General features: G+C 58.0%; 54 protein-coding genes and 2 pseudogenes (2 of these 56 cut by a window edge). 24 read left to right on the top strand and 32 right to left on the bottom strand.

Annotation, left to right across the window (positions count from 1 at the left end; genetic code table 11):
* The 6 genes from ON14_RS01135 to ON14_RS01105 form a co-directional block, all read left to right on the top strand.
* On the top strand, positions 1-229 hold the 3' portion of the coding sequence (locus ON14_RS01135) for a hypothetical protein (protein ID WP_010202421.1). 119 nt of this gene lie to the left of the window's left edge; only the last 229 of its 348 coding nucleotides appear in the window; its start codon lies beyond the left edge, outside the window; the stop codon is at positions 227-229.
* A 462-nt stretch (positions 230-691) separates the two neighbouring features.
* A complete protein-coding gene (gene tatA / locus ON14_RS01125; protein ID WP_010202417.1) occupies positions 692-904 on the top strand; it encodes a Sec-independent protein translocase subunit TatA in 213 nt (70 codons plus the stop codon).
* Between the two features lie 47 nt (positions 905-951).
* Positions 952-1,710, top strand: a complete 759-nt coding sequence (gene tatC, locus ON14_RS01120; protein ID WP_010202415.1) for a twin-arginine translocase subunit TatC — start codon at positions 952-954, stop codon at positions 1,708-1,710.
* 55 nt (positions 1,711-1,765) lie between these two features.
* Positions 1,766-4,198, top strand: coding sequence for a DEAD/DEAH box helicase (locus ON14_RS01115; RefSeq protein WP_010202413.1), 2,433 nt, complete (start codon positions 1,766-1,768; stop codon positions 4,196-4,198).
* Positions 4,199-4,210: 12 nt separating this feature from the next.
* Positions 4,211-5,776, top strand: a complete 1,566-nt coding sequence (lnt, locus tag ON14_RS01110; protein ID WP_010202411.1) for an apolipoprotein N-acyltransferase — start codon at positions 4,211-4,213, stop codon at positions 5,774-5,776.
* The gene (locus ON14_RS01105) at positions 5,769-6,494 is read left to right on the top strand and encodes a polyprenol monophosphomannose synthase (RefSeq protein ID WP_010202410.1); all 726 of its coding nucleotides are present in this window, start codon (positions 5,769-5,771) and stop codon (positions 6,492-6,494) included. The genes lnt and ON14_RS01105 overlap by 8 nt, the downstream gene beginning before the upstream one ends.
* Here ON14_RS01105 and ON14_RS01100 read toward each other — a convergent pair.
* The 4 genes from ON14_RS01100 to ON14_RS01085 all read right to left on the bottom strand — a co-directional run bounded on the left by ON14_RS01100 (position 6,491) and on the right by ON14_RS01085 (position 9,261).
* A complete protein-coding gene (locus tag ON14_RS01100; protein WP_010202408.1) occupies positions 6,491-6,856 on the bottom strand; it encodes an RNA polymerase-binding protein RbpA in 366 nt (121 codons plus the stop codon). The genes ON14_RS01105 and ON14_RS01100 overlap by 4 nt on opposite strands.
* Positions 6,857-6,999: 143 nt before the next feature.
* Complete coding sequence (locus ON14_RS01095; RefSeq protein ID WP_010202406.1) at positions 7,000-7,782, bottom strand: glycerophosphodiester phosphodiesterase family protein; 783 nt, start codon at positions 7,780-7,782, stop codon at positions 7,000-7,002.
* Positions 7,757-8,671: an SPFH domain-containing protein gene (locus ON14_RS01090; RefSeq protein ID WP_010202404.1), complete on the bottom strand. Its 915-nt coding sequence runs from the start codon at positions 8,669-8,671 to the stop codon at positions 7,757-7,759. The genes ON14_RS01095 and ON14_RS01090 overlap by 26 nt, the downstream gene beginning before the upstream one ends.
* Positions 8,668-9,261 carry an NfeD family protein gene (locus tag ON14_RS01085; protein ID WP_081503507.1) on the bottom strand — a complete coding sequence of 198 codons (594 nt, stop codon included), beginning with the start codon at positions 9,259-9,261 and terminating at the stop codon, positions 8,668-8,670. Before ON14_RS01085 ends, ON14_RS01090 begins: the two co-directional genes overlap by 4 nt.
* A gap of 102 nt (positions 9,262-9,363) precedes the next feature.
* Here ON14_RS01085 and ON14_RS01080 point away from each other — a divergent pair, with 102 nt between their 5' ends.
* The 6 genes from ON14_RS01080 to ON14_RS01055 all read left to right on the top strand — a co-directional run bounded on the left by ON14_RS01080 (position 9,364) and on the right by ON14_RS01055 (position 13,661).
* Positions 9,364-10,137, top strand: coding sequence for an SDR family oxidoreductase (locus tag ON14_RS01080; protein WP_010202400.1), 774 nt, complete (start codon positions 9,364-9,366; stop codon positions 10,135-10,137).
* 150 nt (positions 10,138-10,287) lie between these two features.
* A complete protein-coding gene (locus tag ON14_RS01075; protein ID WP_010202398.1) occupies positions 10,288-11,052 on the top strand; it encodes an ArsR/SmtB family transcription factor in 765 nt (254 codons plus the stop codon).
* Positions 11,052-11,507 (top strand): NUDIX hydrolase, encoded by a 456-nt coding sequence (locus tag ON14_RS01070; protein WP_010202397.1) that lies wholly within the window; start codon positions 11,052-11,054, stop codon positions 11,505-11,507. Before ON14_RS01075 ends, ON14_RS01070 begins: the two co-directional genes overlap by 1 nt.
* The gene (locus ON14_RS01065) at positions 11,504-11,989 is read left to right on the top strand and encodes a heme-binding protein (protein WP_010202396.1); all 486 of its coding nucleotides are present in this window, start codon (positions 11,504-11,506) and stop codon (positions 11,987-11,989) included. Before ON14_RS01070 ends, ON14_RS01065 begins: the two co-directional genes overlap by 4 nt.
* A gap of 425 nt (positions 11,990-12,414) precedes the next feature.
* On the top strand, positions 12,415-13,368 hold the full coding sequence (locus tag ON14_RS01060; RefSeq protein ID WP_141629903.1) for a hypothetical protein: 954 nt from the start codon (positions 12,415-12,417) through the stop codon (positions 13,366-13,368).
* The gene (locus tag ON14_RS01055) at positions 13,365-13,661 is read left to right on the top strand and encodes a transcriptional regulator (protein ID WP_010202394.1); all 297 of its coding nucleotides are present in this window, start codon (positions 13,365-13,367) and stop codon (positions 13,659-13,661) included. The genes ON14_RS01060 and ON14_RS01055 overlap by 4 nt, the downstream gene beginning before the upstream one ends.
* Here ON14_RS01055 and ON14_RS01050 read toward each other — a convergent pair.
* Together ON14_RS01050 and ON14_RS01045 are read right to left on the bottom strand one after the other, a co-directional pair.
* On the bottom strand, positions 13,658-15,346 hold the full coding sequence (locus tag ON14_RS01050; RefSeq protein ID WP_010202393.1) for an ABC transporter protein: 1,689 nt from the start codon (positions 15,344-15,346) through the stop codon (positions 13,658-13,660). The genes ON14_RS01055 and ON14_RS01050 overlap by 4 nt on opposite strands.
* A 68-nt stretch (positions 15,347-15,414) precedes the next feature.
* Positions 15,415-16,314, bottom strand: a complete 900-nt coding sequence (locus tag ON14_RS01045) for an ATP-binding cassette domain-containing protein (RefSeq protein WP_010202391.1) — start codon at positions 16,312-16,314, stop codon at positions 15,415-15,417.
* 112 nt (positions 16,315-16,426) lie between these two features.
* Here ON14_RS01045 and ON14_RS01040 point away from each other — a divergent pair, with 112 nt between their 5' ends.
* Positions 16,427-17,125 carry a hypothetical protein gene (locus tag ON14_RS01040; RefSeq protein ID WP_050992976.1) on the top strand — a complete coding sequence of 233 codons (699 nt, stop codon included), beginning with the start codon at positions 16,427-16,429 and terminating at the stop codon, positions 17,123-17,125.
* A gap of 159 nt (positions 17,126-17,284) precedes the next feature.
* Entirely contained in the window at positions 17,285-19,675 is a 2,391-nt protein-coding gene (locus ON14_RS01035) for an ATP-binding cassette domain-containing protein (RefSeq protein WP_010202387.1), read from the top strand.
* A 23-nt stretch (positions 19,676-19,698) separates the two neighbouring features.
* On the opposite strand, the gene ON14_RS01030 is transcribed toward ON14_RS01035, so the two are convergent.
* The gene (locus ON14_RS01030; RefSeq protein ID WP_010202386.1) at positions 19,699-20,103 is read right to left on the bottom strand and encodes a VOC family protein; all 405 of its coding nucleotides are present in this window, start codon (positions 20,101-20,103) and stop codon (positions 19,699-19,701) included.
* Between the two features lie 230 nt (positions 20,104-20,333).
* Between ON14_RS01030 and ON14_RS01025 the strand changes: the two genes are divergently transcribed.
* From ON14_RS01025 to glpK, 4 genes are all read left to right on the top strand, one after another.
* Positions 20,334-21,272, top strand: a complete 939-nt coding sequence (locus tag ON14_RS01025; protein WP_141629902.1) for a YHYH protein — start codon at positions 20,334-20,336, stop codon at positions 21,270-21,272.
* A 2-nt stretch (positions 21,273-21,274) separates the two neighbouring features.
* A complete protein-coding gene (locus ON14_RS01020) occupies positions 21,275-21,907 on the top strand; it encodes a DUF305 domain-containing protein (RefSeq protein WP_010202381.1) in 633 nt (210 codons plus the stop codon).
* A 109-nt stretch (positions 21,908-22,016) separates the two neighbouring features.
* Positions 22,017-22,388, top strand: a complete 372-nt coding sequence (locus tag ON14_RS01015) for a YchJ family protein (protein ID WP_010202379.1) — start codon at positions 22,017-22,019, stop codon at positions 22,386-22,388.
* A gap of 23 nt (positions 22,389-22,411) precedes the next feature.
* Positions 22,412-23,920 carry a glycerol kinase GlpK gene (glpK, locus tag ON14_RS01010; RefSeq protein ID WP_010202377.1) on the top strand — a complete coding sequence of 503 codons (1,509 nt, stop codon included), beginning with the start codon at positions 22,412-22,414 and terminating at the stop codon, positions 23,918-23,920.
* A gap of 6 nt (positions 23,921-23,926) precedes the next feature.
* Here glpK and trpD read toward each other — a convergent pair whose 3' ends face one another.
* Positions 23,927-24,982 carry an anthranilate phosphoribosyltransferase gene (trpD, locus tag ON14_RS01005; protein WP_010202375.1) on the bottom strand — a complete coding sequence of 352 codons (1,056 nt, stop codon included), beginning with the start codon at positions 24,980-24,982 and terminating at the stop codon, positions 23,927-23,929.
* A gap of 77 nt (positions 24,983-25,059) precedes the next feature.
* Between trpD and ctaE the strand changes: the two are divergent.
* From ctaE to qcrB, 4 genes and pseudogenes are all read left to right on the top strand, one after another.
* Positions 25,060-25,694 (top strand): annotated as a pseudogene (ctaE, locus tag ON14_RS01000) (aa3-type cytochrome oxidase subunit III).
* Positions 25,695-25,711: 17 nt separating this feature from the next.
* Positions 25,712-26,524, top strand: coding sequence for a cytochrome bc1 complex diheme cytochrome c subunit (gene qcrC, locus ON14_RS00995; RefSeq protein WP_010202368.1), 813 nt, complete (start codon positions 25,712-25,714; stop codon positions 26,522-26,524).
* A 39-nt stretch (positions 26,525-26,563) separates the two neighbouring features.
* A complete protein-coding gene (gene qcrA / locus ON14_RS00990) occupies positions 26,564-27,640 on the top strand; it encodes a cytochrome bc1 complex Rieske iron-sulfur subunit (protein ID WP_010202365.1) in 1,077 nt (358 codons plus the stop codon).
* Positions 27,637-29,252, top strand: a pseudogene (gene qcrB, locus ON14_RS00985) (cytochrome bc1 complex cytochrome b subunit). Before qcrA ends, qcrB begins: the two are co-directional and overlap by 4 nt.
* 711 nt (positions 29,253-29,963) lie before the next feature.
* On the opposite strand, the gene ON14_RS00980 reads toward qcrB, so the two are convergent.
* From ON14_RS00980 to ON14_RS00955, 6 genes are all read right to left on the bottom strand, one after another.
* Positions 29,964-30,425, bottom strand: a complete 462-nt coding sequence (locus tag ON14_RS00980) for a GNAT family N-acetyltransferase (protein WP_202800881.1) — start codon at positions 30,423-30,425, stop codon at positions 29,964-29,966.
* A complete protein-coding gene (locus tag ON14_RS00975; RefSeq protein WP_010202363.1) occupies positions 30,394-30,816 on the bottom strand; it encodes a cytochrome c oxidase subunit 4 in 423 nt (140 codons plus the stop codon). Before ON14_RS00975 ends, ON14_RS00980 begins: the two co-directional genes overlap by 32 nt.
* A gap of 3 nt (positions 30,817-30,819) precedes the next feature.
* Positions 30,820-32,499 carry an aa3-type cytochrome oxidase subunit I gene (gene ctaD / locus ON14_RS00970; RefSeq protein WP_010202361.1) on the bottom strand — a complete coding sequence of 560 codons (1,680 nt, stop codon included), beginning with the start codon at positions 32,497-32,499 and terminating at the stop codon, positions 30,820-30,822.
* A 5-nt stretch (positions 32,500-32,504) separates the two neighbouring features.
* The gene (gene ctaC / locus ON14_RS00965; RefSeq protein WP_026037448.1) at positions 32,505-33,362 is read right to left on the bottom strand and encodes an aa3-type cytochrome oxidase subunit II; all 858 of its coding nucleotides are present in this window, start codon (positions 33,360-33,362) and stop codon (positions 32,505-32,507) included.
* 137 nt (positions 33,363-33,499) lie between these two features.
* The gene (locus tag ON14_RS00960) at positions 33,500-33,856 is read right to left on the bottom strand and encodes a HesB/IscA family protein (protein WP_010202357.1); all 357 of its coding nucleotides are present in this window, start codon (positions 33,854-33,856) and stop codon (positions 33,500-33,502) included.
* A gap of 9 nt (positions 33,857-33,865) precedes the next feature.
* Positions 33,866-35,284: a dipeptidase gene (locus ON14_RS00955; RefSeq protein WP_010202356.1), complete on the bottom strand. Its 1,419-nt coding sequence runs from the start codon at positions 35,282-35,284 to the stop codon at positions 33,866-33,868.
* Positions 35,285-35,322: 38 nt separating this feature from the next.
* On the opposite strand from ON14_RS00955, the gene ON14_RS00950 reads away from it, so the two are divergent.
* On the top strand, positions 35,323-35,901 hold the full coding sequence (locus ON14_RS00950; RefSeq protein WP_010202355.1) for a DUF3043 domain-containing protein: 579 nt from the start codon (positions 35,323-35,325) through the stop codon (positions 35,899-35,901).
* 27 nt (positions 35,902-35,928) lie between these two features.
* Here ON14_RS00950 and ON14_RS00945 read toward each other — a convergent pair whose 3' ends face one another.
* The 3 genes from ON14_RS00945 to hisD are packed head-to-tail and all read right to left on the bottom strand — an operon-like array spanning position 35,929 to position 38,806.
* Entirely contained in the window at positions 35,929-36,963 is a 1,035-nt protein-coding gene (locus ON14_RS00945; RefSeq protein WP_010202352.1) for a quinone-dependent dihydroorotate dehydrogenase, read from the bottom strand.
* Positions 36,964-37,013: 50 nt separating this feature from the next.
* On the bottom strand, positions 37,014-37,472 hold the full coding sequence (gene nrdR, locus ON14_RS00940; RefSeq protein WP_026037447.1) for a transcriptional regulator NrdR: 459 nt from the start codon (positions 37,470-37,472) through the stop codon (positions 37,014-37,016).
* Positions 37,473-37,492: 20 nt separating this feature from the next.
* Positions 37,493-38,806: a histidinol dehydrogenase gene (gene hisD, locus ON14_RS00935; protein ID WP_010202349.1), complete on the bottom strand. Its 1,314-nt coding sequence runs from the start codon at positions 38,804-38,806 to the stop codon at positions 37,493-37,495.
* Positions 38,807-38,875: 69 nt separating this feature from the next.
* On the opposite strand from hisD, the gene ON14_RS00930 reads away from it, so the two are divergent.
* Positions 38,876-39,379: a flavin reductase family protein gene (locus tag ON14_RS00930; protein ID WP_010202347.1), complete on the top strand. Its 504-nt coding sequence runs from the start codon at positions 38,876-38,878 to the stop codon at positions 39,377-39,379.
* A gap of 61 nt (positions 39,380-39,440) precedes the next feature.
* Here the strand turns inward: ON14_RS00930 and dnaE are convergent, their stop codons facing one another.
* From dnaE to ON14_RS00850, 15 genes are all read right to left on the bottom strand, one after another.
* Positions 39,441-42,959: a DNA polymerase III subunit alpha gene (gene dnaE / locus ON14_RS00925; RefSeq protein WP_010202346.1), complete on the bottom strand. Its 3,519-nt coding sequence runs from the start codon at positions 42,957-42,959 to the stop codon at positions 39,441-39,443.
* Between the two features lie 67 nt (positions 42,960-43,026).
* Positions 43,027-43,947 carry an RluA family pseudouridine synthase gene (locus ON14_RS00920; protein ID WP_010202345.1) on the bottom strand — a complete coding sequence of 307 codons (921 nt, stop codon included), beginning with the start codon at positions 43,945-43,947 and terminating at the stop codon, positions 43,027-43,029.
* A 158-nt stretch (positions 43,948-44,105) separates the two neighbouring features.
* Entirely contained in the window at positions 44,106-44,930 is an 825-nt protein-coding gene (locus ON14_RS00915) for a DivIVA domain-containing protein (protein ID WP_010202344.1), read from the bottom strand.
* Between the two features lie 126 nt (positions 44,931-45,056).
* On the bottom strand, positions 45,057-45,350 hold the full coding sequence (locus ON14_RS00910; protein ID WP_010202343.1) for a YggT family protein: 294 nt from the start codon (positions 45,348-45,350) through the stop codon (positions 45,057-45,059).
* Positions 45,351-45,394: 44 nt separating this feature from the next.
* A complete protein-coding gene (locus ON14_RS00905; protein WP_010202342.1) occupies positions 45,395-45,856 on the bottom strand; it encodes a cell division protein SepF in 462 nt (153 codons plus the stop codon).
* Between the two features lie 36 nt (positions 45,857-45,892).
* On the bottom strand, positions 45,893-46,579 hold the full coding sequence (locus tag ON14_RS00900) for a YggS family pyridoxal phosphate-dependent enzyme (RefSeq protein WP_010202341.1): 687 nt from the start codon (positions 46,577-46,579) through the stop codon (positions 45,893-45,895).
* A 5-nt stretch (positions 46,580-46,584) separates the two neighbouring features.
* Positions 46,585-47,742: a cell division protein FtsZ gene (ftsZ, locus tag ON14_RS00895; RefSeq protein WP_010202340.1), complete on the bottom strand. Its 1,158-nt coding sequence runs from the start codon at positions 47,740-47,742 to the stop codon at positions 46,585-46,587.
* Positions 47,743-47,983: 241 nt separating this feature from the next.
* Positions 47,984-49,072 carry an FtsQ-type POTRA domain-containing protein gene (locus ON14_RS00890; RefSeq protein ID WP_237719645.1) on the bottom strand — a complete coding sequence of 363 codons (1,089 nt, stop codon included), beginning with the start codon at positions 49,070-49,072 and terminating at the stop codon, positions 47,984-47,986.
* Positions 49,059-50,507: a UDP-N-acetylmuramate--L-alanine ligase gene (gene murC, locus ON14_RS00880; RefSeq protein ID WP_010202337.1), complete on the bottom strand. Its 1,449-nt coding sequence runs from the start codon at positions 50,505-50,507 to the stop codon at positions 49,059-49,061. Before murC ends, ON14_RS00890 begins: the two co-directional genes overlap by 14 nt.
* Complete coding sequence (locus ON14_RS00875; protein WP_010202335.1) at positions 50,504-51,598, bottom strand: UDP-N-acetylglucosamine--N-acetylmuramyl-(pentapeptide) pyrophosphoryl-undecaprenol N-acetylglucosamine transferase; 1,095 nt, start codon at positions 51,596-51,598, stop codon at positions 50,504-50,506. The genes murC and ON14_RS00875 overlap by 4 nt, the downstream gene beginning before the upstream one ends.
* Complete coding sequence (ftsW, locus tag ON14_RS00870) at positions 51,595-53,010, bottom strand: putative lipid II flippase FtsW (RefSeq protein ID WP_010202334.1); 1,416 nt, start codon at positions 53,008-53,010, stop codon at positions 51,595-51,597. Before ftsW ends, ON14_RS00875 begins: the two co-directional genes overlap by 4 nt.
* A 73-nt stretch (positions 53,011-53,083) precedes the next feature.
* Positions 53,084-54,610, bottom strand: a complete 1,527-nt coding sequence (murD, locus tag ON14_RS00865; protein WP_010202333.1) for a UDP-N-acetylmuramoyl-L-alanine--D-glutamate ligase — start codon at positions 54,608-54,610, stop codon at positions 53,084-53,086.
* 2 nt (positions 54,611-54,612) lie between these two features.
* A complete protein-coding gene (mraY, locus tag ON14_RS00860; RefSeq protein ID WP_010202331.1) occupies positions 54,613-55,710 on the bottom strand; it encodes a phospho-N-acetylmuramoyl-pentapeptide-transferase in 1,098 nt (365 codons plus the stop codon).
* Complete coding sequence (locus ON14_RS00855; RefSeq protein ID WP_010202330.1) at positions 55,707-57,110, bottom strand: UDP-N-acetylmuramoyl-tripeptide--D-alanyl-D-alanine ligase; 1,404 nt, start codon at positions 57,108-57,110, stop codon at positions 55,707-55,709. The genes mraY and ON14_RS00855 overlap by 4 nt, the downstream gene beginning before the upstream one ends.
* Positions 57,111-57,181: 71 nt before the next feature.
* Positions 57,182-57,671, bottom strand: partial view of a peptidoglycan D,D-transpeptidase FtsI family protein gene (locus tag ON14_RS00850; RefSeq protein ID WP_010202329.1) — the 3' portion only. 1,208 nt of this gene lie beyond the right edge of the window; only the last 490 of its 1,698 coding nucleotides appear in the window; the start codon falls outside the window, past its right edge; it ends in the stop codon at positions 57,182-57,184.

Genomic DNA, 57,671 nt, shown 5'->3' with positions numbered 1-57,671 from the left:
GTCAGCTTTGGTCGACAAGACGGCGATTCTTGACAGGGAATCAGCCGAACTTACTAAGCCTCAAATTGCTGTGCTGGAAAAGATGAGCGAGATTCGAGCGCAGCACGACGAGAGAAAGCGCAGACGGGCCGACCTCAAGCTTGAGCGTCATGAGCGCCGCATTGCTCGGGCACGGCGAATCACGAAGCGTGACGCGAGCACGGCTCAGTGGCCAGAGGGTTGGTCGTAAGTGGGTTGGCTTTTTGCCGTAGGAGTGATCTTCGTTGCTCTTTTGTGGACGGCAACCAGGCTGCGCCGTCGATCAATTCGAGCCCTGCTTCTGACTACGGGCGCGCAAACCCGGGCGACGAGTAGTCTCTACCATCGCGGCCGCCGAAGCCCGCGCATTGCTGTGCGGTACACCGACAGTTCCGGCATCGAACGCACCGCGGTAAAAGTATTAGTGAGCGCCGGAGACTCTGAACTGCTAAAGAAAAAGGCGGTGGTGCTTTATCATCCGAAGCGCAGCGGTCGGTCGGATTACGTGCTTGTCGGTTTTGGTAAACAACCTCAGCGCTGGTTCCCGGTGGAGTTCGTTGACAACTCTCGACACGAAACCGATCGGCGCTAAAGCTGCTCATGTCGTAGCAAGCGACGAGGTGCTGGGTATGATGGCACCACATAGTCTTCGACAGTTAAAGGATGAACCCAAATGCTCGGCAATCTCTCCGGGGCACACCTGATCATTATCTTGGTCGTCGTTTTGCTGTTGTTCGGCGCACCCAAGCTTCCGGGGCTCGCTCGCAGCATCGGTCAGTCGATGCGTATCTTCCGCAGCGAAGTTAAGACGATGAAAGACGAGAACGGCGACGACAAGAGCCCGCCGTCGAGTGATTCCGACGACCTAACTCCGCCAAAGCCTTAGCCCGTATGGCGCGGACCGCTAGGTGGCGCAACAAGAGCGACGAACGGATGTCGCTCGGCGCCCACCTGATAGAACTGCGAAAGCGGTTAACAATTTCGGCAGTGACTATTGTCGTAACCGGTATCGGCTCAATCTTTATCGTCGAGTTCGTCATTGATGCGTTGCGTGCGCCGATCACCAACATTGCTGACGCCACGGGTCGCGGTGCTGCTCTCAACTACGATGCTGTGACTCAAGCATTTGATATTCATTTCCAAATCGTTCTTACGGTCGGAATTGTGGCCGCGAGTCCCGTCTGGCTTTATCAAATCTGGGCATTCTTGGTGCCCGGCTTAGTGCGTAAAGAAAAGCAGTACGCTATTGGTTTTCTTGCCGCCGCGATCCCACTGTTTCTGGCCGGTTGCGCGGCCGGCTGGCTTCTGATGCCCAACATCGTGACGCTACTGCTGAGTTTTGCTGGCGATCAAGATCTCTCAAACCTCAACGCCAAGTACTACTACGACTTCATTGTGAAGCTGATGCTGGCCATCGGCATTGCCTTCGTTCTCCCGGTGTTTATCGTGCTGCTGAACTTCGTCGGAGTGCTTTCCGCTGCGGCGATCATCAAGGGATGGCGCATCGCAATTTTGGCGATCTGCCTCTTCACTGCTCTGGCTACTCCAGCGGCCGACATCGTTTCGATGTTTTTGCTGGCTATCCCGATGGTGTTCCTTTACTTCGCAGCCGCTCTCATCGCTTGGCTTCATGATCGGCGCGCCGCTAAACGGGCAGCAAAGTTCGACACCGAGCTCGGGGCCGAAGCCTAGAGTGAACCCGCTCGGACTGCACGCGCAGCTTCTGGCACGGTTTAGGCTGTAGTCAATGACTGATCTGTCTCCCGCCGAACGTTTCGCTGCGGCGAAGAAGCGTCGCGGCTACCCCGTGCTTGAAGCTTTTCGCGCCAGCCAGCGTTTCGATCTGGACGAGTTCCAGGTCTTGGCGTGTCAGGTAGTTGAAGATGACAAGAGTGTTTTGGTCGCTGCCCCTACGGGCGCCGGCAAAACGATAATTGCCGAGTTCGCGATTTATCGGGCGATGCAGCTCGAGGGACCAAAGGTCTTTTACACCGCACCGATGAAGGCACTGAGTAACCAAAAGTTCCAAGAACTTGTCACCGAATATGGCGCAGAGAATGTGGGCCTGCTGACGGGTGACACCAATGTTAACGCGAGTGCACGGATCGTTGTTATGACGACCGAAGTGCTGCGAAACATGCTCTACGCCAAATCAGATTTGCTACGCAATCTCAGCACAGTAGTGATGGACGAGGTTCATTTTCTTGGTGACCGCTTCCGCGGCGCGGTCTGGGAAGAAGTGATCATCCACTTGCCAGACGACGTTCACATGGTCTCGCTCAGCGCGACAGTGTCGAACGCAGAGGAGTTTGGAGACTGGTTGCAGGCCGTTCGCGGTGACACTGAGGTTATCGTCTCAGAGCAGCGTCCTGTGCCACTAGAACAGCATGTGCTCGTCAGCAGCAAACTTATTGATCTCTTCGACTCGTCTGGACTCGCCGCCACGAACCGTGTGAACCCAGAGCTAGTGCAGATGGCGCGCTTCGGTGGGAGAAGCCAGAGTGTCCGCAACCGCAAGAACAGTGGGCGATACGAGTCACGCGGCGGCCGCCCGGCACGCACTCGCATGGATCGTGCGGATGTTGTCGCAATGCTGGCATCCAAAAATTTGGTTCCGGCAATTTTCTTCATTTTCAGTCGCATGGGCTGCGACCAGGCGGTGAATCAGGTTCTGCGGGCCGGCGTTCGCCTCACCACTGTGCAGGAACGCGACGAAATCCGCGAAATCGTGGAAGCACGCTGCCGCACGCTTCTCGATGAGGATCTTGCTGTCTTGGGCTATTGGGAGTGGCTGAACGGGCTCGAGCGTGGCGTCGCTGCGCATCACGCTGGCATGCTGCCGGCGTTCAAGGAAGTGGTTGAGGAGCTCTTTCAGAGGAAGCTCGTCAAAGCTGTCTTCGCGACCGAGACACTAGCGCTGGGCATCAACATGCCTGCGCGCACGGTGGTTCTCGAGAAGCTCGAGAAGTTCAATGGGGAAGCGCGTGTTCCGATTACTCCAGGGGAGTACACGCAGCTCACGGGTCGTGCGGGCCGAAGAGGGATCGATATTGAGGGCCATTCGGTCATCCAGTGGGTCGATGGTTTAGACCCACAAGCGGTGGCTTCGCTTGCGTCTCGTCGCACTTATCCGCTCAATTCGAGCTTCAAGCCGACCTACAACATGGCGGTAAACCTGATTGAACTTTTTGGTCGGGAGCACACCCGCGAGATTTTAGAATCGAGCTTCGCCCAGTTCCAAGCAGACCGCGCCGTCGTTGATTTGGCACGAAAAGTTCGTTCGCAAAAGAACTCTCTCGAAGGCTATGAGAAGTCGATGCAGTGTCATCTGGGCGATTTCGCCGAGTACTCGCGGATTCGGCGCGAGCTGAATGACCTTGAGCGCAAAACATCGCCGAAGAATGCTCCGAACGAGCGCGCCGATCGGGATCGGCGTCAACGCAAGCTCGCCAGCTTGCGCACTCAGATGCGCAAGCACGATTGTCATGCTTGTCCGGAGCGCGAGTCTCATGCGCGCTGGTCGGAACGCTGGTGGCGCCTCAAGCGGGAGACTGACCAGTTGAGTCGGCAGATTCACAACCGCACGGGGGCAGTAGCCAAAATTTTCGACCGCGTTACTGATGTTCTCACGCAACTCAATTACATCGAACCTGGCGCAAACGGTGAGATGACGGTCAATGAGCACGGCCGCATTCTTCGCCGAATTTATGGGGAGCGCGATCTGCTCGTTGCCGAGTGCCTTCGTCACGGCTTTTGGAAAGATCTGGATGCTGCGTCGATGGCCGCTATGGCCACCACCCTCGTGTACGAACCTCGTCGCGATGAGGGGGATCTCAGCGATCGTTATTTGCCGCGCGGACCTTTCCGTGAAGCGTTCGACAAGACGACGACGTTGTGGGCACAGCTCGACGATCTTGAACGCGATAACCGCTTGCCGGGCAGCCAACCGCTGGCCACAGGTCTTTCGTTGGCGATGTATCGCTGGGCGAATGGCGCCAACCTCGACTCTGTCCTGGATCTTGCAGACATGGCTGCTGGCGACTTTGTTCGCTCGACAAAGCAGGCCATCGACCTCCTCGATCAACTATCCGTGGTTGCCGATGGCGACGTTGGTCGCACTGCACGCAAGGCCCTCGACGGTATACGACGCGGAATCGTCGCCTACAGTTCTGTCGCTTAGGCTCGTCAGGTGATGCTCAACAAATCCGTTGCTGTGCTGCCCCTCTGGGCTGCAATTGTCACGGCCCTCGCTTCAGGCCCAGTGTTGGATGCCGGATTCCCCGACAAAGATGTGTGGCCGCTTACTTTCGTCGGTATCGCGCTGGTGTTGATCGCCGCGCGAGGCAGAAGCGTCGGAGGCTCGCTGCTGGTCGGGTTCCTTGCTGGCGCTGCATTCTATTTCACGCATATTCAGTGGGCATCACTGTTTTTGGGGCCCGTACCGATGTCTGCCCTGTCAATTCTTGAGGCGATGTTTTTTGCCGCCGGTACTCTGGCGATCACACTCGCCTATCGGTGGTTACCGCGAGCGTTCGGAGCTGGCTGGGGCTCAACTTTAGGACTCGCCTTTGTCGTAGCGGGGCTGTGGACTGCTCGTGAGGCTTGGGCGAGCGTGTGGCCATACGGCGGATTCGCCTGGGGGCGGGTTTCGCTTTCACAATCTCAGAGCCCGCTTTCAGAACTTTTTGCGTGGCTCGGCGTCTCAGGGGTCAGCTTCGTCATGGTGCTTGTTGTCACACTGACGCTGGCCGCAGTCGAATATTCTTGGACGCGCTATCGCGAGGTTCCTCTCGAGCAGCGGTCGCAGCACGTCTCCCGAGTCCTACGGACGGCCTTCGTGCCCGTAGCCATCCTCACGCTCCTCGTCAATGTGCCAGCCTGGGCAGTGGTCACGGACGGCTCTCTGAGGATCGGTGCTGTGCAAGGAAACGGCAAAGCGGCGTATTTCGATGAACGTGAGCGCGGCGATCTACTTGCCGCTCAGTTAGAGGCGACTAAGCCCCTTTATGGTGAGGATCTTGATCTCGTCATCTGGCCGGAGGGCGGCACTGATATCTCCCCATTGAGCAACAGTTACGCCGCCTCTGCTTTCGACTATGTCACTGAACGCGCAGGCGCACCGCTCATCTCCGGTGATATCACCGAACGAGACGACAAGGTTTATAACAGCCAACTGCTCTGGATGCCGGGGGAGGGCGTCGTCGATATTTACGACAAACGTCACCCTGTACCGTTTGGTGAGTACGTTCCGAATCGAGACTTCTGGTCGCAGTTTGCGCCCGACCTTATTGGCCTCATTGCTCGCGACTACACCGTCGGCACCTCAGACATGGTGTTCGACGTTAGTGGGACTACCGTCGGTGTCAACATTTGCTTCGACATCGTGGATGACCAGATCCTCACTGAGTCGGTCGAACAGGGTGCGCGAGTGATTATTGCGTCTTCCAATAACGCTGACTTCGGGCGAACTGACGAAAGCGCCCAACAATTGGCCACCGCACGGATTCGGGCACTTGAACTTGGTCGCAGCGTCGTCAACATATCCACTGTCGGACTGAGCGCGATTATCGCACCTGACGGAACGACAATCGCCGAAGTACCTTGGTACACACCCGCAACAATGCTCGAGGATGTCCCGCTGAGCAGCACCATCACGCCAGCGGTTGTCTGGGGGCGTGAACTTGAATGGCTCGTGTCGGGAATCGCGCTCGGCGCGCTAATCATTTCAGCAATCGCCGGTCGGAGAAAGAATGCCTAACGTCGTCGTGGTGGTTCCCACCTACAACGAGATTGAGAATATTGCCGCGATTGTCGGCAGACTGCGTCAGGCAGTGCCTCGCGCTCACGTTCTTGTCGTCGACGACTCGAGCCCCGACGGCACGGGGGAGCGAGCAGAACAACTTGCGTCAGCAGACAGCGGAGTGTCGGTGCTTCACCGCACGAAGAAGGAAGGCTTGGGAAAGGCCTATCTCGCTGGCTTCGCCCTTGCTCTTGAACGTGGCTATGACTACATCGTCGAAATTGATGCGGATGGCTCGCACGATCCGGTAGAACTACCCGCGATGATCAGATTGGCGAAAGCGGGGAACGATCTAGTGATCGGGTCCCGTTGGGTCGACGGTGGTTCGGTCAAAAACTGGCCCTGGTTTCGACACAGCGTTTCGCGCGCGGGCAATTCATATGCTCGGGCCGTCCTCAACTCCGACATCCGTGATCTCACCGCCGGGTACCGCGTGTTTAGAGCAAGCGCGTTAAGAGACTTTGGTCTTGATGGAGTGTCATCACAAGGCTATTGCTTCCAAGTGGAGCTGGCCTGGAACTTCGAACGTGCGGGCTACCGAGTGGTAGAGCATCCGATCACGTTCGTTGAGCGTTCAACAGGCCGGTCAAAAATGCATGCGGGAATTGTTGCAGAGGCACTGCTCAGGGTCACCGGCTGGGGGCTTACGGCGACCCTGAGGTCAGTACGTCGTTAGGCGCCGATCTTTTGCTGACCGCGACGGGCCCGCAAGAAGTCGAGACGTTCCTGAAGAAGCTCTTCTAGTTCGGGACGCGTACGACGCTCAAGGAGCATGTCCCAGTGACTACGCGGCGTCTTGACATCAACAAGATCGAGTTCGACGAGTTCACCGTCGCTATCGAGGAGCGTTCCCTCTTGACCAGTCTTGGCATCATGCCACTGCTGGGGAACCTCGGCGTCGGACGAAAACATCACTTCGAAAGTGTTGCCATCGGCTGCCCTGTATGTGCTCTTTTTCCGCGGGGAAAACTCGACACCCTCTTCGCTCTGTAGGCTCTGGGTTCCAAGTCTCATGCCGCGCAAGCTGCGATCTGCCATCGTGTGGCCTCCTTCAATTCGCGGTCTCTACAAGTAATAGACCCTCTTGCTGAACGAATGCTTCCAAGCGCGCAGTGTTCACAGCGAGTTGTCAGTCTTTAACAACGTTTTCGCTGCTGAGACGTGGATTACGCACTAACTGGTTAGGTGCGCGAGGCCACGACTTCGAGGGCCAAATCAGCTCGATCTGTGACGATTCCATCGACTCCAAGATCAAGCAAGTGACGCATTCGTTGCGGTTCATTGATAGTCCACACGTGCATCTCGAGTCCGAGAGCGTGCACACGCTGAATCACCCGCTGAGTGGTCACCCGCAACCCTAGCGCTTTCTCGGGCACCTGGATGGCAACAAGGCCGGTGAGGGCGCGACGCATCGCCGGTGAGAGACCGGTCTTGGCACTAAGCAGTGCCAGGAGGAAGCGAGTGGCGGAGGCTGAACTGGCCACTCCAGGGAGTTGTTCAACGGCCGCCGCGCGACGTTTTTCGTCAAACGATGTCACGAGTACACGGTTTGTGGCCGAAATGTCTCGGATGGCACGAACCGTGGGCGAAACAGCCCCCTGCGACTTCACATCAATGTTGAATCGTGTTTCGGGAAAAGCATCGAGCGCTTCAGAGAGGGAGCAAAAACCCTGGCTCTCTCCGAGGTCGATTCGCCGGAGCTCTGCCATTGTCAGCTGTTCGACTTTAACCTCGCGGCCGGCAACGCGCAGGAGGCTTGGATCATGAGCTACCACTGCGACGCCATCGAGGCTCGAGTGAACGTCCGTCTCGATGTACTGAGCACCAACCGCTACTGCTTTTGCGAACGCAAGCAGTGTATTTTCGGGAGCATCAACAGCAAGCCCCCGGTGCGCGAGCACCCGAGGGCTTGCTGGGGAAAAGTACGACGAGTTGTCGCTAGCGCGCGACTGGTCCCTTGCCACTAAAGAATCCTTCACCAATGCCCTTGAGCGCTTCCGTCAGTTCAGACGGGATGATCCACATCTTGTTGGAATCACCATTGGCAATCTTAGGCAGCGTCTGGAGGTATTCGTACGCAAGGAGCTTCGGGTCGGGATCACCTTCGTGAATCGCCGCAAAAACTGTCTTGATAGCTGCCGCTTCGCCGTCGGCTCGCAAAACCGCGGCCTTAGCTTCACCTTCAGCTTCGAGAATCGCTGCCTGACGCGAACCTTCGGCTTCGAGAATCGCCGCCTGTTTTGTACCTTCTGCGGTAAGAATTTGCGCACGACGGTCACGTTCGGCACGCATCTGCTTTTCCATTGAGTCTTGAATCGACAGGGGCGGGTCAATGGCCTTGAGCTCAACACGACCGACGCGGATGCCCCACTTGCCAGTGGCCTCATCGAGAACGACCCGCAGTTGCGAGTTGATATTGTCGCGACTGGTGAGAGCCTGCTCCAAGTTGAGCCCGCCGACAACGTTGCGCAGTGTCGTGGTGGTCAGCTGTTCGACTGCACCGAGATAGTTGCCGATCTCGTAAGTTGCGGCACGAGCATCCGTCACTTGAAAGAAGACAACAGTGTCGATCGAAACGACGAGGTTATCTTCGGTGATCACGGGCTGCGGCGGGAAAGACACAACCTGCTCGCGCAGGTCGATGAGCGGCAACATCCGGTCGATAAAAGGTACGAGGATGTTCAGGCCCGGCAGCAGAGTTTTGCGGTACTTTCCGAGTCGCTCGACAACTCCCGCGCGTGCCTGCGGAACAATGCGAATTGCCCGGAACAGTGTCGCAATGACAAAGATGGCCAGTACGACGAGGAGTATCACCACGAAGATCTGGCCTATGAAACCAGCGGGATCGATCACTTTTCTTCCTTTCTCGGAGACCGCGAGGGTGCTCGAGGTTTAGTGCTGCGGGATTTTGACGAACGGGGTGACGACTGTGCGGGAGGGATCGACGAGGGTTCTGCTGGAGCCGACTCCGCAATGTCAACAGGCTCGGGCACAACAACCGCGATCGCGCCCTCGATTCCGGCGACCGCAATGCGTTTGCCAACAGAAATCGCGGCTATGGGGGAGCGGTCGTCGATTCGCGCCGTCCAGGTCTCACCGTTGTCGAGCTTGACTTCGCCAACGCCGTTCGCAAAGGCGCCGGTCACTCGCCCGCCGAGTTCGTAGAGAGCGTCAACGTTGCTTTTGGCCGGATCTGCACCTTTTTCTAGGTTCATCAGCAGTACCGGACGAATGGTGAAAATGAGAAGTCCGGAAATCGCTGCGGCGAGAGCGATTTGTAGCCACCATGGCCAGCCAAGCAAGTTGGCACCGAGGCCCCCGATGAGCGTTCCGGCGGCGATCATGAGAAACGTGAACTCGAGCGTGAGCACTTCGATCACTATGAACAGCACGACAAGGGCAAGCCACAGAATCCACAGGTACTGGGTTAGATCAACGAGCATTGTGCTGGCGCCCTTCATCGTTGCGCTGTTCGACAAATCTTCACTGCCGACGCTAGCACTTTGATCACAGCATGGCGCGGGTTAGACCGGTAAAGTCGTAGGGTGAACACCGAAAATTCGAATCCTCTGGCAGCCCACTCGCTCGATGGCGCTCGCGCACTTATTACTGGATCATCGCGGGGGATCGGTGCCGATACTGCCGTGTACTTTGCGCAGGCCGGCGCACGCGTTGCCATCAATTACCGCAATAAAGAAGCTCGCGCCCTCAAATTGGTGGCGCAGCTCAACGAGACTGATGGCTCGGCGATCGCCATTGGTGCTGACCTCACAGACTCCGCTACGGTTTCTGCACTGTTCGATACCGTAAAGACCGAGTTCGGCGGCCTTGAGATTCTGGTGCTCAATGCATCCGGCGGCATGGAAGGTGGCATGGCTGAGGACTACGCCATGCAGCTCAACCGCGACGCCCAGGTCAGTTTCTTGACGGCTATGATGCCGCTGCTGCACGAGGGTTCACGCGTTGTTTTCGTGACGAGCCACCAGGCGCACTTCATTCGCACCGTTGAAACGATGCCTGAGTACGTTCCGGTTGCCCTCAGTAAGCGTGCTGGCGAGGATGCTCTGCGCGAGTTGATCCCGGAGCTCGAAGCTAAGGGAATCGGCTTTGTTGTTGTGTCCGGCGACATGATCGAGGGAACCATCACGGCGACGCTGCTGCAGCGTGCCAACCCTGGCGCAATCGAAGCTCGCAAAGAGGCCGCTGGCCGCTTGTACAACGTGAGCGAGTTCGCGGCCGAGGTTGCTTCGGCGGCCGTTGAGCCCGTGCCGGAAAACAACACTCGCTACGTCGGCGACGTCTCAGATTTCCTCAACTAGTAAGGGGCCGGAGAAACCGTCGATCCTTGCGATTTCTCACCAGAGGCGGGCATTTTCCGGCTCAGCCGTCTAGTGATAATTGCTCATCAGTTCGGATAATTCTGCAATCAACTCTTGATAGGTGAGTATTTACTCTCCTATAATCGCTTCATGGACTTAGTCTTCAAAGCTCTCGCCGACGTCAGCCGTCGCGATCTTCTGGATGCGCTTCGCACTAGGGATGGTCAATCTCTCAGTGAACTCGCCGACCTCCTTCCGGAGATGACGCGGTTTGGAGTCGCCGCGCACCTCAAGGTGCTGGAATCAGCCGAGCTCGTCACAACCGTTCGCGACGGGCGACTCAAGCTGCACCACCTCAACCCGGTGCCGCTCCAAGAAGTTGCTTCTCGCTGGCTCGGAACGTTTTCTGCCTCTGCAGCCCAAGTTTTGCTCGATCGGCAAAACCATCGGGAAGGCTCCGACGAAAGGGAGATCATGCACGACTCGACCGAACTCACCCCCAATGTTGTCTACCGCATTGATATCCGGGCAGACCGCCAAAAAATGTGGGATGAGTTGACCGATACGGGCGTACCGCGAGCGTGGATGTGGGGCTCCGTGATCGAGAGCACCTGGACGGCGGGGGAGGGCTATGCCATGTCCTCCGACGGATTCGAGCTCATCGTAGGAGCTGTGCTTGAAATTGACGCACCCCGTTATTTGCGGGTGACCTTTGACCCGCGCTGGGACGATGCCAGCGCCGCTGAAGCCGCCGGTGAACTCAGTTACGCCCTTGAGACTCGCGAGAATGGGTCGACCCGTTTGACAGTGACGATCTCGGGTCTCGGCCCCGCATCCGCGAAATCAGCCGCAGACGATACCCCGGAAATTTACAGCGGGCTGAAGAGCTACTTGGAAACGGGAGAAGCACTCTGATGGCAGTAAATCGCTCATCGAGCCGCGTACTACTATTCGATCGCGATCAGCGATTCTTGCTTTTTCTGACGAAAGCACCAGATACAAGCGGTATCGCGCGCTGGTTGACGCCTGGTGGCGGCGTGGATCCGGGGGAGTCGCACCATGAGGCGGCAGTACGTGAACTCGAAGAAGAAACAGGGCTCGTGCTGTCTTTGCTTGACGAGCCCGTCTGGTCGCACGATTTTGAGGTCGAGTGGGATGCTGCCAATCACGACACCGGCCACGCTGTGTACTACGCTGCGACGACGGATGCCTTCACGCCGTCGGACGCCCAGTGGACAGACGACGAGCGTGTCGATGTTCTCGAGCACCGCTGGTGGACCATTGACCAACTTGCAGCCACAACAGACCGATTCGAGCCGGCCGAGCTTGTCAGCGTGATTCGTGAACAACTAGGAGAGATGAACCAATGAGCCGTCCGCTACCGCATTATTCAGTGCCCGACATTGAGTATCTGAATGAGATTGAGTTCGAGAGCATCAGCAATGACGATGCCGTTGCTCTCGGACTGATTGCCGTTCAGGTCGTTCAGGAGTGGGATCTCAACCTCGCGGTCGAAATCGTTCTGGGCGACGATGTTGTGTTCAAGGCGAAGCTGAAGTCAACAAACGCGGACAACGACCCGTGGCTTGCGGGAAAGGCCGCAGCGGCGAAGCACTTTGGCGAACCATCGCTGTTAGTGAAGCTGCGCCACCTCACCGCCGGTACGCCGTTCGAGGAACGGACCGATATCGACCACGACGCCCTCAAGGCTCATGGTGGATCGATTCCGCTTTGGGTAGACGGCGCTATTGTCGGCACGATCACGATGTCGGGGGAGCCTGACGCCATCGATCATGAAGCCGCCGCCGAGGCGCTGGCACGCTTTGTAAGCAGCCGGAGTCCTAGTTTTTAGTTCGTTTTAATGCCGACGAATCGATTGATTTGTCTCCGTTCGGGATGAGTTGGACATTGACCCGGACGAGACGCACTTGATTGCAGTGAGAAATGACAACCAACAGCTGTGAACCGTTACGGTCGATTTGATGCCGCCGCTATAACCCAAGGCTTATGGCACCGCTCTCCAGCTTGTATTTGGTATCCGATAATGCGCATTATGTCAGCTTAGATTTGGTAAGGCCGCCTCTCTTCGCTCAATCGCACTCGATCCCCCTGCCGTCCATAACCGTCGTCAATACTTTGGCGATGCATCTCAGCTCGGTTTCGGCAGCTATATGAAACGTGGCGCACCCTCGAGCGGTCGACGACGTTGACATCAACGGTTGAGGCAAAGGGGCCAACATCTTGTTGCGTAAAGCTCATTTAAGCTACACTTTCCAAATGGAAAGTTACCCTGAAGGCACGCCAGCCGACGACCACCGTACTTCCACATCGCCGCAGGAGGCGTCGGAGCAATTGCATCGAGAACACGTCATGCGCGATCGAATTGACCAGCACGCTCCCCTGCGATCGTATGCCTGGTTTGAAATGTGGACCGGCACGATCATGTCTGTCTATGTCGGTGTATTGCTTTTTGCCGCGTCCGCAGATCTCAACACGGAGTCTGACGCCCAGTCCGGTGGCTTCGCGCTGGTGTCGCTGCTTCTCGTTCCGATTCTGGCCTTCAGTTCGCTCACTACGGGCGCACGTGAACGCTTCGGAATCCGCGTCATGCCATCCCGAAAGTTTTGGATTCCGATGGCACTAGTGTTTGCGGCAATGGCAGCTCTCCTTGCCTTGTCAGTGTTCGACGTGTCCTATTTCTCTTGGCTCAACGTCGTCGTGGCGCTGTCAATCTTTGTATTGTTCACCGCGAAATCCGTCAGGCAGTTAGCGCGAACTCCTCGGCCTGACAATCGCATGCAACAGCGGCACATGGCGTTAAGCAGACCAGTGCGCTGGAACACGGCCATTATGGGAGTGTTCGGTGGGCTGCTCGTCGTGACCGCAACCACCCCCATCCTGTCGTCTCTCGTGACGATTGCTGCGCTCATCGGCATCTCCGTTTCCTTAGTGATCACGGCGTCGCCTTGGGTGCTCTCCCGAGCGGGTTTCGAATGGGGCTGGATTCAGTGGAGTGCCTTCGGCGTGACCACCAGCACGCTCTTCGCTCTGTCGATCATCATTCCCACTTCCGGAGCGCACTCCCCCGCCGTGACAGCTGGCCTCGGCATCGGTGTTTGTCTGATCATGCTCGTAGCGTCAGCGCTGCCAGCATCCGCATCCGGAGATACAGATTCAGGTGCAGGTGCAGGTGCAGGTGCAGGTGCAGAATCTACAGTCTCAACACCGTGAAGCATCCCCGCCACCAGCTCGATGACGCGTTCCTCACGCCCGTGAGGCTTTCCCTCATGGCAGCGCTCGGGCGCAGCAATGAGATCGACTTCGCCACGCTCAAGACGCTGCTGGAGGTTGAAGACTCCGCCCTCAGCAAAGCGATCAGCTACCTAGTGGATGCCGGCTACGCGAAAGCGATCAAAGGAACGGTCGGCAATCGCCGGCGAACCTGGGTGACGTCAACAGCAGCTGGCTACCGTGCGTATGAGCAGCACTTGCTGGCGTTGCGCGCTATTACGGATGTCGCTTAGACACCGCGGCGACGCAATCTCAGCCAGCCAAACAGCACCGCTCCGAGCGCCCACAACACCAGCATCGGCATGTCTTGTTCCGAGTAGAAGTGCATTCGGTTGTCTTCGTCAAAGACTTGGTAGAAGGTATTTGGGGATGAAATCCACGCTGCCTCGACGGGATCCGGAAAAAACTGCGAGATGTTGGCGAACCACACGAACGGTGTTCGCGCGGTCGGTTCCTGCAGCCAGTGCAGCAGGTAAGGGAAAACGATAAAGGTCGCCGCTACGGCGAGCAAGGTTCCTGCGGCTGAACGCACGAGGATCCCTATTCCGCAGCCGATCACTGCGGTGAGAACAAGGCTGAGCGCGCCACTGATGATTGACAGCGCGACGATTGGGTCTGCCAGAGAAGGAATGTAGCCCTGCCGCTGCAAGATGACCACGACTAGCGGTGCAGCAACGATGAGCGATGTGGCCGTCACGATCAGCGTCGCAGTGGCCGCGACGATCACCTTCCCGAGAACCAACCGGCCCCGATTGGGCACGGCAGTCAGAGCCGGGCGGATCGTTCCGGTAGAAAAGTCAGCCGTCGCGATGATCGCTCCCACGCCAGCGATGAGGAGATGACTCAAAGTAAGCCCCGCGACGATGCTCCGATTCGCTTGATCGAAAGTGAGCAACTCAAGGTCCCCAGAAATCAGCGGATCGACCTGCTGCTGCTCTGGCGTATACGCCCCCGCCCATTGGCAGGCCAACCAGACGTTCGCTACCCAACTGAGCACCAGTAGCCATCTCACCGCGGGCGTACTGCAAGCCTTGAGCGCTTCTGAGCGCAGCACCCCCGCAAAGCTGGAACGAAGTGGACGCTCTCGCAGCCTTCGACGCTGAAGCAGCAATTTCCGCGCCCGTCCGGCCCCAATAACACTGTGCACGCGTCGTCGAGAGAAGATGACGATCGATATCCCGAGCGCGAAAACCGAAGCCACGAGCAGCGACAGGAAGCCTTCACCCGGCGTCAGCGAGGATGCCGGGGCCATGTCCGTCGCGATTGCCTGGGCTGGCACATGCGTGGTCATCGCTTGAAGGGCTGAGGCTGGCAACCAGTCAATGAGTCGCAGCCCTGCCTCGCCCGCGACAACAAGTACCAGCCTCGGCAGCAAGAATACGGTGCCGAGCACGATCAGCACCGCAATCGCCGTGGAGCGTGACATCGCAGCGGCAGCGATACCAAGAATCGCGAATAGCACACTGCCCCCGGCGACGCTCAGAATCACGACAGTCGTCTCGCGCAGCGAAGCAGCGAGGTAGCCACGCGAATCAAGCGTGACGAACGCGATCCACGCTGCGGCGGACGATCCGGTAACACTTGTGAGAAAAGCGAGCACCGTCGTCGGTGCAACCTTGGCCACGATCAAAGCCCACCGTCGTGGCACAGCAGTCAACGAGCCGGAGAGTACATCATCGGCGTATTCGGAACTCATCGCAATGACGCCCACAATTGCAGCAAGAAACGCCACCGGCAGAGCGCTCAACGCGATTGCTTCGAACAGTATGGGAGTGCCGTCGCGCTGGACTAACTCATCCGTGTAGACACGGACAGGCAGCACTCGTACTGCCCCGAGCACGATGGGAAGGAGAACCAGCACAGCCACAACGCCGCGCGTCGCGATCAGCGACCACAGTTTTACTCCTTCGGACCGCACGAGTCTCCACGCCGCCCGCGGAACCGCGAATCTGCCCCGCGCCTGATTAGCAGTAACCACGCGCACCGCTACGAACCTGTCCGATATTCAACACTTGAGTCAGTGAGCTGCCGATAGGTGTCTTCGAGAGAGTCAATCTGAGTTCGCAATTCAGAAAGCGGGATGCCGAGACGAGCGACTACAGCGCCAACGTCAGCTGCGGTCAGGCCTTCGATAGTGAGCGCGTCTGCCTGGGCTTCTACGCGTGCGCCGAGCATAGTGAGCGGCGCAATGAGCTCATGCGCGCGCCCAGAACGCACAAGGACTCTTTCCGCACCATGGAGACGAGCAAGTTCCGCTAGCGGCGAATCAGCGAGCACCTTCCCTCGCCCGACAATCACGACATGGTCAGCAGTGAGTGCCACTTCGCTAATCAGATGCGAGGACAGCAGCACTGTGCGACCCTCCGCCGCGAAGCCCTTCACCAATTCCCGAAACCAGATCACGCCGTCGGGATCGAGACCGTTCACTGGCTCATCGAACACGTACACGACAGGATCGCCCAGCATGGAGGCCGCGATGCCGAGGCGTTGCCGCATTCCGAGCGAGTAACCACCGACGCGACGAGAGGCCACACCGCTAAGGCCCACCTCTTCGAGCACGAATTCAACGCGTTCGTTGGGGATCCCATGGGTGAGGGCCAGCGCCCTGAGATGGTCGAAGCCGGTGCGACCCGGATGCGCGTTGCGGGCATCCAGTAGAGCACCAACCTGAAACAACGGGTCCTTGATCCGCCCGTAGGCCTCCCCTCCAACCAGGGCTACGCCGGAGGTCGCGGTTTCAAGGCCGAGCAAGATGCGCATCGTCGTGGTCTTACCGGAACCGTTCGGCCCCAGAAACCCCGTTACTCGCCCGGGCTCGGCGGTGAAGCTCAGGTTATCGAGAGCGAGCTTGTCACCGAATCGCTTCGAGAGTGAGCGAAATTGCATCACCAGGGTCCCCCATCATGATTGATCATCAGATTAGAGTCGCACGCAAACCCGTATTTGGACCAGTAGTCGAGGAATGTTCGTGATACAGTCGGGATCTTTGACGTCTCCGATGATTGGAAATATTTTGCGTTTTTCACGCCCCCTCGCCGCCGCCTCGTTAGCGGGAATCGGAATTTTTGGCCTCGCTGCTTGCGCTGCAGAACCGGCGCCTGCTCCCGAGGCAGCTGACGTCGACACAACCGAAGAAGCAGAAGAGGTTCCTGCTGTTAACGCCGAGGGCCAGCCCGCTTGGGCTCTTCCCGCTGTCACCGCCGGTGAGAAAATTTCGACCATCACGGTCGGAGACATCGTGGTCGAGGTCTACCAAGTAGACGTCGTAGCCGCGACGAAGACCGGGCAATTTGCGAATCCCGATACGAACAAGCCGATCATCGACATCGGCGACGACATCGTGTTCGTGAACTACGTTGTGTCAAACACCGGTGATGCTATCGATTTGGGCGCCAGCCTCGTGAACGTGAGCGCCCGCTATGACGACTGGCCTTACCTTCAGGGAATGGACTCGGTTGTCGACCGTGATCTTTTCACGGCAGTCGGGCTCAGCTACGACATCTTCGGTCCAGACTCGTTCGTCGATCCGAGCATCTACACCTTCGGTACCGGTGAGCGCTACTCAACTGCTCAGAACTTCCCTTATCAAGCTGGATCGCCCATCACTTTCGACGCCACCGTCACGCCAGTCGACGCCGACGGAGATCTTGACCACGACAAGCGTGCAGAAGCAGAAGCTACCGGAACCATCAAGTAGCGCCACTCTTTCGTCGCTAGCGGTGCCGTTTGACTTCACAATCATCTGGCACCGCTACCCCCTTCGACCGGACGCTCAACCTCACGTTCACAACACAACGAGATAAAGTGAATCCGTTCCGGTTCTGCGCTGTGTACGCGCGCCAAGGAGGCACCCACGATGGCTAGCACAAGCAACCGCGACTCCCCCAGCACCCACTCTGCTGACAGCCATGACGTGATTCGAGTGCGGGGCGCTCGCGAGAACAACCTCACGGACGTAAGTGTCGACATCCCGAAACGCCGCCTGACGGTCTTCACAGGAGTCTCGGGTTCAGGCAAGAGTTCGCTAGTCTTTGGCACGATCGCGGCTGAGTCGCAGCGCATGATCAACGAGACCTACAGCGCGTTCCTTCAGGGTTTCATGCCGACGCTCACCCGGCCCGACGTCGATGTACTCGAGGGACTCACGACCGCAATCATCGTCGACCAAGAGCGGATGGGGTCCAACGCTCGCTCGACCGTTGGCACGGCAACCGATGCGAACGCCATGCTCCGCATCATCTTCAGCCGTCTCGGTCAGCCCCACGTTGGCTCGCCGCAAGCGTTCTCTTTCAATGTGGCATCCATCTCTGGGGCCGGCGCTGTCACTTTTGAAAAGGCAGGAGTCACGACCAAGGAGCGCCGCGAATTCAGCGTTACCGGCGGCATGTGCCCCACGTGTGACGGCCGTGGCACCATCAACGACATCGATCTCACGCAGCTCTACGACGACAGCAAGTCGCTCGCCGACGGTGCGCTCACCATCCCGAACTACACCGCCGATGGCTGGATGGTGCGCATCTTCACCGAGTCAGGCTTCCTCGACCGGGACAAGCCCATCAAGAACTACAGCAAGACTGAGCTGCACGATTTTCTTTACAAAGAGCCGGTCAAAGTCAAAATGCAGTCGATAAACATGACCTATGAGGGGTTGATTCCCAAGATTCAGAAGTCGATGCTGTCGAAAGACCGCGAGGCCATGCAGCCGCACATCCGCGCTTTCGTTGATCGGGCGGTCACGTTCACCGTGTGCGCCGATTGCGGTGGCACCCGGCTCAACGAGGGTGCCCGAGCATCCAAAATTGCTGGAATCAATATTGCGGATGCCTGCGCCATGCAGATCAGCGATCTCGCTGAGTGGGTGCGCGGCGTGAACGAACCATCCGTTGCCCCACTGCTTGACGCGCTGCAGCAAACTCTCGACTCCTTCGTGGAGATCGGCCTCGGCTATCTCTCCCTCGATCGCCCCGCCGGCACTCTCTCGGGTGGTGAGGCACAGCGCACCAAAATGATCCGCCATCTCAGTTCATCGCTTACCGACATTACTTATGTCTTCGATGAGCCGACGATTGGGCTCCACCCGCACGATATTCAGCGGATGAATGAGCTCCTCTTCCGCCTACGTGATAAAGGCAACACCGTGCTCGTCGTCGAGCACAAACCCGAAACCATCTCGATTGCCGACCACATCGTCGACCTAGGGCCAGGCGCCGGAACCGAAGGCGGCCAGATTTGCTTCGAGGGCAGCTTCGCCGAGCTGCGCCACAGCGACACTGTGACCGGACACCATATTGACGACCGGGTCTCGGTCAAAGACAAGGTCCGCTCCCCCACCGGCATCATGGAAATTCGCGGCGCTGACACCCACAATCTCAAAAATGTGGATGTCGACATCCCGCTCGGCGCCCTCGTCGTAGTGACAGGGGTTGCCGGTTCGGGCAAGAGTTCACTCATCCACGGATCGGTGGTTCCCCGCGACGGCGTTGTGTCCGTCGATCAGGCCGCAATCAAAGGATCACGCCGCAGCAATCCCGCCACGTATACCGGGCTCCTCGAGCCAATTCGCAAAGCGTTCGCCAAAGCCAACGGCGTCAAACCCGCCCTGTTCAGCGCCAACTCCGAAGGCGCCTGCCCCAACTGCAACGGCGCCGGCGTGATCTACACCGACCTCGGCGTTATGGCGACCGTCTCGACCCCGTGCGAAGTGTGCGAAGGAAAGCGGTTTATGGCGTCAGTGCTCGAGTTCAAGCTGGGCGGGCACGACATCAGCGAAGTGCTCAGCATGTCTGTCGCCGAGGCTGAAGACTTCTTCGACAACGGCGAGGCACGCACGCCTGCAGCCCACGCCATCCTCGATCGACTTGTCGATGTCGGCCTGGGCTACCTGCGACTCGGCCAACCGCTTCCGACACTTTCGGGCGGTGAGCGCCAACGGCTCAAGCTCGCTACCCAGATGGCAGACAAGGGCGACGTTTATGTTCTGGATGAACCAACCACGGGACTGCACCTTGCCGATGTCGAGCGACTCCTCGGGCTCCTTGATCGGCTCGTCGATTCGGGAAAGACCGTGATTGTCGTTGAGCACCACCAAGCAGTAATGGCCCACGCCGACTGGATCATTGATCTCGGTCCCGGAGCAGGTCATGACGGTGGCTCAATCGTCTTTGAGGGTACCCCAGCCGATCTTGCTACAACTCAGGCGACGCTCACAGGTCAGCACCTAGCCGCTTATATATCTCGGCTCTCCTGATATTTAGCTGCTCTTCGAGAGCCCTACCAGCTATAGATTCGCGGAATGATGGCGTGTCGTGCAGCTTGATCGGGGCCGGGGAAAACGACCATCACCGCCAAGTGATCGGGGTCGCGCCCTTCAACAATGTCAAAACCGTCAATATTTTCCCGTCGCACATTGTGTGACTGACGTTTGAAGACTTCCTCGCAGCGTTCCAATTCCTCTACGCTGTCCGCGCTCCAAATGAGGTACTGCAAACCGACGGAACCCGACACACGGCTTGGCTGAGCATGCTTGCCCCGAAGATAAAGCTCGTAGCCTCCGCCACAAACGAGAAGCGCTGCGGACTCATCCCGGACCGAGCAGGTTAGCCCGAGGAGTTCAGAATAGAACGCGATCGACCTGTCGAGATCGGATACGAAGGTGACTGCGGATGAGAGACGCACAATAACTCCTTGCTGAACGGATGTGAGCCCGCACAAGTTAGCGAGCCCGCGCTGACGTTCACAAGAAACGCCATTTCCTAGTTCGATGCCAACGGTACGCTCACCCCGCGCCAAGATGGAGCTTCTTCACTATTTATTCAGCTTCGTATTCCCGATCAGGTCACAGGTTATCCATAAGAGCTTCATAGGAAGAGTCGCCACCATGGGTCTCACCACGATCAGGAGAGACAATGAAACGACGATTCATGACGGCAGCCGCGACCAGCGTGCTGCTGCTTGCACTAGCCGGATGCACCGCGGCAGAGACCACCCCAGCTGAGACGACGACCCCAACGGTCGAAGCTACCACGACCGCCACAACGGCAATGTTTGCGGCCTCCAACGGCGACTGCGACGCCATGGCCGCAACATTGCGCGACGTCGAGAGCGCGAACCCCGATCTCATTGACCCCGAATTGTCGGCTGTCTGCGATGGGGACACCCTCACGATCTCGAGCAACAGCATTCCCGACTACTTCTACATTGCTACGACCCCTGGTTCGCCCAAGGTCTCCGAAGTGACGATGACCATTCCCGTGAACCCCACCGTGGCGGACGAGCCCACTGCTGTCCCCCTGCTCGGCGCCCTCGGCGTTGCTGTCGACGGCGTACCAATTTACGGCCCAACAGAAGGTACCGGCGGTGATGTGAAGTCGCTCGCGGGTGCACTTTCTGAGTGCGGTAGCCACAGTGGGCCAACGGACTTTCACATGCACTGGTTTGGTTACGCCGACGGTGTCGACTGTCTCTACGACGCTGATGAGGTCGAGACCGGCGAGTCTCTCGTGATCGGTTGGGCCGCTGACGGTTACCCCATCATGTCGGGCGTCGTGTGTTCGGATGACGCGTGCGGCGAGACTGTTCAACTCACGAGCAGTTGGCAACTCACCAACGAATCGCTCTTCGCCACAGACACGTGGGCGGCGCACAGCTACGTCGAGGGCTCAGGCGATCTCGATGAGTGCAACGGACGCGTCGACAGCGATGGTCAATACCGTTATTACTCCACAACGACTTTCCCCTACTTTGTCGGGTGCTACTACGGTGATGTTGCGGAGGATGCACTTGGCGGTAACAACGCCGTGAACCCGGGTGGCGAAGCGGGCGGAATGCCCGGAATGGGTGGCTAAGAATGCCAAACTCGATCCGAAAAAGCGACAGCGCGCGCAGCGTGGCTCGCCGCAGTTTTCTCGCTTTCGGTGCGCTCGCGGTGGCAGGAACGGCGCTCGCCGCCTGCACTGCACCGCAAGCGGATGCCGCCGCAGTCACGACGGAAACTCCCAACGACACCGACATCGGTTTCTACACCGATATGGCGCTGCACCACGAGCAAGCGCTCGCCATGTGCCAGCGTGTCATCGGCCGGGATAACGGAGATTCCGTGCAGTCGTTGGCCGCCGACATCCTGCAGAACCAGTCCTTTGAACGTGGTGTGATGCACACCTGGCTCACGGTCTGGGGCGAAAGCACGGCTCCACCCGAAACCGTCATGGGCTGGATGGGCATGGAGATGCCGGCCACAGAAATGATGGGCCTCGCCAGTGATGATCAAATGAGTTCCCTGGCAACCACCACCGGTCTAACGCAAGGACGGCTCTTTCTTACCCTCATGCGCGCTCACCACGTCGGTGGAGTGTACATGGCCGAAATGGCGAACGAGAATGCTGCAATCGCCACCGTGCGCGCGACTGCAGAACGCATGGCGACCATCCAGAACTATGAAATCGGCATTATCGATCAACTACTCGCGACGACGTACGCCTAACTCACCGCAGTTTTCATGGACGCGACACAATCAGTCTGGGTTTCAAATACTCGTGTGGCGCGCTGTGAACGGTCGTGACGCACCAGCCCCGAGTAGCTAATCTGGATGAATGAATGCGTGCCCCTGCCAATCGTCCGAAACCTACGACGCTTGCTGCGGCCGGTTCCATCGCGGTGAAGCACTCGCTCCCACCGCTGAACGCCTCATGCGCTCGCGGTATAGCGCTTATGCAGTGGGGGACACTGCCTACCTTCTGAAGACTTGGCATCCGTCGACCCGGCCCGCAACGCTGGAACTTGAACCGGATGTGCGCTGGTTTCGCCTCGACATCGTCTCCCGCACGCGCGGAGGCCTGTTCGACACCACCGGTACCGTCGAATTTCGCGCCCACTGTCGGCACGATGGCGGGGCCGACCAGCAACACGAAAACAGCAACTTTGTGCGCGAAAACGGCGCTTGGCTTTACGTCAACGCCGTCTAACTAGTGAAAACCAAGGAGAACCGGTGAACTACATACTCTCGATTGATCAGGGCACCACAAGCACCCGCGCAATCATTTTCGACCACGATGCCAAGCCCGTCACCTCCGGCCAGCTTGAACACGACCAAATCTTCCCCAAAGCGGGCTGGGTCGAACATGACCCCGTGCAGATTTGGAACAACACGCGCGAAGTCATTGGGCAGGCCCTCTCTAAAGCAAACATCACCCGTCACAGCATCGCGGCTGTCGGCATCACGAATCAGCGCGAAACCGCAATCATCTGGGATCGTGCCACCGGCAAACCGGTGTACAACGCCATTGTCTGGCAAGACACGCGCACTCAGTCGATCATTGACCGGATCGCGGGTGGCGACACCGACCGGTTCAAGAAAACCACCGGCCTTCCTCTGGCAACGTATTTCTCCGCATCCAAAATTGTCTGGATGCTCGACAACGTCGACGGAGTCCGCGAACGCGCGGAAGCCGGTGAGCTCGCCTTCGGAACCCCCGATACCTGGTTGCTGTGGAATCTCACTGGCGGCACTGACGGCGGGGTGCACACCACCGATGTGACCAACGCCAGCAGAACTCTACTCATGGACCTTGCAACCCTCTCGTGGAGTGAGGAGATCCTTGCGGAGCTCAACATTCCCGCGTCGCTCATGCCCGAGATTCGTAGTTCTTCGGAGGTGTACGGCACCGTTTCGAGTTCAAGCTTGCTGCGCGAAGTACCGGTCGCTGGCATCCTCGGCGATCAGCAGGCAGCGACTTTCGGCCAAGCCGCCTTCGACGCTGGTGAATCCAAAAACACTTATGGCACTGGTAATTTTTTGCTGACAAATACCGGCACCGATATTGTGCATTCCGACAATGGCCTCATCACCACGCTTGCCTACCAACTCGGCGACGCGGCCCCGCGGTATGCCATTGAAGGTTCGATCGCCGTGACCGGCTCGCTCGTGCAGTGGCTACGAGACAATCTGGGCATTATTTCTCGCTCCGAAGATGTTGAAGCACTCGCGGCATCCGTCGACGACAACGGTGGCGTCTACTTTGTCCCCGCATTTTCGGGACTTTTCGCCCCACATTGGCGACCGGATGCTCGGGGAGCGATTCTCGGACTCACCCGTTTCGCCAACAAGGGACATATCGCTCGTGCAGCGCTCGAAGCGACCGCGTTCCAAACGAGTGATGTCGTCGACGCGGCCAATGCGGATGCCGATGTCGCAATGACCGAATTACGTGTCGATGGCGGCATGGTTGCTAACGCTGCGCTCATGCAATTTCAGGCGGACATTCTTGGTCTACCGGTAGTGCGCCCTGTTGTTGCGGAGACGACGGCACTCGGCGCCGCCTACGCTGCCGGTCTTGCTGTTGGCTTTTGGAACGGAATCGACGAGCTTAGGGCCAATTGGCAAGAAGGTGAACGGTGGGAGCCGAGCATGCCTGCTGAAGAACGCGACCGACTGCTGCGCAATTGGAAAAAGGCAATCTCCAAAACCTTGGATTGGGTTGACGAAGATACCGACTGATCAGGGTCAGCGATTAGTCGCCGCGACCCATTCTTCGAGCTTCGCACTCGCCCGTCCAGAATCTACCAAGTCTTCTGCCCGGTCGAGTTGTTCCCGAAGACGCGCCAATAGGGGTCGCTGGCTCTGTTCGTGATCCTGCGCCAGGCTGAACGATGCCATTCCTGCCGCAGCGTTGAGCAGCACAACGTCACGCGCCGGCGTTTTTTCACCGGCGAGAACAGAACGGATGACGTTTGCGTTGTATTCGGGATCCTTGCCCAGCAGCGCCTCGATCGGCGCGCGCGGAATCCCCAGCTCCAGCGGGTCAAGGTCGTGTTCCGTCACGAATCCCCGCGACACTTCCCAGACGTGACTGTGACCGGTAGTCGTGAGTTTGTCGATTCCGTCGTCTCCGCGATACACGAGGGCTGTTGCTCCACGCGTCTGGAATACTCCGACGAGCAAACTGACGCGCTCACGACTTCCCACGCCCACGGCTGATGCCTGAGGTCGCGCCGGGTTGCATAACGGGCCAAGAATATTGAAGAGGGTGGGAATTCCGAGTTCGCGCCGGGTCGGTCCAGCGTGCGCGAAGCCCGGGTGAAAAAGTGCCGCATAGACAAAAGTTATGCCGACCTCGCGGAGCACCTCAGCGACCCGTTCGGGAGTGAGGTCGAGATTCAACCCGAGAGAACTCAGAACATCGGATGCTCCGCTCTTGCTACTGGCCCCCCTATTGCCGTGTTTAACCACCGGCACATCATCCGCCGCCGCAATGATGGACGCTACTGACGAGATATTTAGTACTGCGCCGTAGGGGTCTCCCCCGGTCCCCACGATGTCGAGAGCCATGGGATCTACTGGCAAGGGCACGGCACTAGCTAGCGCAGCATCCCGGAAACCCACGATTTCATCGACTGTCTCACCTTTGATCCGCAACGCGATAAGCATGGCCGCAAGCTGCGCCGAAGTAGATTCTCCATTCATCACCGACTTCATTGCCCATTCGGCTTGACTTATTGATAAATCGTTGCCGGAAACGAGCGAAGTGAGAATTTCGGGCCAAGTTTGCGTAGATGCCATAAAGGAAATCCTAACGATGCAGCGCGACTGGCCGGGGATGGAAAAACGAACTCCGAGATATCAGCCATAATAGAGAGGTGACCACAGCTGCCCTCAATCGCTCGCTCGGAGCCCAGTCTGTCCAACGACCGAACACTGTTGCGGTCGGAACCATTGTCTGGCTCGGAAGCGAGGTGATGTTCTTCGCTGGCCTCTTTGCTATTTACTTCACCTTGAAGTCGACTTCGCCTGGACTATGGGCGGAGCAAACAGAGAAGCTCAACGTGCCGTTCGCGACCACGATCACGATCATCCTCGTGTTGTCGTCGGTGACGTGCCAGTTTGGAGTCTTCGCCGCCGAGCGCATGCAAGTACATCGCACCGGCAAGCTTTTCGACATGCGCAAATGGGGAATGACTGAGTGGTTCTTCCTCACTTACGCCATGGGCGCCGTGTTCGTTACCGGCAAGTCTTCGAGTACGCAACGCTCGTCTCCGAGCACGTGAGTCTCTCGAGTGATTCCTACGGCTCGGCCTTCTACATCACTACCGGATTCCACGGTCTCCACGTGGCCGGCGGTCTCATCGCCTTCCTGCTCGTGCTCGGTCGCGGTTTCGCTGTCAAGAAATTCGGCCACAAAGAAGCGACAACGGCAATCGTTGTCTCTTACTACTGGCACTTCGTCGACGTGGTCTGGATCGGCCTCTTCCTCATCATCTACGTACTCAAATGAGAAACGGAAATAAAGTAATGGCCACATCGGCAGCCCGCGCATCTCGCAACTCTCGAGCTGTGGGCCGACGTCACCCCCTTGCGACCGTAGCCCTGCTGCTCGTCGCTCTGGTGGGCACGGGAGGCGCCTATGCGCTCTTTACCTCCAGTGCTACCGCAGAAACGAGCGCCTCGGCTGAAGCGCTTGTTGAAGAGGGCGGCAAACTTTTCGCGGCAAACTGTGCAACCTGCCACGGTCTTGACCTTGAGGGCACCACTCAGGGACCAACGCTCATCGGTGTTGGTGCAGCTGCGACCGACTTCCAGGTTGGCACCGGTCGTATGCCACTCGCAATCTCTGGCCCGCAAGCGGAAAAAAAGCCTGTTCAGTTCACAGAAGAACAAATCCTGGCGCTGTCAGTCTTCGTTGCTGCTCAGGGCCCCGGTCCGGCAATCCCTGCTGACATGTATCTCACGGGCAAAGGCTATGACGTCTCGAACGGCGCCGAGCTATTCCGCATCAACTGCGCAATGTGCCACAACGTCGCTGGTGCTGGTGGAGCTCTCACCGAAGGCAAGTTTGCTCCTTCACTGGCCGACGTGACTCCGAAGCACGCCTACGAGGCAATGCTCACCGGTCCACAGAACATGCCTGTATTCAACGACACCAACCTCTCTCCCGAGGAAAAGGCCGACATCATCACGTACCTCAAGTACCTCGATGAGACGCCTTCCGTCGGTGGATTCACTCTCGGATCACTCGGTCCGGTATCTGAGGGCCTGTTCATTTGGATTTTTGGTCTCGGCGCGATCGTGGCAATCACGGTCTGGCTCACGGCTAAGTCAAACTAGTTAGCGGCCGCTACACAGCGGACGGTTGAAGGGATAAGAATGGCAGACGACCACGGCGACACCGCCGGCAGCAAGGCTGCGGGTAAGGACGTCGCGCAGCACAGCGCACCTGCATACGATGCAGGTACCGCTGTCGTCGCGAGCGAAGAGGTACCCAACCCAGGGTTCCCGCCGTACCGCCCACGCGTGACGGATCTCGACCCCAAGGTCGACAAGCAGCAGGAGCGTCGCGTTTCTGCTCTGTTCTTTGTTTCCATCATTGGAAGCGTGCTGGCTGTTGCCGCGTACATTGTTTTCCCGATCATTCCGGGAGACATGGACTCGGTGCGCAATAACACGCTGTTCCTCGGTCTCGGCATCACGCTCGGGCTTCTGGGAATCGGTATCGGTGCCGTTCACTGGTCGAAGGCTCTCATGGAGGGTCACGATCTCGTTGAACAGCGCCACAGCACACGCGGTAGCGAAGAGACACGCGCGAAAGCCCTTGAGGTGTTCACTCTTGGCAACAAGGAGTCTGGTTTCGGCCGTCGCACCATGTTGCGCAACACGCTCATCGGCGCCCTCGTCGTGACTCCGTTGCCTGCAATCGTGCTGTTCCGCGACTTGGCTCCCGCCGATGACCCGGTAAAGCTGCTCAAGCACACCTTCTGGGAGCCGGGCATGCGCCTCACCCGCGACCCCAGCGGCACACCCATCAAGGCATCAGACCTCACGCTGGGCTCAGCATTCCAAGTGATTCCTGATGGCATCAATGATTCTGAGCACCGCATCGAGGAGAAGGCGAAGGCAGCTGTACTCCTCGTTCGTCTCAAGCCAGAAGAGCTCGAGATCTCAGAGGGCCGCGAAAACTGGAGCTACGACGGAATCGTCGCCTACTCCAAAATTTGCACCCACGTCGGATGCCCGGTTGCTCTTTATGAGCAGCAAACACATCACCTGCTGTGCCCCTGCCACCAGTCGCAGTTTGACATCAAGCGTGAAGCAGCCGTGATCTTCGGACCAGCAAAACGTCCACTTCCTCAATTGCCGATTTCGGTCGACTCCGAGGGCTACCTCATCGCAACGAGCGACTTCATGGAGCCAATCGGACCAAGCTTCTGGGAGCGCCAGCTATGACAACCACACAAACCCCAGACGCACAGTCGAAGTCGCGCGGACAGCGCTTCACCTCAGCTGCTGCGAACTACATTGACGAGCGCACCAGCATCTCAGGGCTCGTCAAAGAGGTGGGTCGCAAGATCTTCCCGGACCACTGGTCATTCATGCTCGGCGAGGTCGCTCTTTACAGCTTCATCGTCATCCTGCTCTCGGGAACGTTCCTTACGTTCTTCTTCCAGGCATCAATGGTCGAAGTGCACTACGACGGCTCTTACGCGCCGTTGAAGGGTATTGAGATGTCGGCCGCGATGGCGTCGACGCTCGACATCTCCTTCGACATCCGCGGCGGACTCCTCATGCGCCAGGTGCACCACTGGGCGGCGCTCCTGTTCGTGGCATCCATCGGTCTGCACATGCTCCGTGTGTACTTCACTGGCGCGTTCCGCAAGCCGCGTGAAATCAACTGGTTCATTGGATTCGTGCTCTTCATCCTCGCGATGGCTGAAGGCTTCACCGGTTACTCGCTCCCCGATGACCTGCTCTCCGGTAACGGACTGCGCATCATCGACGGAATGGTCAAGGGTATTCCGGTCATCGGAACGTGGATCTCGTACCTGCTATTTGGTGGAGAGTTCCCGGGAGTTGACATCGTCAGCCGCCTTTACATTCTGCACATTATGCTGCTGCCGGCGATTATTATTGCCGCGCTCGGCGTTCACATGCTGTTGTTGGTAATCAACAAGCACACGCAGTTTGCTGGCCCGGGCCACACCAACGACAATGTCGTCGGTTCACCGGTCATGCCTGGCTTCGCAGCGAAGGCTGGTGGATTCTTCTTCATCGTCTTCGGCGTCATCACCTTGATCGCATCGACGTTCTCGATCAACCCGGTATGGGTCTATGGACCGTACGACCCCTCCCTGTTTCAGCAGGTACTCAACCTGACTGGTACATCGGATTCGCCGACGGCGCCCTGCGACTTGTTCCGCCCGGGTGGGAGACCGAATGGTTCGGTTTCACCTGGTCGTTCAACATCATTGCGCCGCTGGTGATCTTGGGGCTCTTCATCGCGATCGTTGCCTTCTACCCCTTCATTGAGGCATGGATCACCGGCGACAAGCGTGAGCACCACATCGCTGACCGCCCTCGCAATGCTCCGACCCGCACCGCAGTTGGTGCAGCAGGCGTAACCTTCTACGCGGTCCTCTGGGCCGCAGCCAGTTCTGACTTGATAGCGACGCATTTCAAGCTGTCTATCGAAGGGGTTATTCACTCCTGTCAAGCCCTGCTCATCTTCGGACCGATCATCGCGTACTTCATTACCAAGCGCGTCTGCATCGGCCTGCAGAAGAAGGATCGCGAGATTGCGCTCCACGGCTACGAGTCCGGTCGGATCGTGCGCTTGCCACACGGAGAATACATCGAAGTTCACGAGCAGCTTGATGAGTACGAGCGTTGGAAGCTCGTCAACTACACCGACTACAAGCCGCTCCAGATCACGCCAAATGCCGATGGAAAGATCTCCAACGGCCAGCGGTTGCGAGCAGCTGTCTCTCAGTGGTTCTTCGAAGACCGCATCGCTCCTGTTTCACAGCGCGAAATCGAACAGTCGAAGGATGAGCACCACTAGCTCATTCCGCACTATGTAACAGTAGGCCCTGACAGACACCGTCTGTCGGGGCCCACTGTCGTTAACAGACGCAAGAAAGCCGCATGCGTAGCCGTGCGCGGCCTTCAACGCTGCAGCCAGCCGGGAACGATCAAGCACAGCGTCACCGAACCGGTCCAACGACAGAGCATCTACCCACGAAAGTCGTGAGCGTACTATCGCGTCATGATGATAACCTGCTCACCACACCGTCATTGCCTCGCTCGATAGCGCCGCTCTCGAATGCCGCACGTGAAGCCAATTGGGCTCCGTGCTGGGGCCTTTTATTGCCATCGTGCATAGCGATCGGTAACGCCGCAATTCGTCCACCCACCGGTAACGGTACCGAGACAGCGCTATTCGTTTGTCGTCGATAACGAACATTTCGAGCACACGAATTTGCAGCTCAGGAACCACGACTTTGACCGTGGGCTGACTTGGTCGGGTGAAATCGACCCGAAGGTGGCCGTGGGGTCTACTTCTGGGATCCATCCAAGCACCGACTTCGACTCACTACCGGGGCCGCTTCTGACGAAGGCACGAAGGCACGAAGCGTTGTGCCTACATCGGAGCACAGCTCGCTGCAGCTGAATCAAGAGAGCAACCCTGGCAGGCGGTAGCCCCTTTAGGTTTGTTACTGACGCGAGTAGACCTACGCCCTCTGCTGGAACGCAACGGTCTCTGGCAACTTTTCTACTCGAAAACGCGCTTAAGAAAGTCAGCCGTCGAGCGGTAGCCGATACGCTCGAAGAAATCTGCCGAGCCGCGACTGGGAACCGTGAGCTGACGCACGCCGCGCTCGAGACATACCGCCTCGACCGCCTCAACTAGACGCGTGCCGATGCCGGAACTCTGCACCGTGCTGTCGACTACAAGCTCCTGCAGCTGGGCCGAACTTCCATTGGTATGGAGAAGGTGGGCAATGGTTGCGAAGGCGTATCCAACTACCCCAGCTTCAGGCTGCTCCGCGACCAACATGAGGGTGGTCGCCTTGTCATCGACAGCATGCTCGAAAGTGGCGCCAAATGCCGCACGATCGGGCGCGTATTCAGTGCCCAACTGCTTGAGCAACTCAAAGACTGAGCCCGCGTCTGCAGCTGTAGCGGAACGAATCTGCACGGACTTAGCGTGCGAAGTAACCGCGGTAGTACTCATACGTCCACCCTACGAGGCTAACGATGAGCAGGCCGAGGCCAATGAAAGCGATCCAGAAACCGATTGCAACTCCGAGGAAAATCAACGATGTAGCGCCGGCAAGAATGATCGGCCACCAGCTCCACGGGCTGAAATGACCTTGTTCGGCATCACCGTCTTCGATGTTGGCGTCGGCACGATCTTCTGCGAGCTCGGCACCTTGTGCGCTGTGTACCTTACCGAGGTAGAACGCGATGAGGGCCCAAAGCAACCCGCTGAGGAGCAGCGCAATGGTTCCCGCCCATTCAACGCGCTGATGTGCTTGGTCGAGAAGCGACCACACTGTGTAGAGGCCGGAGAGGAAGAGGAAGAATACGGTAAGTATCCAATAGAGCTTGACGTTCGCATTCATGGACTACTTCACCTTCTCATCTGCGAGATCATAAACGGGTGCCTCCGGGGCATCCTTGCCTGGGCCGATGCCCACGGGAATTCCCGCCTCGGGATGGTTCAAGTCGAAGGCAGGAGATTCTGAACGGATACGCGGAATCGACGTGAAGTTGTGGCGCGGCGGCGGGCAGCTTGTAGCCCACTCCAGCGAGCGTCCATAGCCCCAAGGGTCATCAACGGTCACCTTCGGTGCCTTGCGCGCCGTGACGTACACGTTGTACAGGAACGGAATCATCGATACCGCCAAGATGAAGGCACCAATTGTAGATACCTGGTTCATCCACGTCACTCCATCTTCTTCGAGATAGGTGCGGTAACGACGGGGCAGAGCGACAACGCCGGCCCAGTGCTGGATAAGGAACGTGGTGTGGAAGCCGATGAAGAGCAACCAGAAGTGGATCTTTCCGAGACGCTCATTGAGCATCTTTCCTGTCCACTTGGGCCACCAGAAGTAGAAGCCGCTGAACATTGCAAAGACGACGGTTCCGAAGACTACGTAGTGGAAGTGAGCCACAACGAAGTAAGTGTCCGAAACATGGAAGTCGAGCGGCGGGCTAGCGAGAATGACACCGGTGAGGCCACCGAACGTGAAAGTGACCAGGAAGCCGAGCGCCCACAACATGGGAGTTTCAAAGGTAATTGAGCCTCGCCACAGAGTACCGACCCAGTTGAAGATCTTCACCCCTGTCGGCACCGCGATCAACATTGTCATGAGCGAGAAGAACGGCAAGAGAACCGAACCCGTCACGTACATGTGGTGTGCCCAGACCGTCACTGACAACGCAGCGATCGAAATCGTCGCGTAGATCAGAGTGGTATAGCCGAAGATCGGCTTGCGGCTAAAGACCGGGAACACCTCGGAGACAATTCCGAAGAACGGAAGCGCGATGATGTAGACCTCGGGGTGTCCGAAGAACCAGAACAGGTGTTGCCAAAGAATCACGCCCCCGTTCGCGGGATCGTATATATGACCACCCGCGACTCGGTCCATGCCGAGACCGAACATGGCTGCAGCAAGAACGGGGAAGGCCATGAGGATCAGCAACGAGGTGACCAACGTGTTCCACGTGAAGATTGGCATGCGGAACATGGTCATTCCCGGCGCACGCATCGTGATGATGGTCGTGATGAAGTTGACCGCACCAAGGATAGTTCCGAAACCGCTCATCGCGAGCCCGAATACCCAGAGGTTTCCACCGATTCCGGGCGAGAACGTGGTGCTGGAGAGCGGTGCGTAGGCGAACCAACCGAACGATGCGGCACCCTGCGGGGTAAGGAAGCCAGCGACCGCGATCAGCGACCCGAAGCTATAGAGCCAGTAAGCGAAAGCGTTCAATCGCGGGAATGCCACGTCTGGTGCACCAATTTGCAGTGGCATCAAAACGTTTGCAAAACCTGCGAATAGCGGCGTCGCGAACATGAGCAACATGATCGTGCCGTGCATCGTGAACAACTGGTTGTACTGCTCACCGGTAGCAACGACAGACAAGCCAGGCTCAAACAACTGAGCCCGGATGACTAACGCCATCACACCACCAAGAAGGAAGTAGAAGAAGGAAGTGATCAGGTACATGTACCCGATGGTTTTGTGGTCAGTCGAGGTGACCCAATTCACCAAGACGTTGCCCTTATGTTCGACGCTCATGAGCCCTATTCCTCGTCGCTACTGCCGTTGCCGGGCAAATTTTGGTTCACGTTGTAATCAAGACCGAGCTGACCCTCGTAGCCTGCTGAGCGCTGGGCTTCGATGTAGTCCTCATACTCCGTCTCGGAGACGACCTTGACCGTGAAGAGCATGAGCGAGTGGTACTCGCCGCAGAGCTCAGCGCACTTACCTTGGTAGGTGCCTTCCTTGGTTGGGATGAAGTACATGTAGTTGCTCTTGCCAGGGATCATGTCCTTCTTGTACAAGAAGTCGACCACCCAGAAGGAATGAATTACGTCACGAGATTCAATCTTGATTTCGACCTTCTTGTCGACAGGCAGAACCAATTGCGGCAATGAATCTACATTGATTGTGCCATCGGGGTTGAAGTCAGCCTGAACGCCGGGGCTATACACGTTGTCGTCTGTGTAGTTGAAATCCCAAGCCCAACGCTTGCCAATGACTTCGATGGAAACGTCGGGGTTAACCTCGACCTTTTCAATCGCTGCCTGGTCACGAGCGGTGAACGCAAAGAAACCGATTACCAGGATCAGCGGCACAACCGTGTAGAAGATCTCGATCGGCATGTTGTAGCGAAGCTGAACCGGGAGTCCGGTCTGGCCCCGACGGCGACGGTACACAACGGCAGCCCAGATGATGAGGCCCCACGTGATGACACCCACGATCAGAAGAACGATCCACGACGTCACCCACAGTCCGATGATGCTACTCGTGTGGTTGGTGGTATCGGGACTACCAGGCAAGTAACCCTGAAGCTGATCTTGGGTACACCCGGCCAACACCAGCGTTGTAACCAGAGCGATGGGGATTGCTGCCCATCGATTTCGGCGGTTGGAGCGCACCTGAGACCTCTCGAAGAACACGGACTAATACCTTTCCAGTCTATATGGAGCTAGCGGGGGTAAGGATTACCGGCTCGCCCCACACAAGCGAAAAGGTGCACCAATTGGGCGCACCTTCTCAAAAAATTGCCGCGAAATTAGTTGAAGCTGTCGCCGCAGGCGCAGCTACCCTCCGCATTCGGGTTGTCGATAGTGAAGCCCTGCTTCTCGATCGTGTCTTCAAAGTCAATGCTCGCGCCATCAAGGTACGGAACACTCATTTTATCGACAACGACCTCGACACCGTCACCGAAGTCACGGCTGACATCGCCATCGAGAGTGCGCTCATCGAAATAGAGCTGGTAAATGAGTCCCGAGCATCCGCCCGGCTGCACAGCCAAACGCAAACGCAGGTCATCACGACCTTCTTGCGACATGAGGCTACGAACCTTGTTCGAGGCAGCCTCCGTGAGCGCGACCCCGTGGGTGGCAGTTTCAACAGCGGATTCAGTCATGCAGCAATTCTACGCCCGACGCTCCAACTTTGCGAGCAGCAACGCCTCCGTGAGGATGGCGCGCTTGAAGACTCCGAGGTGCAGAGACTCGTTGGGGCTATGTGCTCGCGACTCCGGATCTTCCACTCCGGTCACCAGAATTTGCGCTTCGGGGAACACCTCAACGAGATCAGAAATGAACGGAATCGAGCCGCCAATTCCGGTCTCGAGGGGTTCGTTGCCCCACGCCTCCTGCATTGCAGTCTTGACGACTTCAACAGCCCAGCCACTGGTGTCGACCAAGAAAGGGCTGCCGCGATCGACATCCGAGATCTCGAGATGAGCGCCGAAGGGCGCATTCGCCTCAAGATGAGATCGCAGCGCTTCGAATGCGTCATCAGGGTCTTGACCTGGAGCGATTCGCGCGCTGAGCTTCACTGTCACCGCTGGCGATAGCGTATTGGATGCGTTCATGACGCTCGGCGCGTCGATTCCCGTGATCGTTATCGCTGGCTTATCCCATAGGCGGCTGAGCACGCTGCCCGTGCCCACCGAGGAAACACCGTCGAGCAATCCTGCTTCATGTCGAAGCTTCTCTTCGCTGTACTCCGGCGTCTGCCCGTCGCGGCTGGTGAGGCCCTCGACGGCAACCGCGCCATTTTCATCGTGCAGGGTTGCGAGGAGCTTAATCGTCGCGAGCATTGCATCCGGAACCGCTCCCCCGAACATGCCAGAGTGTGACGCGTGGGCGAGTGTCGATACCTTCAACTTGAATGTCACGTTGCCGCGCAATCCAACCGTCAGTGACGGGGTAGTGATATCCCAATTGTCGGAGTCGGCCACGACAATCACGTCGGCAGCAAGCTTCTCGCGGTTCTCGGTGATGAAGTTGGCAAAAGAACGCGAACCGAATTCTTCTTCGCCCTCAAAAAAGGCAACAAGGCCGAGATCGAAATCTTCACCAACGGTCGCGACGAACGCGCGGATTGCAGCAACATGCGCCATGATGCCCGCTTTGTCATCCGCAGCACCCCGACCATAAAGACGGTCGCCTCGCACGGTGGGCTCGAATGGCGGCGAATCCCAATCTGCATCCTGGCCGGGAGGCTGTACGTCATGGTGTGCATAAAGAAGGATCGTTGGCTTCCCGTTTTTGGCCTTGCGCGTCGCCAGAACGGCCGGATGCCCCAGCGTTGTCCCGTCGATCGGCGCCCGAGCAAGTTCGACGCTGTCAAAGACACCGATGCCCTCGATCATCGCTTTGGCCGTCTCGGCGCTGCGGTGAACGTGCTCAGGATCGAAGCCATCCCACGAGACAGAGGGGATACGAACTAGCGTTGACAACTCCGCAATTGTTGCCGGCATCGCGGCATCAACAGCTTCGGAAAGCGAGTCGAGCAAAGGATCAAGAGTGTTCGACGCGGAGGTCGGCTGCGGCGTGTGAGTCATACGGGTAATCTTAGATCGACATCAACGCAAGGAACTCAGTGGCAAAAGCATCTTCGAACGACAAAAACCCAACTCCCGATTCCTCGGCCGACCACGAAAGCGTCACGGGAAAGGGTCGCCCTACCCCGACACGTAAAGAGCGCGAAGCCGCGAATCTGCGCCCGCTCGTTTCCAACGACCGCAAAGAAGCTCGCCGCCAAGCCCGCACCCAAATGCAGGGCGAGCGAGAGCGTGCCCGTGTCGGCATGGCAAATGGCGAAGAAAAGTTTCTGCCTATACGAGACCGTGGGCCGCAGAAGCGCTACGTTCGCGACTACGTTGATGCCCGCTTTAGCGTCGGAGAGCTACTGGTTCCCGCGATGTTTATCGTCATTATCTTGACCGTCATCCCCCAACCAGAGTTGCAGGTCTTCGGACTATTCGCACTGTGGGGATTCTTCTTTATCGCAGCGATTGATGCCATCTTGCTCGGGCTACGTGTTCGCCGCAAGATTGTCGAGAAGTTTGGCGAGTCGCATGCCGAGAAGGTTCGTTGGTACGCAGCGATGCGATCGCTCCAGTTGCGTATTATGCGACTGCCCAAACCGCAGGTAAAGCGCGGACAGTTCCCCCACTAGCTCGCTGCGTCTCGAACTGTGCGATCTCTAAACCGCTCGCTCTGCGCGAAGGATCTGCGCAAGCTTGCGGTTTATCGATCGAGCCCAGAATGGCCCGCGATAGATAAAGCCGGTGTAGCCCTGAACCAGAGTTGCCCCTTCTCGGAGTCGCTGGGCTACGTCGTCAGCAGTCTCCACCCCACCGACGGAGATCACGCAGAACTCGGGCGGAACGACGGCTCGGATGATGCGCAATAGTTCCAACGACCGCGCCGCGACGGGTCTTCCGGACACTCCACCGGCTCCCGCCGCCTCAACAATCTCTGGCGCGGTTGCCAACCCCTCGCGTGAGAGCGTCGTATTTGTCGCGATAATGCCGTCAAGCTCGCCTACCGCTAGTCGAGCGATTGCCTGCGCTTCGTCATCGGAGACGTCTGGCGCAATCTTCACCAATACCGGGGTGTCACCTGCTGCCGCCTTCACTGCGGTGAGCAGCGGCTTCAGCATGTCGATCTCTTGCAATCCACGGAGCCCCGGGGTATTTGGCGAACTCACGTTCACCACGAGGTAGTCGGCGAGAGGAGCAAGCGCGCGAGCGCTCGTCAGATAGTCCGCAACCGCATTCTCGACGGCCACAACGCGGGACTTTCCGATATTGATACCGATCACCGGCCGCTCGCTTCGGCGGCGTGCGCGCTGGATTACCGCAGCCGCTTTTACGGCACCTGCATTGTTGAAACCCATGCGGTTGATGACGCCATGGTCGGCAACCAACCGAAAGAGTCGAGGTTTCGGATTGCCTGGCTGCGGAAGCGCGGTGATCGTTCCGACCTCAACATGGCTGAAACCCAATTGCCACAGTCCTTGGATGCCTACTCCTGATTTATCGAATCCGGCGGCCACGCCGAACGGAGAATCAAAGCTAAGACCCAGCGTCTCGACGCGCAATAGCGGGTCGGGTTCGCGGCGCAACATTCGGCCGATCCCGATCGCGGGAAGCGCTCGAATCACCGAAAACGCCAACGAGTGAGCGAACTCAGGATCTAGTCGCTTGAGAACAGTGCGAAAGAAAAATGGATACATAGGCGACGGTGCTCTCAGCGATAGAAGAAGTGTTCAACAACGTGGTCTGATTAGGAGGTGGTGCCGTGATCCAAACGGAGCTGGGTGATAGCCGAGTCAAAATCGTCAAGTGAGTCGAATGCTTGATAGACGCTGGCAAATCGCAAATACGCGACCTCATCGAGATCTCGCAGCGGCGAAAGAATAGCCAAGCCGATTTCATTTGCGTCGATCTGGGCAGCACCTGTGGCGCGAATTGCCTCTTCAACCTTCTGAGCGAGCACTGCAAGATCCGTGTCGGTAACGGGTCGCCCCTGGCACGCTTTTCGCACACCACTCACGATTTTCTCACGGCTGAAGGACTCAACGACGCCATTGCGTTTGATTACGTTGAGCGACGCAGTTTCGGTGGTCGAGAATCGTCGCCCACACTCGGGGCATTGACGACGACGACGAATCGAAAGACCGTCATCGCTCGTGCGGGAATCGACAACCCTGCTATCGGGATGCCTGCAAAAGGGGCAATACATAGTTTGTCAAGCGTACCCGGTTAGCGATCGGTGAAACGTGCACTCACAGCCGCGCCGTGCGCCGGAAGATCCTCTGCAGCGCTCAGCGCGACGATGTGCGGCTCTAAAGCGCGCAGGGCATCGTGACTGTAGCGAATGACTTGCTGTGGCCTCAGGAACGTGTACGCGCCAAGCCCCGACGAGAAGCGCGACTGACCACCCGTGGGAAGAACATGATTGGAGCCGGCGAGATAGTCGCCGAGACTCACCGGTGACTGAGAACCAAGAAAAATTGCGCCAGCATTGTCAATCATGTCCATGACAGTGCCTGGCTCTTCGCTCTGAATCTCTAGGTGCTCGGGGCCATAGGCGTTGCTCAGAGCGGCCGCGGCGGCCATGTCGCCCACCAGCACAATCGCAGACTGCTGACCAGCGAGCGCAATACCTGCACGCGCTGAATGAGGCGTCGCTGCAAGCTGCTCGGCGAGCTCAATACGCACAGCATCAGCTAGTTCTTCTGAGTCGGTCACCAAAACTGCAGCCGCGAGCTCGTCGTGTTCGGCTTGACTCAACAGGTCGGCAGCGACCAATCGAGGGTTCGCTGCTGCATCCGCAATGATGAGGATTTCGGTTGGCCCGGCCTCGGAGTCGATTCCGACGATACCGCGGACTGCGCGCTTGGCTGCGGCAACATAAACGTTTCCGGGACCGGTGATGATGTCAACAGGATCAAGACCGAGATCGGGAATTCCGTAGGCGAAAGCACCAATGGCGCCGGCGCCTCCCATGGCGTATACCTCGTCAACGCCGAGAAGGCCTGCGGCTCCAAGGATCGTTGGATGCACCGCTCCCCCGAAATTGCGCTGGGGAGGCGAGGCCAGAGCCACCGACGAAACACCGGCGATCTGGGCCGGTACGACATTCATGATCACGCTAGACGGGTAGACGGCTTTGCCGCCAGGAACATAGAGCCCCACTCGGTTGACCGGCTGCCAGCGCTGCACAATCTCCGCGCCATCACCGAGTTGAGTCATCACTGGAGGCGGCACTTGGGCCTTACTCGCCGTACGAACGCGATCGATCGCGAGTTCAAGTGCTTCTCGCACCGCGGGCTCGAGTGCCCGAGTAGCGCGCGTAATCTCATCGGCATGAATACGCACTCGGTCGGGTCGAACCCGGTCAAGCCGCTCCGCTTGGTCAAGAAGTGCTTGTTCGCCTCGCTCCCGCACATCATCGATGAGTTGAATCGCCGCGGCAGAAGCGACGGACACATCCATTTCGGCACGAGGGATGACACGGGATAGCTCAGCACGGCTCAAAGTAGCGGCGCGGAGATCGATTGTATTCAGCGACATGACTCCACCATGTTAGTTCGTTCTGTCTGGGGAATTCTTACGCGCAGCTTAGGCTTGAAATGAGGAGATATGGATAATTCAGCAGCAACAGACGGAACAGACGCTTTCAAGAGCGCATTTAGGCGCCATGCAGCGGGGGTGGCAGTCGTCACTTCGCTAGCGCCCGACGGTCATCCGGTGGGTTTCACCGCCACATCGTTAGCTTCGCTTGCCGCGGTTCCCCCACTGGCCACGTTCAACATGGCTCAGGTTTCGAGCTCGTGGCCCGCCATCACCGTAGGCAACAACGTGGCGATTCACATGTTGGGGCCGCGCAGTCGCCACTTGGCAGAACGCATGGCCGCCGATCACGACCTTCGCTTTGTCGGAGACCACTGGCACGCCGACGAAACGGGACTTCCGCTTCTAGAAGGCGCAACCGCCATCGCGGTCGGGCACATAATTGATGTCCATACTGTGCATAACAATGCCGTAATAGTGGTCCACATCGACCGCGGCATCTTGGGCGATGAAGACGAGGCTCTGCTGTACCACGAGCGTGCCTACATGCGTCCGAGCACCCTCGACGACTAGCCGACGTCGGCCCTAGACTCGGGCGCCGACCAAAACCTCGACCGACCGCCCGCTCAATTGGTTACCCTAGGCAGCCAGGGCCGAGAAGAGTCTTGAGCTCGCCATAGAGATCCGCTGACACTTTAACCCGGTACGGCACTTCGAAAACTCGCGCGATGTCTCCTCGCACAAGCTTCAAACGCACTTCTACGTTGCCAGCATGCCGGATGAGCACATCGCCGAGACCCGACACCACATCGGTTGTGGCTCGTTGATCATTAATCGATACGACGATCGGGCCCGAACCCAGACTGGGGCCTAGCTCTGGCGAGAACATACTGACGGCATGCAGATTCATACCATCGTCACGAGCACTCGCGCGCCCACGAACGACAACGATCGAGTCGTTGACAAGGCCAGGCGCAAACTCTTGATAAGTCTTTCCCAAGAACATGACACTGATCTCGCCGCCGAAGTCCTCGACAGTGACGATTCCGTATTGGTTGCCGCTGTTGCGCGCAACTCGGTGTTGAACGCTCGTGACGAGCCCCGCGATCGATACATGATCGCCATCAGCAACCACGTCTCCCGAAAGCACCTCGGTGATGGTCGCATCCTGATGCTTGGCTAGCTGAATTTCGAGACCGGAGAGTGGATGATCAGAGACGTAGAGGCCCAACATCTCTCGCTCGAAAGCTAGTTTGTCGCGTTTAGACCACTCTGGGCGCTCGGGAACACCGTCTTCTTCTTCGTTGAAGTCGAAGATGCCACCGAATAGATCGACCTGTCCATTTGCTTCGTTGCGTTTGAGGCTAACGGCAGAGTCACACGCATCTTCGTGGATTTCCAGAAGACCGCGCCGGGTCGCACCGAGAGAGTCGAACGCACCAGATTTGATAAGTGATTCGACCGTGCGCTTGTTCGCCACTTGAATGGATACTTTGCGCAAGTAATCGTGGAACGACTCAAAGCGGCCCTGTTCGGTGCGCGCGCGAACGATCTGCTCGACTACCGCTGCACCGACGTTTCGAACAGCTCCAAGGCCGAATCGGATGTCGCCGGAGACGGCGGTGAAGTTAACTGTCGATTCGTTGACATCGGGTGCCAACACTTTGATACCCATGCGACGACACTCGCTCAGATACATTCCGAGTTTGTCTTTTGAGTCGCCGACGCTGGTCAGAAGCGCAGCCATATATTCGGCCGGGTAGTTTGCTTTGAGGTAGGCGGTCCAGTAGCTCAGCACGCCATAGCCAGCGCTGTGCGCCTTGTTGAAGGCGTAGTCGGCGAACGGCATCAGCGTTTCCCACAGCACCTTGACGGCTTCTTTGCTGAAGCCGTTGTCGAGCATGCCGGTCTCGAAGCCGATGAATTGCTTGTCTAGCTCTTCCTTCTTCTTCTTACCCATGGCGCGACGGAGAACGTCTGCTTGCCCGAGCGTGAACCCTGCGACTTTTTGAGCCACTGACATCACTTGCTCTTGGTACACGATCAGACCGAATGTTGTGCCAAGGATGTCTTTGAGGGGCTCTTCAAGCTCGGGGTGGATCGCGTCGATCTCTTCCAAGCCGTTCTTGCGCAGCGCGTATTTGGTGTGCGAGTTCATGCCCATGGGGCCCGGACGATACAGCGCGATGACGGCGGAGATGTCCTCGAAGTTTGTCGGTTTCAACTGCTTCAGGAGGGCACGCATTGGCCCGCCATCAAGCTGGAAAACGCCCAAGGTGTCACCACGGGCGAGTAAGTCATAGGTCGCCTGGTCAGCATCCAGATCGAGGTCCTCGATAACAAGCGGGGTGCCAGTATTCGCCTTGATCATCGTGAGGGCATCTTCGATGACGGTGAGGTTTCGCAACCCCAGGAAGTCCATCTTGATCAGGCCGAGGCTCTCCAGCGGTGGCTGATCGAACTGAGTGATGATGGCGCCGTCATCTTCTCGACGCATAATCGGCAGCACATCGAGAAGTGGCTCAGCAGAGAGAACGACTCCAGCCGCGTGCACACCCCACTGACGCTTCAGACCTTCAAGCCCCACAGCGGTGTCAAAGACCTTGGCTGCTTCAGCATCGGTATCGACGATCCCGCGGATATCAGCCGCCTCTTTGTATCGCGGTGCATCTTTGTTTCGTACATCGTGAAGCGAAATGTCCTTACCCATGATGGCGGGCGGCATCGCCTTCGTGAGCTTCTCCCCCACCGAGTAAGGCATGCCAAGCACTCGAGCCGAGTCCTTGAGGGCTTGCTTTGCCTTGATAGTTCCATACGTGACGATTTGGGCAACGCGGTCGTCACCGTACTTGTCGGTGACATAGCGGATAACTTCGCCCCGTCGCCGATCATCGAAGTCGACATCGACGTCAGGCATCGAGACACGTTCCGGGTTCAAGAACCGCTCAAAGATGAGACCGTGCGCTAGAGGATCGAGTTCAGTGATGCCGACCGCATACGAGGCCATTGAGCCCGCAGCTGAACCACGGCCAGGACCGACACGAATTCCCTGCGCTTTTGCCCACTCAATAAAGTCGGCCACAACGAGGAAGTAGCCGGGGAATCCCATCTGCTGGATTACGTCGACCTCATACTTAGCCTGAGCTAGGTGCGCGTCGGATGGCGCGTCATTGAAGCGTTTGTTCATTCCCCGAGCGACCTCTTTTTCGAACCAGGTCGCTTCAGTTTCCCCTTCAGGGACCGGGAAGCGTGGCATGAGGTCGCGGCCCTCAAAGTTGACTTCGCAACGCTCAGCAATCAGGAGCGTGTTGTCGCACGCCTCAGGATGCTCGCGGAACAACGAGCGCATTTCTGCTGCTGATTTGAGGTAAAACTCGTTCGAGTCGAACTTGAAACGGTTCGGGTCATCGAGGGTTGACGCCGATTGCACGCACAGTAGCGCGGCATGGGCAGTCGCATCGTGGGAGTGCGTGTAGTGCAAGTCGTTCGTCGCCAGGAGAGGCATATCAAGCTCTTTGGCAAGCTTAATGAGATCAAGGATCGTGCGGCGTTCGATATCAATGCCGTGATCCATTATCTCGGCAAAGAAGTTCTCTTTTCCAAAGATGTCTTGGAAGTCGGCTGCCGCTTGGCGTGCCTCGTCATAAAGTCCGAGGCGGAGCTTAGTTTGAACCTCACCACCAACGCACCCAGTGGTCGCAATAATTCCTTTGGAATACTGGCTAAGAAGCTCACGATCCATGCGGGGCTTGAAGTAAAATCCCTCAATTGATGCCTTGGATGACAGGCGAAAGAGGTTGTGCATTCCCTCATTGTTTTGAGAGAGCAATGTCATGTGGGTATACGCACCACTACCACCGACGTCGTCCCGAGTCTGATGGCTGCCGCCCCAGCGCACGCGCGTCTTATCACCGCGTGCGGTGCCGGGGGTTATGTAAGCCTCGGTGCCAATGATCGGCTTAATTCCCCGGGCTGTTGCTGACTGCCAGAAGTCGTAAGCACCGAACATATTGCCGTGGTCAGTGATCGCAATCGCTGGCATACCCTGTTCGACCGCCGCGTCGAGCAGCGGCCCGACGCGCGCTGCACCATCGAGCATCGAATACTCGCTGTGAACGTGCAAGTGCACAAATGAGTCGTTATTAGCAGCCACAGAAACCCCGAATTCTTTCGAAATCCAGCCTAAGCCAGCACCTCAAACAGACTCTAATTGACGCGCCCTAGTCGCCCCGAAGCACCTCAAGTGCAGCCTGAAGGTCAGCCGGATACGGGGACTCAAATAGCACCTGTTCACCGGTTGCAGGATGCGCGAAGCCCAGCTTATGGGCATGCAACCACTGGCGAGTCAGGCCGAGTCTGGCGGAGATCGTGGGATCTGCTCCGTACATGCTGTCACCAACGCACGGATGCCGTTGAGCTGCCATATGCACGCGGATTTGGTGAGTGCGCCCAGTTTCCAACTGGACCTCAACAAGAGCCGCCGAAGGGAAGGCTTCCAGGGTTTCGTAGTGAGTGATTGAGTCCTTGCCACCGGCAACGACCGCAAACTTCCAGCTCGAGCCTGGATGACGACCGATCGGAGCATCGATTGTTCCCGCGAGGGGGTCGGGATGCCCTTGAACAACCGAGTGGTAAACCTTATTTACTTCCCGGTCGTGAAATAGGCGCTTCAGTTCGGTGTAAGCCAACTCTGACTTTGCAACGACCATGAGTCCGCTTGTGCCAGCATCTAAGCGGTGCACGATTCCCGCACGCTCAGCAGCGCCCGACGTGGAAATACGGTAGCCGGCCCCGGCAAGAGCACCGAGAACAGTGACGCCGTCCCAGCCGACCGAGGGGTGGGCCGCCACACCAGCGGGCTTATCCACAACGACGATGTGTTCGTCGTCATAAATGATGCCAAGCGTGTCGAGTACTACCGGAACGATGGTTGGCTCTGTCTTGGAAACCCAAGTAACTTCTAGCCACGCATCAGCGGCGAGTCGGTCAGACTTTCCGACCGCGACGCCATCCATCGTGACGCCGCCGTTTTCCGCTACCTCTGCGGCAAAAGTGCGGGAAAAGCCAAGAAGTTTGGCGAGGGCTGCGTCTACGCGCTGCCCGGCAAGCCCTTCAGGAACCGGCAAACTACGGGTTTCCACTACTGCTCCTTGATTTCGTGCCTAATAACGTTGCAAATGTGTTTGCTTGCCCGGTACGATCCCACACCGTGGTGTTGCGATCGGTGCGCGAACATAGCAAAAGCCGCCAGCAGTGGCGGAGCCGAAGCTCACCGACTGCTGACGGCCTGTGCGAATAACTAGTTTCCGGAGAAACCAGTGAAGCTTGCCGGAGGCTGCTGTGCCGACTGAGGCGCAGCGAAGTCTTCAGGCGTCAAGTGGCCAGAAGGCTGGCCGGCTGAACCAGACTCTTGCTGAGCCGACTCTTGGGTAGGTGCACCGGCCGAAACGAGACTGGCGGAATCGAGTTCGTGTAGTTGACCTTCGATGTAGCTCTTCAGCTTCTCGCGGTACTCACGTTCGAAGTTCTGCAGCGACTCGATGCGGCTTTCAATTGCTTGACGCTCCTGCTCGAGCGAGCCGACGATCGATTCGCGCTCTTTCTCGATGGTGCCAACGATTGCTTCGCGCTCCTTTTCGAGAGTGCCGATTTGCTCACGCTGGCGAGCTTCTGCATCGGCAACGATCTCAGCGGCCGTTGCTTGACCCTCAGCGATCAACGCGTCTCGCTTAGCGATACCTTCGCGTACGTGCTCTTCATGCAGGCGGCGCGCAAGTTGGAGCAAGTTATTGGTGCTGCTGGCATCGTCGAGAGCCGAGGAAACTGGCTCAGGCGCCGGGATGGCGGGCGCCGCGGGCGCCGGGGCGCTCTCGAGCGCTGCTGGCGCGGAGGCTGCAACCGGTGCGGGTGCAGCGGATGCGCTGATCGCCGACTGTTGCAATTCACTCGAACGCGATTCGGCAGCGGTCAAACGCTGACGAAGCTCTTCGTTCTCATTATTGAGACGGCGCAACTCAACGACGACCTCGTCGAGAAAATCGTCGACATCATCTTGGTCGTATCCCTCGCGGAATTTTGTTGATTCAAACCGCTTGTTAACTACATCTTCTGGAGTCAAAGCCATTGCCGCCACCTCTAAAACTTTCTTTCAACGTATACAGAACGTTCAACGTTCGCGTCACATCGTAATGACGAAACCTGATTAGTTGCCGCATGCTCTCCGATAAGAGTACATCGACAGCGGCAAGTTCTAAAAGCCCCGCAAAATGGAGGTTAAAATAATGCACGCAAGCATGACCAACATCCACGACAAATCGAGGGCACCATTGCCGATACGAATTGTTGGAACAACCTTGCGCACCGCCTTGATCGGCGGATCAGTGATCGTGAAGACCACTTCAGAAAGAACCAAGCCGACACCGCTGGGGCGCCACCCTCTGGCGAAGACAACGACGAGATCGAGAATAAATCGAGCCCACATCGCGAGCATAAAGAGGTTGATGGCGTAAATGGCCACCGTGGCGATAATAGAAACCGGATTCACCCTTCTAGGTTACCGGTCAAAATCAGTGACGTTGTGCAGGCTAGTTACTGGCCGAAAAACGATGCGTCAACGTCCGACTCAACCTCAGCCTGTTCTCCACTGACCGCAACGTGTGCTGGAGAGAGAAGGAAGACCTTGCTGGTGACGCGTTCGATCTTTCCGTAGAGCCCCTGTGACAGACCGCTTGCGAAGTCCACCAGGCGGCGGGCATCCGGCTCGCTCATCTGCGAGAGGTTGATGATTACTGGGATGCCCTCGCGGAAGTTCTCAGCGATGAGTTGGGCGTCCTTGTACTGGCGCGGGTGCACCGTCAAAATTTCGTTCATTTCTGCCTCCGCAGTACTGGGCGCAGCGCGACGCAAAGGAGTGACTGGCGCGCGATTGGAACTCGCTGGTGCCTGTGCTGCTGCAACAGGGGCAACCGGCGCAACCGGCCCCTGCTCGTATTCGTAATCTTCGTCGGCGAGGCCGAGGTAGACCATTGTCTTGCGCAGTGGGTTGGCCATAATAATCCTCCGAGTGGTGAAGCTTCTGCTTCGAGATTAACCATGGTCAGGGCGTTTTCCCGTGATTGCCGTGCCAATTCGAAGGTGTGTCGCGCCTTCGGCGATTGCTTCCGCGAAGTCGCCCGACATTCCCATCGAGAGCGCGCCCGCGGTCGGATGCTGCGCCCCTATGCGCTCAGAAAGCGACCTTAGAGCGGCAAACGACGGCCTCGGGTCTTCACCAAGCGGCGCCACCCCCATGAGACCTCTCAGCTCGATTCCCGCGGCCTCGGCCACGCGATCGACGAAACCTTCTAGTTCGCTGGGAAGCACTCCCCCGCGGCCGCCGTCATCAGTGAGATTGACCTGCACAAAAACATCGAGCGGCGTGACCGCGTCATCTGTCGCCAGTGCTGAAATCAGAGAATCACGGTCGACCGAATGGATCGCCTGACAATAAGCACGCACTTGACGTGCTTTCTTGCTCTGCAGCTGTCCCACAAAGCTCCATCGCGCGTCGAGATCAGATAACTCGGCGACCTTGGGCTGAGCCTCTTGATGCCGACTCTCGCCGAATTCCCGAACCCCGAGTGCAAAGAGTTCACGAACCAAACTTGCGGGGTGGAACTTCGTGATGACGATCCTAGAGATCGACGACAGATCGCGGGATGCCGCGCGTGCGGCATCCGCGATCTGTTCGTCGACCTCTGCGAGTCTGTGACCCAACGGTGTGGAGTCAGGCATCACTGCTACTTCAGGAAGTCGGGAACGTCGAGGTCGTTGTCGTTCTCGGCGTCATCATCAAAACTGCGATCGATGGTGGCCGCGGGCACAACAGTTGCTTGCGACTTCCAATCGGTGTCCTTGACGGCAGACTTCTCGGCCGCAGCAATGTGCTCAGCGGGCGCCTCAGGTACGACGTAGTTGGTACGGCGCCCCTCAACGGGCTTCGCTGATGGCTCACCACCATCGAACCCTGCTGCGATAACAGTCACGCGCACTTCGTCACCGAGAGTGTCGTCGATGACAGCACCAAAGATGATGTTGGCTTCTGGATGCACAGCCTCTTGCACGAGTCGAGCCGCGTCATTGATCTCAAAGATTCCGAGATTGGATCCGCCCTGGATCGAGAGCAGCACTCCGTGTGCGCCATCGATACTGGCTTCGAGCAGTGGGGATGCCACAGCAAGTTCTGCCGCTTTTATGGCCCGGTCGGCCCCGCGTGAAGAACCAATTCCCATCAAGGCGGAGCCTGCGCCCTGCATCACGGACTTGACGTCGGCGAAGTCGAGGTTGATAAGGCCCGGGGTCGTGATGAGATCAGTAATGCCTTGGACGCCGGCGAGGAGAACCTGATCAGCGGTCGAAAAGGCTTCGAGCATGCTGATGCCACGGTCGCTGATCTCGAGGAGACGGTCGTTCGGTACGACGATAAGGGTGTCGACCTCGTTCTTGAGAGTCTCAACACCGATCTCAGCTTGCGACGATCGGCGCTTGCCTTCGAAGCCAAAGGGCTTCGTGACAACACCAATTGTGAGGGCTCCGATCGACTTCGCGATCCGGGCAACCACGGGGGCGCCACCGGTGCCGGTTCCGCCGCCTTCTCCCGCAGTGACGAAAACCATGTCGGCGCCAGCAAGCGCTTCTTCGATCTCTTCGGCGTGGTCTTCGGCAGCTCGACGACCGACCTCAGGGTCAGCGCCTGCGCCGAGTCCTCTAGTCAGTTCACGACCGACGTCAAGTTTGACGTCTGCGTCGCTCATTAGCAGTGCTTGGGCGTCGGTATTGATCGCAATAAACTCGACGCCTCGCAGGCCGAGCTCGATCATTCGGTTGACGGCGTTAACTCCGCCACCACCGATGCCGACTACCTTGATCACGGCGAGGTAGTTCTGGTTTGATGTCACGTTCGGCCTCCACTGGAAACTATCAACCTCGACTTGAGGTTTAAAGTTATGCTCAGTATGTATTTCTTTTGTTGAGAGTATGCGGAGACAGCGCAACAGAGAGTCACCGCTCGCCGCGTGTCGGAAAGTGTTCTGGCAATTTACGGGAATCAGAGTCGCGAGATTACTGAGAGCAGTAAATCGGACAGAACTGGTGAACCTGCCATACCGGGCGCCAGAGGAACGAGCCGAGCACTTCCTGCTAACTCGGTCGGAAAATTCCATTGCTGGGAGCTGAAACGTCAAACTCTCCCGCGCTGCCGGCATCCGTGCGTTCGATTAAGCGTGCCAAAAGTGCAGCCTTGCGAGCTGACTCGCTTGCACTGCCCCACACCACCCCTTGACCGACTCCCGAAAGCACAAACGACACATCATCTTTCGTCGTAGCGGATGCGCTCGTAACTCTCACGCGTAAGTCAGCCGGAAGGGTCAGCAGCACTTCGGTAACCGCAGCGAATGCGGAGCTTGACGTATCCGCTCCCCCTACATCGATCAACGGCACGCCAGCAATGCTTTCCGCGGACTCTTGAATAGTGATGCCCGCCGGATCTACCAGACGAAAGACTCCATCGACCTGGATTGCACCAATCGGTTCGCGCTCGACGATGTGAACTAGCAAAGTATCTGGCGGCACGATCTCCGTGACATAACTTCGAATCAAGGGAAAGACTGAGAGTTCTTCGGTAATGACATCGAAATCGAGCAACGCAAGAGGAGTTCCCATTTGCGACTCTAAAGCAGCCTGAATCTCCGCCGGAGCGATGCGGTTCGTGCCGTCTATGACGACTGATCGGAGGGCCAAAATCGGGGAAAAAACAGCAACGGCAATGAGCGCGAGAAGCGACGCCGTAAGGCCCGCGATCGAAAGAAGAACTATTTTGCGATTGCGCGCGCGCCTCGTGAAGCGACGCAACTCTGCGCGCTCCGCACGCTTTCGTGCCCGCGCGGCTTGGCGCAAGCGTTTCTTGGCAAGAGCATCAGGGTTCGGCTCACGACTGCTGCGCAGAGGACGAGCCCTGCGCTCAGCACGCGGTTTTGTGGCAGGGTTTTTCGATTCATGCTGGTCTGCAACGGTCTGCGCTGAAGCGGCGGAGGCGGCTGGTTTCGGTCGAGACGCCCCACTCGACGTAGTCGATTTCGGCGCCGGATTCGGAGTTAATTTCGGACTCGACTCTGCGCGTGTCTTAGCTGTTGGAGTTGCCGTTGACGCTGCTGCACGTTTGCGTCGCGGCGTAGCGCTCTGACCGAGCGACTCGGGAGCCGGCTTATCGAAACCCTCAGGCCTCTTCACTCGGCACCTGATCTGCCCCTGCCGACACCACTCCGGTCGCAACCCCACGGTCTTCTAATGCAGCAACCAGCTGCGGGATAATCCGGTAGACATCTCCACAACTGAGCGTCATCACGATGTCGCCTGGATGCGCGAGCTCCGCCACTCGGTCTGCCGCGCTCTGCCAGTCCGGCTCAAAGTCGACGCGTGTAGCATCCGTGAATTGCGAAGAAACAAGCTCACCGGTGACACCGGGAATAGGATCTTCGCGCGCTCCGAAGACGTCAAGAACGACAGTGTGGTCCGCAAGGCGTTCATACACCTCGGCGAATTCCGTGGCCATATCGCGAGTGCGACTAAACAGATGCGGCTGATGTACGGCGATCAGCTTTCCCCCACCCAAGACACTCCGCGCGCCGCTCAACGCCGCCTCGACCTCGGTAGGGTGATGAGCGTAGTCGTCGTAAACGCTCACGCCATCGACAGTGGCATGCAGTTCGAATCGACGCTGGGTGCCGGCGAAAGTCGACACTGCATCGATCGCACTGCCAAGCTCAAAGCCGAGCCCAACAAGAACAGCGATGGCGCCCGTGGCATTGACAGCATTATGGCGACCAGGAACCGACAATTGCACGCGCTCTTCGCGATCATCTACCACCACGGTGAAAGCGACTGGACCCTCGGTCGTCAGCGAATGCATCCGCACCGTTGCATCGTCAGCTTCTCCGAAGGTAACGACATTCTGGTGCGTCAACCGTTGAGTGACCCGAATTGCGCCAGCGTCATCGCTGGACACGACAACGGCCTCAGAGGCCCGTGACGCGAACTCGACGAAAGCGTCATCAAAGGCCTCGTGCGAGCCATAGTGGTCGAGGTGATCAGCATCGACATTCGTGATCAGCGCAATCGCCGTCGAGTACGCCAAGAACGACCCATCCGACTCATCAGCTTCCACGACAAAGAGATCGTCAGTGCCTGAACCCGAACTTGTGCCAAGGCCCTGGATTACGCCGCCATTGACGAAGCTCGGCGAAGCGCCCAATTCGCGTAAGGCAGTAATAATCATGCCCGTCGACGTCGTCTTGCCATGCGCACCGGCAACAGCTACGAGACGTGTGCCTCCCACTAACCACGCCAGCGCCTGAGAACGGTGCAACACCGGGATACCGCGCGCGACAGCCGCGAGGTACTCGGGATTATCCGGCCAAAGCGCGCCGGTATAGACCAAGGCGTCAGCGTCGCCAAGATGCGCGGCGTCGTGCCCGATGTTGATCGTCGCTCCCGCTGTGCGCAACGCCTCAATGTTCGCGTTAGCTGCCCGATCAGATCCGGTGACCGTGATCCCGGCGTTCAAAAATAACTGTGCGATACCGCTCATTCCTGCGCCGCCAACACCCACGAAATGGGCCGAAGTTAAAGCGCCAGGCAAGGGCATAGTCAGGTCGGGAAAGATCATGATGTCAATGGTAGATCGCGGGCAAGGGCTCGATCGACGAGTTCGAGCATTCGCTCAGTGCCGTCAAGCGCGCCGATCGTCGATGCGCGAGCAGCCATTTCCGCTATGAGGGCCCGTTTACGCAGCATCGGGACCAGTTCGCTACTCACCCATTGACTGGTGAACTGGGCGTCCATGACGAGAACAGCAGCACCCGCGTCTACGGCGGTACGGGCGTTGTATTTCTGTTCGCCATTGCCGACCGGATACGGAACATAAATTGCGGGGATGCCGAGTCCCGTCAATTCGGCGACCGTCGACGTGCCCGCACGCGCGATTGCTAAATCGGCAGAGGCCAACGCGAGTTCCATGCGATCGCAGTACTTCACCACGACATACCCGGGCAAGTTCGGATCTTCGACCACATCGCGATATTCGCCCGTAATGTGGAGCACTTGCCAGCCCGCGCCCAGGATTCGGGTTACCGAACTAGCAACGGTGTCATTCAGTCGTTTGGCTCCCGAAGAACCACCCGTGACGAGGAGGGTTGGCTTCTTAGGGTCAAGCCCAAAAAACGCATCCGCTTCGGCTCGAGCGGCGAAGCGATCAAGCGTTTCGATCTCTGCCCGAAGCGGCATCCCCACGACGACACCACCGCGGATGGGGGTGCGATCAAACGCGGTTCCGACGAACGAAGTGAAGAAGGAACCAAGGCGATTGGCAATACCGGGGCGACTATTCGCTTCATGAATGACGAGAGGAACGCCAGCTTTGCGGGCGCCTAGATATGCCGGCGCCGCGACGTAACCTCCGAAACCAACGACGACGTCTACACCGCGTTGCTCAATGATCTCAGCCACCTGACTGATGGTGTCGCGCAGTCGACGCGGGAATGACAGCGCTGCACGGTTAGGTCTGCGAGGAAAGGGAAGTTTGTCGATCGTCAGCAACTCGAAACCGCGCTCAGGCACCAGTCGGGCCTCGAGCCCTTCAACGGTACCGAGTACGAGAACTTCAGCTTCTGGATCGCGCACCCGAATGCGCTCAGCCACAGCAAGAAGAGGATTCACATGACCAGCTGTTCCTCCGCCAGCAAGCAAATACGTTGTCATCGACGTCCTCGTGCTCGGTCAGCGGCCCGAAGGCGTGAGCGGTCAGCTGCTGATTGGGTTGGTGGCGCAGCCGGTGCCGGTGTCGCAGGGCGAGCCTGGGCTTTATTGCCCGCTCGCGCAAACGACAACACGATGCCGATGGCTAGAAGGGTCGCGATGAGGGCAGAGCCTCCCGTCGAAATGAGAGGTAACGGAACGCCAAGAACGGGAAGGACTCCCAGCACAACCGCAAAGTTTACGAATGCCTGACCCACGGTCCACACCATGACCCCGGCGGTGGCGATTCTCACAAAGCTGTCGTTCGTCGAACGGATGATGCGAATGAAGGCAATCGCCAACACCACAAAAAGTAACAAAACAACGGTCGCACCGATTAGCCCAAGTTCTTCACCAATAATCGCAAAAATATAGTCGTTGTCTGCGTGGGGAAGCCAACCGCGTTTGGCAACCGAGTTGCCCAACCCGGTGCCAAAAATACCGCCGCCCGCGAGAGCCCAGTAGGCGTGATCGATCTGCCAGCACGCATCCTGATAGTCAAGCTCGGTGCAGCCGTTAAGCCAGACGCCGATACGAGAACTTCGAGAACTGCTGGTACTGGCGAAGAGCATCGCCCCGAGCGCTACCGCCAGTACACCGACCGCAAGGAACCGCAGTCTTACCCCGGCAAAGAAGAAGCACCCGAACACGATAAGCAGCATGATGGATGCTGTTCCCAAGTCGTTTCCGATGAGCACAAAGCCGATAGCGGCACCGGCTACCGGTCCAACCGGCAGCAACACCTGTCGCCAATCCGAGAGCACGTGCTGCTTCGTCGAGAGAACCCAGGCGACCCAGACAATTACCGCGACTTTCACGAACTCGGAGGGTTGAGCGGTAAACGAGTTGCCGATCCGAATCCAGTTCTGGTTTCCGCCGTAGCCATAACCGATTCCGGGGATGAAGACGAGGAGCTGAAGAACGGCGCCGAGGATGAGCGCTGGCCACGCCCACCGTTTCCAAAAACCCACAGGCGCTCGTGACGCAAGGAGCATGAGCGGCAGTCCGATCAGTGCGAACATCCCTTGGCGCAAAAACTTTCCGAAGAATCCCTCGTCGGCAGTGAACGACTCGACGGAGGACGACGAAAGCACCATTACTAGGCCGAAGATGACGAGGAAGAGCGTCGTACCGAGGAGAAGAAAAAAGTTGCTCGACTGGGCCGAGAAGATTCGTTTTACCGGAACCCGGGCAGAAACTGGCCCGCCGGTCTGAGGGTTCGCCGACGATCCAGTCTCTGACGCTGCACCGTTCGCGCTGTTAACGGTCTCTGACGAGGCCGGACGAATATACGACGCGGCGGCCGCTAGCGCCCGCGAAGTCCGCGAGGACCGCGATGAATCAGCCTCACTCGGGACATTCGATTTCGGGGGCATCGCGGATTCCGGACGCTGCCCGCGAGATGTGGCGGGTGCAGGGCGACGAGGCTGCGACGGTACCGGGGCCGAACTATTCGGACGTTGGGGTCGCTGTGGGGGCGTCGGCGGTGTCATCGTCGCTCCCTCCTACTCGCTCATGAACTGCGGCCGCGAATTTCTCTCCGCGATCGGCGTAACTGGTGAACTGGTCCATGGACGCCGCTGCTGGCGCCAATAAGACGGTGTCTCCCTCGGTCGCAATTCCGTGCGCTATCTCAACGACGCGCGGCATCACGTGTTCAGTGTCAGTCGAGTCAACCTCGAAGACCGGAATCTGGGGCGCGTGTCGCTCGAATGCGGCACGGATTGCCAGCCTGTCAGCGCCGATGATGACGGCCGCTTTGAGACGCTTAGCGTGCTGCTGCACGAGCGGCGACACGTCCACTCCTTTGAGCAGGCCCCCGACCACCCAAACGACCGGGTCAACCGCAGAAAGTGATGCGCTGGCAGCGTGAACATTGGTGGCCTTGGAGTCATCAATCCACGACACTCCCCCGGTCGCGAGTACCAGCTGGTTGCGGTGCGCATCTACTTCGAAAGTGGCAACTCCCGCGCGTAGGGCATCGATGCTGACTCCCGCTGCCCTAGTTAGTGCACTAGCAGCGAGGATATTTGCCAGCATGTGCGGAGCCGCCAGATTGCGCTGTCGCAGTTCATCGAGGGTAAAGAGCTCGACGGCCACGTTGTGTCGATCTTCGTGGAATGCCCGTTCGGCGAGCAAGTCGCTGACGATGCCGAAGTCGCTCGGCCCTGGACTGTCAAGGCCAAACCCGATCGCGCGGCAGCCATCGACGACCTCTGCTTGTTCCACCATTTCTTGCGTAGCGATCACGGAACGGTTATAGACGGCGGCGATCTTGGTGTTGGCGTACACGGTAGCTTTTGCCTCGGCGTAGGCAGCCCGCGATCCGTGCCAGTCGAGGTGGTCATCAGCGAGGTTAAGGCACACGCTGGCAAGGGGCGAGATCGCGCCAACACCGTGGCGTGGCATTCCATGAAGCTGAAAACTTGAAAGTTCGACGACAAGAAAGTCGAAACCATCCGGGTAACGGATCGCATCCAGAACGGGGATGCCGATGTTGCCGACGGCGCCCGCTCGAAAACCGGCAGTCGAAAGAATATGGGCTGTCAGCTGCGCCGTCGTTGTCTTGCCGTTGGTGCCGGTGATCGCGATCCACTCGGCGGGCGTGCCAGTTTTGTCGCGCAGTCGCCACGCAAGTTCGATCTCCGTCCACAGCGGTACGCCAGCGCGACGACACCACTCCAACAGAGGGTGATCGAGAGGATATCCCGGCGACACGATGACGAGATCGGGTGTGTGGGCGGCGAGGGTCGATAGTTGGTCTTCAGCGGAGCCCCCCAAAGCGAGGGTTGCGCCGATGACTTCTGCCATCTCTACGCGGTTATCGGATGCCGCATCAGCAATAACGAGTACATGCGCCTTGAGCTCGGTGAGAGTGTCTGCCGCCGAGAATCCGGTTGCCCCGAGACCCAGTACTGCGACCGCGAGCTCGTTCCATTTCGAATTCCAACTGGTGAGTTCGTTGAGGTCACGCACAGCTACTGGTTAATCCATTCGAGGTAAAAGGTTCCGACTCCGGCCGCAACGAAAAGCGCTGCGATCAGCCAGAAGCGCACGACTACCGTGACTTCTGCCCATCCTTTGAGCTCGAAATGATGATGCAGCGGGCTCATCAGGAAGATGCGTTTGCCGCCGGTGATTTTGAAGTAGGCACGCTGCAGGATTACCGAACCGGTGACGATGAGGAAAAGTCCGCCAATGAGGACGAGCAGCAGTTCAGTGCGACTCATAATCGCAAGCGCTGCAAGAGCACCACCGAGCCCCAGCGAACCGGTGTCGCCCATAAATACTTGAGCGGGCGACGTGTTCCACCACAGGAAACCGATGAGGGCCCCGGCTATTGCCGCGGCAATGATTGCAAGATCGAGAGGGTCGCGGACTTCGTAGCACTTGTACAACACTTCACGGTCGATGCCGGGGTTACTGCACGACTGGTTGTTCTGCCAGAAGCCAATGAAGATGTAGGAAGAGATTGCGAAGATTGCGGAGCCAGTAGCTAGGCCATCGAGTCCGTCGGCCACGTTGACACCGTTCGAGGTGCTCACGATGATGAGCGTCACCCAAATGGCAAACAGAATTGCACCGACAACCACACCGAATGTCGCTAGGTCAAGCCAACTGATGTCACGGAGTCCCGAAATCTTCGACGATGCCGGAGTGAGTCCACCGGGGTCGGGAAAGTTCAAGGCAAGGGCGGCGAAACCCGCGGCCACAATGACCTGCCCGGCGATCTTCGACCAACCGCCGAGGCCAAGACTGCGCTGTTTTCGCGTCTTCATATAGTCGTCGATAAAGCCGATAATGCCCAGACCAACCATGAGGTAGATCACGAGCAAACCCGAGAGGGTTACCGCTTCACGAGCAACCCAGTGCCCGACGAAATAGCCCATCGTCGAACCCAAAATGAATACGATTCCGCCCATCGTGGGCGTTCCGCGCTTGGTGTGATGGCTCTCAGGTCCGTCATCCCGGATGAACTGGCCCCACTTCAAACGCACAAAAAGCTTGATGAAAAGTGGAGTGAGCAGGAGAGTGAAGACGAGGGAGAATCCCGCCGCAATAAGAAGCGCGATCATGCGGTGACTCCCGCAATTCGGTCACCTAGGTGGCGAAGGCCCGCAGAGTTCGACGATTTCACTAACACGACATCACCCTCTCGCAGTTCCTCACGGAGCACAGCGTATGCCTCTTCGATGTTATCTACGAGGACCGACTCTCCGTCCCACGAACCTTCGAGACCGGCGGCATTGTGAATGTGACGGGCGGCGTGCCCAACGACAATGAGCTTCTGCACGTTCAAGCGCACGATGAGACGGCCGATTCGGTCGTGCTCTTCATTGGCGTAATCCCCCAGTTCGGCGATTTCACCTAGCACCGCGACGGAGCGGTTCTTTGGGCCAACCACTTGAACAAGAGTCTTGAGCGCCGCAGCCATGGAATCAGGGCTGGCGTTGTACGCGTCATTAATTACCGTGATGCCTCCGGGGCCGGCCAGTAGCTCCATTCGCCAGCGTTCGGCGCGCTCAATGGACTCAAGCGCTGTCGCTGAGCGTTGAGGATCGATGCCGAGCGCACGAGCGGCCACAATCGCGGCAAGAGCGTTAGTGACGTGGTGTTCGCCGAGAATCCGCAGTTGCACGGGGATGGTGCGGTCATCGAAATGAAGTGTGAACGCGGTTCCGCGCGCAGTGGCCTCAATATCGTCCGCCCACAGATCGGCGTGGGAATCGAGGCCGAATGAGCTGACCGTAGCGTTGGTCTGTGTGGCCATTGCTTTGACCCGCCCGTCGTCAAAATTGAGCACAGCAGTCGCTTGCGATGGCAGAGCGGTCACCATTTCAGATTTGGCGCGCGCAGTAACCGAGGCGTCGCCAAACTTGCCGATATGAGCGAGACCAACCATGAGCACAATTCCCACGTCGGGCATCACGATCGACTGCAGTCTGGTTATGTCGCCGACACCGTCGGCGCCCATCTCTACAACGAGAAACTTCGACTCCTCGGTAACACCAAGCATCGTTATCGGGGCCCCGACGTCATTATTGAACGAGCCCTGGGGTGCGACAGTCTCCCCTTCACGTTCGAGGATGCTCCGCAGCATGTTCTTCGTTGTGGTCTTGCCATTTGATCCGGTCACCGCGACAACCTTGAGTTGACCGCCCTCCCGCACTCGAGCAACGACGGTGCGCGCTAGAGCGTGGAGCGCCTGGACCCCGTTGCTCACCACAATTTGTGCGACATCCAGTTCAAGCGGTCGTTCAACGATAACGAGGGCGGCCCCATTCGCGACGGCACTCTCCGCAAAGAGATGGCCGTCGGTCGCCTCTCCGCGCAGGGCAAAGAAGATCGATCCCGCTGTGCTTAGTCGAGAATCAGTTTGTACGGCAACGGCAGGCAAACAAAGTTCACCTTTCGTGGCGCCAACAAGCTTCCCGCCGACGGCGGTAGCGATCTCGGCGATACTCAGTTCGATCACGTGGTGTGCTCCAAATTGGATGAACGCTGAAAAAAATTACCAGCGAAGCGGCAAATCCGGTCCTGACGTACCTATGGAGTAACTCGGTAGGTGGTCAGCGTCTGGGCCATAATGTCGCGGAATGTCGAGGCGATCGCGCCCGAATATATGGTATCTGGGATACCGGCGGTTGCGATCACCACATATTCAGGGTTGTCGGCAGGCGCAATTCCTGCATAGGAAATAACGACTTTATCGCCATAGCCGCCGTTTTCTGCAACCTGAGCAGTTCCACTCTTGACCGCGACGCGATAACCGGGAATTTGGAGGTTCGGCGCCGAACCACTGGAGCTGTACACCATCTCCATCATCTGCAAAGTCTGCTCGGACGCCTCTTTCGAGATAACCTGCGTGCCTTCGGTAGAGGGGACGTCCGTGACCGTTCCGTCTGGCCAGTAGCACCCCTCGACTAGAGCGGGTGGAATGCGAACTCCGTCGTTTCCGAGTGCCTGATACGCGCTCGCCATTTGGATTGACGTTGCGCTGAGGCCCTGACCAAACTGAACCGCATAGTTTGTGCGC

The organism is Salinibacterium sp. PAMC 21357, from assembly GCF_000247645.1.
Lineage (GTDB): Bacteria > Actinomycetota > Actinomycetes > Actinomycetales > Microbacteriaceae > Rhodoglobus.
Note: the sequence above shows the minus strand (reverse complement) of the source record. Positions and strands in the feature narration are given on the sequence as shown.

Bases quoted from the DNA above. Each gene is read 5' to 3' on its own strand.
- tatA (WP_010202417.1), top strand. From the start codon at position 692: ATGCTCGGCAATCTCTCCGGGGCACACCTGATCATTATCTTGGTCGTC.
- tatC (WP_010202415.1), top strand. From the start codon at position 952: ATGTCGCTCGGCGCCCACCTGATAGAACTGCGAAAGCGGTTAACAATT.
- ON14_RS01115 (WP_010202413.1), top strand. From the start codon at position 1,766: ATGACTGATCTGTCTCCCGCCGAACGTTTCGCTGCGGCGAAGAAGCGT.
- lnt (WP_010202411.1), top strand. From the start codon at position 4,211: ATGCTCAACAAATCCGTTGCTGTGCTGCCCCTCTGGGCTGCAATTGTC.
- ON14_RS01105 (WP_010202410.1), top strand. From the start codon at position 5,769: ATGCCTAACGTCGTCGTGGTGGTTCCCACCTACAACGAGATTGAGAAT.
- ON14_RS01100 (WP_010202408.1), bottom strand. From the start codon at position 6,856: ATGGCAGATCGCAGCTTGCGCGGCATGAGACTTGGAACCCAGAGCCTA.
- ON14_RS01085 (WP_081503507.1), bottom strand. From the start codon at position 9,261: ATGCTCGTTGATCTAACCCAGTACCTGTGGATTCTGTGGCTTGCCCTT.
- ON14_RS01075 (WP_010202398.1), top strand. From the start codon at position 10,288: ATGGACTTAGTCTTCAAAGCTCTCGCCGACGTCAGCCGTCGCGATCTT.
- ON14_RS01070 (WP_010202397.1), top strand. From the start codon at position 11,052: ATGGCAGTAAATCGCTCATCGAGCCGCGTACTACTATTCGATCGCGAT.
- ON14_RS01065 (WP_010202396.1), top strand. From the start codon at position 11,504: ATGAGCCGTCCGCTACCGCATTATTCAGTGCCCGACATTGAGTATCTG.
- ON14_RS01060 (WP_141629903.1), top strand. From the start codon at position 12,415: ATGGAAAGTTACCCTGAAGGCACGCCAGCCGACGACCACCGTACTTCC.
- ON14_RS01045 (WP_010202391.1), bottom strand. From the start codon at position 16,314: ATGCAATTTCGCTCACTCTCGAAGCGATTCGGTGACAAGCTCGCTCTC.
- ON14_RS01040 (WP_050992976.1), top strand. From the start codon at position 16,427: ATGATTGGAAATATTTTGCGTTTTTCACGCCCCCTCGCCGCCGCCTCG.
- ON14_RS01035 (WP_010202387.1), top strand. From the start codon at position 17,285: ATGGCTAGCACAAGCAACCGCGACTCCCCCAGCACCCACTCTGCTGAC.
- ON14_RS01025 (WP_141629902.1), top strand. From the start codon at position 20,334: ATGAAACGACGATTCATGACGGCAGCCGCGACCAGCGTGCTGCTGCTT.
- ON14_RS01020 (WP_010202381.1), top strand. From the start codon at position 21,275: ATGCCAAACTCGATCCGAAAAAGCGACAGCGCGCGCAGCGTGGCTCGC.
- ON14_RS01015 (WP_010202379.1), top strand. From the start codon at position 22,017: ATGAATGCGTGCCCCTGCCAATCGTCCGAAACCTACGACGCTTGCTGC.
- trpD (WP_010202375.1), bottom strand. From the start codon at position 24,982: ATGGCATCTACGCAAACTTGGCCCGAAATTCTCACTTCGCTCGTTTCC.
- qcrC (WP_010202368.1), top strand. From the start codon at position 25,712: ATGGCCACATCGGCAGCCCGCGCATCTCGCAACTCTCGAGCTGTGGGC.
- qcrA (WP_010202365.1), top strand. From the start codon at position 26,564: ATGGCAGACGACCACGGCGACACCGCCGGCAGCAAGGCTGCGGGTAAG.
- ON14_RS00980 (WP_202800881.1), bottom strand. From the start codon at position 30,425: ATGAGTACTACCGCGGTTACTTCGCACGCTAAGTCCGTGCAGATTCGT.
- ON14_RS00975 (WP_010202363.1), bottom strand. From the start codon at position 30,816: ATGAATGCGAACGTCAAGCTCTATTGGATACTTACCGTATTCTTCCTC.
- ctaD (WP_010202361.1), bottom strand. From the start codon at position 32,499: ATGAGCGTCGAACATAAGGGCAACGTCTTGGTGAATTGGGTCACCTCG.
- ON14_RS00960 (WP_010202357.1), bottom strand. From the start codon at position 33,856: ATGACTGAATCCGCTGTTGAAACTGCCACCCACGGGGTCGCGCTCACG.
- ON14_RS00955 (WP_010202356.1), bottom strand. From the start codon at position 35,284: ATGACTCACACGCCGCAGCCGACCTCCGCGTCGAACACTCTTGATCCT.
- ON14_RS00945 (WP_010202352.1), bottom strand. From the start codon at position 36,963: ATGTATCCATTTTTCTTTCGCACTGTTCTCAAGCGACTAGATCCTGAG.
- nrdR (WP_026037447.1), bottom strand. From the start codon at position 37,472: ATGTATTGCCCCTTTTGCAGGCATCCCGATAGCAGGGTTGTCGATTCC.
- hisD (WP_010202349.1), bottom strand. From the start codon at position 38,806: ATGTCGCTGAATACAATCGATCTCCGCGCCGCTACTTTGAGCCGTGCT.
- ON14_RS00930 (WP_010202347.1), top strand. From the start codon at position 38,876: ATGGATAATTCAGCAGCAACAGACGGAACAGACGCTTTCAAGAGCGCA.
- ON14_RS00915 (WP_010202344.1), bottom strand. From the start codon at position 44,930: ATGGCTTTGACTCCAGAAGATGTAGTTAACAAGCGGTTTGAATCAACA.
- ON14_RS00905 (WP_010202342.1), bottom strand. From the start codon at position 45,856: ATGGCCAACCCACTGCGCAAGACAATGGTCTACCTCGGCCTCGCCGAC.
- ON14_RS00900 (WP_010202341.1), bottom strand. From the start codon at position 46,579: ATGCCTGACTCCACACCGTTGGGTCACAGACTCGCAGAGGTCGACGAA.
- murC (WP_010202337.1), bottom strand. From the start codon at position 50,507: ATGATCTTTCCCGACCTGACTATGCCCTTGCCTGGCGCTTTAACTTCG.
- ON14_RS00875 (WP_010202335.1), bottom strand. From the start codon at position 51,598: ATGACAACGTATTTGCTTGCTGGCGGAGGAACAGCTGGTCATGTGAAT.
- ftsW (WP_010202334.1), bottom strand. From the start codon at position 53,010: ATGCCCCCGAAATCGAATGTCCCGAGTGAGGCTGATTCATCGCGGTCC.
- mraY (WP_010202331.1), bottom strand. From the start codon at position 55,710: ATGATCGCGCTTCTTATTGCGGCGGGATTCTCCCTCGTCTTCACTCTC.